Genomic DNA, 57,010 nt, shown 5'->3' with positions numbered 1-57,010 from the left:
GGAGGTCATGAACTCGGCGAACAGCGCCTCGGGGTCGGCAATGCCCAGGTCCTTGCGCGCGATGCCCGCGGCGTCGCCCATGCCGTTGTCGACCCAGGCCTGAATCGCGCCGCGGAGGGAGTCATCGGGCGCGACGATCTCGTGACCGGCGGCCTCCGCCATCTCCAACGCCTTCTTCTGGTTGGAGCCGTAGTTGATCTGCGTCCGGGCCATCGACCGGGCCGACACGTCGATCAGCACCTTGCGATGCTCGGTGCTGAGCCCCTGCCAGAAATCCGCATCGTAAAGCTGGATGGGCGAATTCATGTTGGAATAGATGTCCACGGTCGTGACGCTCCTGGACACTTCGGCCAGCGAATTGTCGATGTTGAGCCAGGACGGATACATCCCGGCGCAATCAAGCTGCCCGGTCTCGAGCGCCTGGTACATTTCCTGCGCGGGGATGGCGACGGGCACCATGCCGAGCGCGCTCACGAGGTTCGAGATCAACCCGCCCGGAGAGCGGACCCGAATGCCCTTCACGTCCTCGATCGAGGTCAGGGGCTTGGGCGTGTTGCAGATGAAGTCGTAGGGCGGCGTTGCAAACCCCCCTACCGGAATGACGCCGTTCTTGCGGAAATCGTTGTATTGCATCTCATTGTGCATGACGAAATCGGCCCAGGCCAACCCCGTGACCAGCGGGTCCCGTTCGACGAAGGATGCCCAGGACAGGGCGTTGGCGACCGGAAGCTCGGACGGGGTATAACCCGAGGAGGTGAACCCGGCCTGCGCAATTCCGTCGGCGACGCCCTGCATGGTGGTCTTGGCGGGGATCAGCACACCACCGGTAAACAGTTCGAACGTCAGCTCGCCGTTCGTGACGCGGTCCACCTCTTCGAAGAACCAGCGGAACCCCTCTTTGGTGTGAACATCGGAATCCCCGATGAAGGTTGCCGCTCGGTATGTTTCGGCTTGAAGCGTGCCGGCCAGGGCAAAGCCGACCCCGCCCGCCAGGAGCAGTGTTTTCAGACAATTCATGTTCATATGTCCTCCCAGACAAACCCGCCCTCTCCCGAGGCGGGTGGAGGGCCGCTCGCAAATGCCGTGCCGCAGGTGTCTTCCGCGCGCTGCGGGGGCCCGGAACGATGAGCCGCCGCCCTGCCGGCGTCTGGCACGTCGATTGCGGTATCTTCATCACGGAAGCGCGCGGGTGTCGGAGCAGGGAATGTCAGGCACCGAGCGGCAGGAGGAGGACCACATGCGTTTGAAAGACAAAGTTGCCGTCGTGACCGGAGCGAACTCCGGCATCGGTCGCGCGATTGCCGACCGTTTCGCCGAGGAAGGCGCGATCATCGCGGTCGTCGCCATGAATCAGGAGCGCATCGACAGCACCGTTGCCGAGATCAAGGCCGCCGGAGGCCGCGCGGCGGGCTACCGGGTCGACGTCTCCAGCCAGGACGAGGTCAAGGCGCTTATGGCCTCCGTCGCCGAGGAATTCGGACGGATCGACATCCTGATCAACAATGCGGGCATCACCCGCTACCGCCCCTTCGACACCACCACCGGCGAGGACTGGGATATGGTGCTGAACATCGATCTCAAGGGCGTGTTCTTCTGCGCGCAAGCGGCGGCGCCCTACATGCGCAAGCAGAATTACGGACGCATCGTCAATATCTCCTCCGCCGCGGGCACAGGCTCGACCCCCGGCGCCTCGGCCGGATCGCCGGGCGCGACGGCCCCCTATGCCGCCGCCAAGGCCGCGGTGAACATGCTGACCAAAACGCTGGCGCGAGAACTCGGGCCGAACGGCATCACCGTCAACGCCGTGGCGCCGGGCACCTTCCCGACCGCCATCTCGACCTCGACCCGCACCCCCGAGGAACTGGCCGCGCATCTCGAACGGCGTAAACAGACCCTGGTGCTTCAGCGCATCGGTACGCTGGACGAGGTCGCGACGCCGGTGCTGTTCTTTGCCTCGGACGATTCCAGCTACGTGACCGGGCAAACTCTTTGCGTGGACGGAGGGCGCTTTGACCGGATGTGACCGCGCCCCGCGCCCGGGACCGGACGCCAAGGGAAACCGCGCATGAGCAGCGCCGAAAACGCCGCCCCGCTGGCCGAGCCCATCGTTCTTCCCGGCCTGCCCATCATCGACCCGCATGTCCACCTGTGGAACATCCGGGGCTACGACTATTTCGTGCCGGAGCTGATGGCCGATTTCCGGTCGGGTCACAACGTCGTTGCAAGCGTGCATGTCGAATGCGGCATGGCCTATTCGGACGATCCGCGTCCGGAGTTCCGTTGCGTCGGCGAAACCGCCTTTGTCGTCGAGCAGATCAGGGCAGCGGACACCGGGGACCACGATCTTGCCGCCGGAATCGTCGGCTTCGGCGACCTTCGGCTGGGAGAGAGGCTTGCTCCCGTGCTCGACGCGCACAAGCAGGCCGGTGAGGGGCGGTTCCGCGGAGTCCGGTCCTTCATCGCCTGGCATCCCGACCCGGCGATCGGCTACCCGAATATCCCGCGCTATGCGCAGGGCAACGTGATGGCCGATCCAGCCTTCCTCGCCGGGGCGAAGGCGGTGGCCGAGGCCGGGTTGGTGATCGACCTCTGGGTCTACCACAGCCAGCTTGCAGATGCGGTGGCGTTCCTGCGCACCTGCCCGGATGTGCCGATCCTGCTGAACCATTGCGGCGGCCCGCTGGGGGTCGGCCCCTATGCCGGGCGGCGCGACGAGGTGTTTGCCGCCTGGGCGGACCAGATGGCCCGGATCGCGGAGCTGCCCAACGTGCGGATCAAGCTGAGCGGCCTCGGCATGCATCGCACCGGCCTTGCCCACCCGGAACCGGGAAAGGCCCCGCTCTCCGACCGGCTCGCCGCCCTGTGGAAGCCCTACCTGCGGACCTGCGTCGATCTGTTTGGCACCGACCGCGCGATCTTTGCCAGCAATTTCCCGGTGGACCGGGACGCCGCGCCCTACGCGGTGCTGGTCAATGCCTACAAGAAAGCGCTTTCCGACCTGTCGCAGGACGAGTTGGCCGCGATCTTCGCGGGCAATGCCGCATCCTTCTACAAGATTTAGCCCAACCCGCACGTCCGGAACCGCCGGACGGACTGACCTGAGGAAGACAAAATGGACAAGAAAGTCGCAATCGTAACCGGCGGAGGCTCCGGCATCGGTCAGGCGATCTCGGAACGATTGATCCGCAACGGGATGCATGTCGTCATAGCGGACATCAATCAGGCCAACATCGACGCGACGCTGGCCAAGTTCAACGCCGATGGCGAGAACGCGACCGGCTACCGGCTCGACATCACGCAGCGCGACGCGGTGCTGGCGTTCGCCGCTTCCGTGAACGAGAAATTCGGCCATATCGACGTGCTGATCAACAACGCCGGCATCACCCGTTACACGCCCTTCTACGAGGCGGACGACAGCGCTTGGGACCCGGTCGTCAACCTGGATCTCAAGGCGGTGTTCTACTGTTCGCAGGCTGTCGCCAGGTACATGGTCGCGCAGAAAGGCGGCAAGATCGTCAACATCTCGTCCAGCCTAGGCACCGGGACCTCGCCGCACCATACCGCCGGCTCTCCGGGAGGCAGCGCCGCCTATGCCTCGGCCAAGGCGGGGGTCATTCAGCTGACCAAGACGCTTGCCCGCGAACTGGGTCCGGACAATATCAACGTGAACTGCATCGCTCCGGGCTTCTTCCTGACCCCGATGACGGGTGCCACGCGCTCGCCCGAGCAGGTGGCCGACCACATCAGGGCCCGCACCGAAATGGCCGTGCTCAAGCGCCCCGGAAACCTCAAGGAACTGGCGGGCGTAGTGTCGTTCCTGTGCTCGGAAGATTCCGATTTCGTGACCGGCCACACGATCCACGTCGACGGCGGCCGCTCCGACCGGATGTGACCTCTCCCTGTACTGGCTCCCTGCCTGCGTGTTCCGGACAAGTCCGAATGCGCAGGCAGGGAGCCATTTTTTGCAGGGGACGCCGGGCGGTCCGGCAGACCGCCCCGGCGCCGGGTTTCAGACCGCCGAACTGCCCTTGCCACGCAGGATCGCGCTCAGAGTCGTCAGTTCGGACTGCTTTTCCAGGTTGAAGACGATGTCCTCGATCCGGTCCATGTCCGCAACGGAGACAGAGCGTTCGGCAAGGTTGCGGAACTTGGCGATCACCTGTTCTTCGGTCATCGGGCGGTGATGGCTGCCGACGAAGAAATCCACGTTCTTGTGCAGCGTCCGGCCGTCCTTGAGCGTCACGTCCACCCTGCTTCCCCTGTGGTACTGCGGCGCCATCTTCTCGCGCGCCTCGTCGCGTTCGGCCCGCACGCGGTTCGCCAGTTCGACCAGGTCGGGGCGCGCGATATTCGCATCGACCATCTCGTCGACAAAAGCCCTCCCCTCGATCAGCATCATGGCGATGCCGAAACCCATGTTCATCTGCGCCGAGGTCAGCCCCGTCGGCACATATTCCCACGCGCCATGGCTGACGGTGGCCTGCGTGGCGTGCACGACGATCTCTTCCACGTCCTTCGGCTTCAACCCCTCCTCGACCATCAGCGCCTCGACCGCGTCCATCGAGGCAAAGTTGGTGCCCAGCGAGGCGTGGCGCTTCAGGTCGATCCGCATCGTCTCCCAGGCGGTGCCCAGACCTTTGCTGAGTTCGCTCAGGTCGAATTCATCCTTGGTCTGGGTGAAAGTGGTGCAATAGCCGCCGTATTCCTGCTCGAACACGTCCTCGATGCCGGTGAAGCCTTCGGCCGCCAGCAACGCGGCATAAAGCCCGCTCTGGGCGTTCTTGGCACATTGCATCCGCTTCACCATCGAACCGAACTGAGCCGCCATGAGGCCCGAGGCCTGCGTGCCGGCGATCCCGAGGGCGTGGTAGAGCTGCTCTTCGTCCAGCCCCAGGATGATACCGGCGGACAAGGCGGCGGAGAACGGACCGAAGATCCCCGGCGCGTGCCAGCCCTTCACGATCATCCGGTCGCCGTTCATGCACAGACCGACGCGGGGTCCGACCTCGAACCCCGCAATGATCGCGGTCAGGAGGGTTTCGCCGCTCACCGTGTCGGCTCCGACATGTTCGGCAGCGGCAAAGGCCGCCGGAAGCACGATGGCGCAGGCATGGAAGCAAGCCTGGTTGGCATCGTCGATCTCGTAGCCCTGAACCATCGTCCCGTTGACCAGCGCCGCATGGACGGCCGAGGCGGTCTCGCCCCGCCCCCAGACCGACGCCACGCCGCCGCCGGGTTCGAGCTGATGAACGATCTTCGCGACAATTTCGGTCCATTGCTTCCCGGCGGCGAACAGCCCGCAGCCGAGCCCGTCGAGGACAAGCGCCTTGGCGCGGGCAACCACCTCGTCCGGTACGTCGGACAATTTCAGATTTGCCGCGAACCGGGCGATCTTGCGCGTGTGAGATGTCATTCGTCGTCCTCTTGAAAGCCTGTTCCGTGTCTTCCCCCGGCCTGTTGCGGCGGGGTGCGCCCGCGCCGTTGGACGAGCATGTCAGCGACCGCAGGGCGCAAGATCCGTGCCAGCCCACCGCAGCGGCGAGGTCCAAGGCGCATCGGCTCTGGCACGGAATTTGCACCGGACCTCCCGTCCGGCCCCGGCAGCCACAACCCCTCAACCGCTCCAGACGTCAGGAAGTCAGTCCCATGAACCAGATCACAACCCACACAGAAGCCGACCTGCTTGCCATCTCGGGCTATTCCGAGGCTATCGCCTGGCTCAAGGCGGGCCCCAAGAAGCTGTTCATCGGCGGCAAGTGGGTCGAATCGCTTTCGGGCAAAACGACCACGTCGTTCAATCCCGCGACCGAGAAGCCGCTGGCGGATATTGCCCTCGGCGATGCCGCCGATGTCGACCTCGCCGTCGCTGCGGCCCGCAAGGCGTTCGAACATCCCTCGTGGTTCAATGCCTCGCCGCACTGGCGCACCAACCTGCTGCTGAAGATTGCCGATCTGGTCGAGAAGAACGCGCCCCAACTCGCGGTGCTCGAAACGCTCGACATGGGCGCGCCGCTGAGCGCGACCACCGGCGCCATCGCCAATGCGGTGCAGTGCTTCCGCTACTATGCCGGATGGCCGACCAAGATCCACGGCACCACGAACCCCACCGATCCGGCACGTTTCATCTTTGCACTGCGCGAGCCGATGGGGGTCTGCGGGCTCATCAACGCCTGGAACGCTCCTTTCACGACCGCCGCAATCAAGATGGCGACCGCGCTGGCCTGCGGCAACGCACTGATCATGAAGCCCGCGGAAATGACCTCGCTCAGCACGCTGAGGCTGGCCGAACTGATGGAAGAGGCCGGCATGCCTCCGGGTGTCGTCAACATCATCGTCGGTCGCGGGTCCGTCGCCGGGGCCGCAATGGCCGAGCATCCCGGTATCGACAAGCTGTCCTTCACCGGCTCCACCGAGGTCGGACGCCAGATCCTGTCCGCCTCGACCGGCAACTTCAAAAAGGTGACGCTCGAGCTTGGTGGAAAGTCCCCGAACATCGTCTTCGAAGACGCGGACCTCGATGCAGCGCTTGAAGCCGCAGCGGCGACCTGCTGCCGCAACTCGGGGCAAATCTGCTCTTCCGGCACGCGCCTGTTCGTTCACGAAAGCCTGCATGACGAGGTGGCCGAGCGGGTCTCGGGCCTGATCGGGGCCTACAAGGTCGGCAGCCCGCTCGAGGCCGACACCCGGATGGGTCCGCTGATCTCTGCCGGGCAGCTCAAGACCGTGCTGTCCTATGTCGACATCGGCAAGAAGGAGGGTGCAAGCGTCGGACTAGGCGGTGCCCGGATCGGCGATGTCGGTCATTTCGTGCAGCCGACGGTGTTCGCCAATGTCACCAACCAGATGACCATCGCCCGAGAAGAGATCTTCGGCCCGGTCCTGTCGGTGATCCCCTTCAAGGACGAGGAGGATGCGATCCGGCAGGGGAACGATACCATTTACGGACTCGCTGCCGCCGTCTGGACCCCCGATGTCAGCCGGGCGCACCGGGTGGCGCGCGGCCTCAAGTCCGGTCGCGTCTGGGTCAACACCTATGCCGAGGCCGACCAGGTCATGCCGATGGGCGGATACAAGCAATCGGGCTTCGGGCGAGAACTGGGAGCGGAATCCATCGAAGCCTTCACGCAGACCAAGTCTGTCTGCATGCGACTGGGCTGAGCTGCCTCCGGCACCGTGGTGTACGGCCCCCCCGCCCCCCGGCCTCTCGGATCGGCCCAGGGGCGGGGCGCTTGATCGGTGAATGCAATTTTTTGCGCCATTTTCGGAACTCAGAAAGGAGTGCCCATGGCATTCGCAAATTTCGGCCTTCCCACACTTCTTACCGCGGTCATCGGGGCATCTGCCCTGCACGCCGAGGACTACCGGATATCGACCTTCATCTCGCAGTCCGACACCCACACCAAGGAAGGGCTGATCTGGTTCGCCGATGAGGTGCGCAGCGTCAGCGACGGCGACATCTCCTTCGAGGTCTTCACCGGCGGCGCGCTGCTGCCGGCGAAATCCACGATGCAAGGCATCGCGGACGGCGTGGCGCAACTGGGCTTTGTCTACAGCGGCTACACACCGTCCGAGCTTCCGGTGTCCAACGCCCTCACCGGGATGGCCTTTGTCGAAACCGATCCAATCGTCCTCGGCATGTCCTTCGCCGACTTCCTGATGCACGAGGAGATCGGCTTCAACGACTACCGCCACAACGGCATCATTCCGGTCGGCGGCTTCGGCACCGCACCCTCCGTCTTCATCTGCAACACGGAGCCCTTGACCTCGCTCGGGGATCTCAAGGGCAAGCGGGTGCGCTTTCCGGGAAGCTTCGTGTCGCAGCTCGGCGAGCACCTGGGCGTCGTGCCGGTCAACGTGCCCGCGCCCGAGATCTACCAGGCCCTGCAAAGCGGGCAGATCGACTGCGCAACGATCCACCCCTCCTGGCTGAACATGGATGGCAGCCTTGCCGAAGTGTCCAAAAGTGTCCTTCTGATGAACATCGCGCCGAACTTCGCTTCTCCGGCCCACGCCTATGACGCGGACTTCTGGCAGGGCCTGACGACGGAGGAACGCCAGACGCTTCTCGACGTCGCGGCCCGCACCATGGCGCGCATGGAAATCGGCTATCTCGAACCGCAACAGCGCGCCCTCGACATGGCCGAGGCCGGGGGCATCGTCATCACCGAACCCGACAGCACCATCACCGAAGCGATCGCCGCGTGGGTGGCCGATGGTGTCGGCGGAATGGACAAGGTGGCGCGCGAAACGCACGGCATCGACGATCCCGAGGCCCTGTTTACGACCTTCCGGAAATACCTCGACAAGTGGCGCCCGATCGTGGCCGCGCTCGAGGACCGCAACGACGAAGACGCGTTGACCGCAATGATCAAGACCCACCTCATCGACACGGTGGATGCCGCAACCTACGGCATGAACTGACGACGCCGCCCGCCGGACAGGTCGGCGTGGCATGTGGTTTGCGTGTCTGACCAGCAAGACACCGTACAAAGGTCCTGAGAGAGAACCATGACACGATTTGCCAACAAGACCTTCCTTCTCGTCGGAGCCGGCAGCGGTATCGGAGCGGCGACGCTGCGCCGGCTCCACGAAGAGGGCGCGACCATCGCGGCCGCCGATGCCCGCAAGGACGGCGTCGACGAGGTCATCGCCACGCTCGGGGACAGCTCCCGCGTCTACAGCGCCGCGCTCGACGTCACGGACCGCGATGCCGTCGCCGCCTTCGTCGGCGACGCCTTTGCCCGCTTCGGCAAGGTGGACGGCATGGTCTGCACGGCGGGTATCCGGGGGGTCGGCGGTATTCTCGACACCGATCCGGCAGTCTGGGACAAGGTGCTCAAGGTCAATCTCGAAGGCAGCTTCAACATCTCGCAGGCCTACTCCCGCGCGGCCAAGGAGCATGGCCTGCCGGGTTCGATCGTTCTGATCTCTTCGGCGGCGGGCATACGGGGCGTTCCTTTCCGCCTGCCCTATGCCGCGTCGAAATACGGTGTCGTCGGCCTGACCACCACCATGGCGATCGAACTCGGGCCGCTCGGTATCCGGGTCAACTGCCTGGTGCCGGGGATGATCTACACGCCGTTCACCAAGGTGATGTTCGAGGACCCCGAAAACGCCGCGCGCATCCGGGCCTCGCATCCGCTCCAGCGCGAAGGTCAGCCGGAGGAGGTTGCGGCGGCGATCGCGTTTCTTCTTTCGGACGATGCCAGTTTCATCACCGGCGTTGCCTTGCCCGTCGACGGCGGACAGACTGCGGGCATTGCCTCGCACTGACATCAGGTATGGCGGCTTCCGCCCGGCTTCACCCGAGACCTCACCGCACAAGGGTCCAGATGGCTTTTTCCGACATTCTCTATGACATCACGGACAGCGTCGCGACGGTCACGATCAATCGTCCGGCCAAGCTCAACTCCGTCACCGCCGATACCCTGCGCGAGATCGAGACCGCACTGCACATGGCGGGCAATGACCCCGAGGTCGGCGTCGTCGTGCTGACCGGCGCGGGCGACAAGGCGTTCTGCACCGGGGCCGACGTGTCCTGGCAGCGCGAGGGCAAGATGGGCACCACCGGCCCGGACGTCTTCGCGCCGCCTTACATGATGTTCCTGCGCTGCCCCAAGCCGGTCATCGCGCGGGTCAACGGCTATGCCATCGGCGGGGGAAACCATTTCGCCTATTTCTGCGACCTCACCATCGCCGCCGATCACGCGGTTTTCGGCCAGAGCGAGCCGCGCGTCGCGTTCCCGCAAAGCGGCGCCACGCTGGGTTACCTCGCGCGACTTATCGGGCACAAGCGCGCGAGAGAGATGTGGATGATGGGTCGCAAATACGACGCCCGGACCATGAAGGACTGGGGCCTCGTCAACGAGGTGGTCCCTCTGGCCGATCTGGACGCGGAGGTCCGCAAGTGGTGCGACGAGCTTCTTGCCGTCGCGCCCACCTGCCTCAAGCTCTACAAGGCCAGTTTCATCGAGGAATTCAACGACCTGCTGGGCCAGGGCGATTTTCTGCGCCGCTGGATCGTGCCGGACGATTATCGCGAGACCGAGCAACGCGAGGGCACGAGCGCCTTTCTCGAAAAGCGCCGCCCCGACTATGCGGCCTTCCGCCGCCCATCGAAAAAGGAGGACAGGTGAATGGACACTTCCGGCAAGCTGGTGAACGGCGACAACAAGGCCTTCTGGGAAGGCGCGCGCCAGCACAAGCTTCTGATCCAGAAATGCAATCGCTGTGACAGCGTGCAATTTCCGCCGCGTCATCACTGCATCAAATGCTGGGAAGCCGACCTGGTCATGGTCGAGTGCTCCGGACGCGGCAGGGTCGAGAGCTACACCATCGTCCGCCGCGCGCCGCTGGCCGCCTTTCGCGACAAGGTCCCTTACCCCGTCGCCGCGATCCTGCTCGAAGAAGGCCCGCGCCTGATGGCCGGGGTGATCGGGGAGGACGCGCTCGACGTCGCCATCGGCGATGCCGTGACGGTCGATTTCGAAGAAGACGCGGACGGCAACGTGCTGCCGCAGTTCCGACGCGCCTGACAAGACAGCAAGGACAAGTTCATGGTCGACACCGCTCCGCAAAATCCCCGCAGCCCCCTCGAAACCTACGCATCCGGAATGCTGCGCGGCAAGACCGCCTTCGTGACCGGAGGCGGCACCGGCATCGGCTTCGGCATCGCCCGGACGCTCGGGCTGCTCGGCGCGACGGTCTGCATCATCAGCCGCAAGGAAGACGTGCTGATCGAGGCCGCTAAGAACCTCGAAGCGGACGGCATCGACGTCATGTATGTCGCCGTCGACATTCGCGACTTCGACGCCGTTCAGGCCGCCGTGGACCAGACGGTCGAGCGGATGGGATCGCTCGACATCCTGGTGAACTGCGCCGCAGGTCTGTTCCACGCCCCCGCCGAAGAGCTGTCGGAAAACGGCTGGAAAGTGCTGATCGATATCAATCTGAACGGAGCATGGGCCTGCTGCAAGGCCGCGTTCAAGCCGCTGTCGCAGGCGCAGGACGGCGGTCGGATCATCAACATCGTGTCCCCCTTCGCATGGCAAAGCTGGCCGGGATCGGTCAATGCGGCGGCGGCCAAGGCCGGGTTGATTTCCATGGCACATACTCTCGCGGTCGAATGGGGACGCTACAATATCCATGTCAACAACATCGCTCCCGGCCCGATCGGCGGAACCGGGGGCATCAACAAGATGGCGGAAAATCCGGAGCGGTTCGAACAGGAACTCGAGCGTACCGCGCTTGGCCGTGTCGGCGAACTGGGAGACATCGCCGAGGCGGTGGCTTTCTTTGCTTCGCCCGCCGGGTCCTTCATCTCGGGCGCCGACCTGCTGGTCGACGGCGGGCGCCAGTACAACATGGTGCCCTCCAAGGTGCGCAACCTGCGCGCTCTCTGATCGGCGGACCCTGCCATGCTGACCCTCAGAACCGCCGTCAACCAGTGGGAGAGCGATCAGAACAACCACTGGAACGTCAGGTTCTACGGCCGCAGCTTCCAGGCGGCGACCGAGGTCTTCCTGTCCCGGAGCCCCGGCGGCAATCCCGGCGCGCGCTGGGTGCGGGACCGTCACATGCGCTTTCATCGCGAAGTGTTCAGCGGTTCGCCGGTCACGGTGACCTCCGGTGTCGGGACCGACGGGGATCTCGAAGGCCGGATCGTCCATGTCATGCGGCAGGGCGACACCGTCCTGGCGACCGCAATCGACGAGGGGTGCGACCCTGCCGCCGGGGCGCCCTGGTCCGAGCCGGAGCTTACGGACAAGGTATCGCCGCGCGGGCTGATGGCCGGCCCCCTCGATCCGGTGATGCCGGATCACGGGGCGGTGCGGCGCCTGTGTTGCGCGACCGGCGTGGCGCGGGTTGCCGAGATGGACCACCATGGGCTCATGCCGCTCGACAACTTCGTGCCGCGTTCCTCCGCCGCGATGCACAACCTGATGAACGCCATCGGCTTTACCCGCGAGTTCATCGCCCGCACGCGCATCAGCCGGATGGCGGTCGAGATGAAGCTGACCCGCCACGCGGACTGCACCGCGGGCACCCCGCTCACCTCGCACACCTGGATTTCCGAGGTCGAGGGCAAGAGCTTTTCCGTCCGCCATCTGGTCGTGGAGGCGCGCAACGGAAATCCGGTCATGAGCATCGAACACAAGCTGCTGTTCGTCGATCTGAATCTGCGCAGATCCGTCCCGCCACCCGAAACGCTGCGGTCCGGTCTGGAACGCTATTTCGCCGCCGAAGGGAAAGGGCAGCCATGATGAAAGACACCGCAGATGCGGACGGCCTGGAAACCCACCGATCCTATATTCCGAAGTGGGAAATCAACTCCGAGGGGATTTGGGACGCACGCTTTGTCGCGCGCGTCTTCCAGCACGCGTCGGACACGCTCCGGGAGGCGGTCGCACCCGGGGTCGCGGCAAGACACGTTCACAGAAGACTCCGGTTCATCGCCCCGATGTTCGGGGGCGAGCCGGTCAGGATCGGCTCGGCGCGCCTGCGGAGCGGGGACGATGTGGTGCATCTGCTGTCGCAGGCCCGGACCGGCAACCTCTGCGCCGTGGCGCTGGATCGGGTGGGGTACGACATTTCGGGCCTGCCCGTCGTCGACACGCCCGAGGCCGCGCCGTCGCCCTTCGCAGATGACGAAGAGATCGGCACGGACGGGACCGTCACCCACCTGTCGGTGCTGCGACCTGCGGCCTTCGACCACCTCGGCGTCCTCCTCTCCGACGCGGTCTGTGCCTGCGTGGTGGAGGCGATGCCCCATATCCTCGTCGCGCGCGGGGCCGGGGCGGCGCCAGCCCCGATCACCGAGTTGCACGTTTCCCTGACCGGAGAAGGCCGCTCCGGAGACGTGGCGCGGCTCGTCTCCCAAGGTGATCCCGGCCGCATCCGGCATGTGCTCGACTGCCCGACCAGCGGGCGCGTCTACGCCAGGGCCGTCACGGTGCACACATCCGCCTCCTGAGCCCGCGCGCTGCTGGTCCGATGGCACGTTTCTTGCGGTTCTCCACTGTGATGACCGGTCCGCGAGACCCGCTTCGGACAGCGGACCGGGCGCGACCAACACGAGGACAGAACGATGAAAACCCTGATTTGCCACGGCCCCGGAAAGATCACCTGCGAGGATGTCCCCGACGCGACCATTGCCGACCAGACCGGCGCCGTCGTCAAGATTTCTCTCTGCGCGATCTGCGGCAGCGATCTGCACCCCTATCACGTCGACATGGGCCGGCCTGCCTTCTGCATCGGGCACGAAGCGGTCGGTGAAATTGCCGAGGTCGGCCGTGAAGTGCGCAATTTCAAGGTCGGTGACCGGGTGCTGATCCCGGCGGCGCAGGGCTGCGGCAAGTGCCGCAATTGCCTCGCCGGGCATGTGCAGCTCTGCTCCAACTCGGTCGAACTCCGGGCCCTCGGCCGCAATACGCCCGGCATCGCCGGGGCGCAGGCCGAAGGAATCGCGATCCCGATGGCCGATTTCAACCTGTACCACCTGCCCGAAGACATTTCGGAAGAGGTCGGACTCATGTTGACCGACACCCTCTCTACTGCCTGGATGGCCGCGCGGCGCACGCGCGTGGCGCCCGGCGACATCGTTGCCGTCATCGGCCTCGGAGCCGTCGGGCTCCAGGCCGTGATGAGTGCCCTCGCCATGGGGGCCAGCCGTGTTCTCGGAATCGATCTCCTCCCGGATCGCGTGGAACACGGCGTCAAACTGGGGGCCGAGGCCGTTGTCGGCCCCGACCCCGTGGAAGCCGTGCGCGAGATGACGAACGGCCATGGTGCCGATGTGGTCATCGACGCGAACGGCGGCCCCGTCACCACCAAGCTGGCCATTGCCATGGCCGCCAAGGGTGGGCGCATCGGAATCGTCGGCATCAGCGAACTGCCCGAAATTCCCTTCCCGATTCGCGACAGCATCCTGAAGAGTCTCGAAATCCATCCCGGCATCTGTTCGGCACAATACGAAATTCCGACGCTGATCAGCCAGGTGCGCAACGGTCGGATGAGCAGTACCGCGCTCGATGCCATGTTCACCCACACCATGGACCTGACGAAGGGCCCCGAGGCCTACGAATTCTTCGACAAGCGCCTGGACGGGGTGCTCAAGGTCGCGCTCGACCCGTCTCGATGAGATCAAGGCGCGGGCCTCGTGCCCGCGCCTTTCGAACTGTCCGGCCTCGGCCGCAGGTCAGACCGCGATACGATACACCCGCGCCGCGTTGTCATGATACAGCGCGGCCTTCTCGTCCTTGGTCATCGATACCGTGATATGCTTCAGGGCATTCCACAACGAGACGAAATCGCAGGAGCGCCGGTCTGCGGGGTAGTTGCTTTCCATCATGCAGCGGTCGACGCCGAAACTTTCGATCACCGCTTCGGTCCAGGGCCGCCATGCGGCGGCGAGCTCGAGATAAGTCGGCAGCCGGTCCTGCAGCTCGAAGCCGAAGCCGAAATAGGGCTGCCCCATGCCGCCGACCTTGCAGATCACGTTGGGCCGCTGCGCCAGATCGGCAATATAGCTGCGCCATTCGACGAAGGCATCGGCGCGCCGGGAGTCTGACATGCCCGTCCCCGCAACCTGCCCGATATGGTTGAGCACGATGGTCAGATCCGGGAAATCGTCGGCCAGCCGGATCACGTCCGGGATCTGGTGATGAAAGACCGCCATGTCGAAGACGAGACCACGCGCCGAAAGCTGACGGACACCGTCGCGGAATTTCGGATGGCTCATGATTCCCGCCTCGGGCGGATGGGGGACATAGCGCCAGACATCCGGGTCGGGATGTTCAAGGGTGCACTGTCGAAAGCCGCGCAGGCGGTCGGGGGCGGTTGCCAGCGCCCGGTCCAGCAGCTCGCCGACGGCATCGCCGAAGCGCAGATCCGCATAGCCGACGATGGCGGCGGCAATCCGGCATTTCCCGTACTTGCCGGCGGCACTGACGGCGGCAACGCCGTTCGCGAATTCGATCTCGCCGATGGGGCGCAGGACCTCGGGTCCGTCCCTGCGCATCATCGACATGCATTCGACATAGACCGAGGCCACGATATTGTGGCCGCGTTGCACATCCTCCACGTAATCGTCGAACATGTAGTAACTGTCGAGGCGGTCGCGCAGGTGATGATGTGCGTCGATGATCGGCAGATCCGGTTCGAGGATGGTACGGCGTGTCGTGGGATCGGTTTGCATGATGGTCTCCAGTCTCCGGAGCGTTTGCCCGGCATTAGTGTGACCGGAGGCAAGCTGCAAAAGCCGTGCCAGTACCCGGGTGCCCGCACCCGACTCTACCACGTACGAAAAAGCCCCCGGACGGGTCCGGGGGCTCTCAATCGCTAACGGGCTGTCCGGCGCAGGTCACACCGCTTCGAGAATGATTGCGGTGCCCTGCCCGACACCGACGCACATGGTGCACAGAGCATAGCGCCCCCCCGTACGCCGAAGCTGCTTGGCCGCTGTCAGGACGAGCCGCGCGCCGGACATCCCAAGCGGATGACCTAACGCGATGGCACCGCCGTTCGGGTTCACATGCGCGGCGTCATCGGGAACCCCGAGCGCCCGCAGCGTCGCCAGCGCCTGTGAGGCAAAGGCCTCGTTCAGTTCGATCACGTCCATGTCGCCGATCGACAGGCCGGTGCGTGCCAATACTTTTTGCGTGGCCGGTACCGGCCCCACGCCCATGACCCGCGGTTCCACCCCGGCAGAGGCCATGGCGACCACGCGCGCGATCGGGGTCAGACCCTGCGCGGCGGCCGAGGCCTCGTTGGCAAGGATCAGCGCCGCCGCACCGTCATTGACGCCCGAAGCATTCCCGGCCGTCACGCTCAGATCCGGCCCGTTGACCCCGCGCAGCCGGGACAGCGACTCCGCGGTGGTTCCCGGCCGGGGATGTTCGTCGGTGTCCATCAGGATGGGATCGGTCTTTTTCTGCGGGATCGACACCGGCACGATCTCGTCCTTGAGTATACCCTTCTCTTGCGCTTCGGCCCATCGGGCCTGTGACCGTGCCGCGAACATATCCTGATCTTCGCGGGAAATATTGTAGTCCCCGGCGACATTGTCCGCCGTTTGCGGCATGGAATCCGTGCCGTAACGCGCTTTCATCTTCGGGTTCTCGAAGCGCCAGCCGATGGTCGTGTCATAGACCGTGTTTGCCCGGCTGAAGGCCGAAGTGGCCTTGGGCATCACGAAGGGCGCACGGCTCATGCTTTCGACACCGCCGGCGATGACCATATCGTAGTCCCCGGCGCGTATGCCACGCGCCGCCATGCCCACCGCGTCCATCCCCGAGGCGCAGAGCCGGTTGACGGTCGTCCCCGGCACGCCGTGCGGAAGGCCCGCCAGAAGGGCGGCCATCCGCGCGACGTTCCGGTTGTCCTCGCCCGCCTGGTTGGCAGATCCGAAGATCACCTCGTCCAGCGCGGACCAGTCCGTGGACGGGTGTCGCGCCATCAACGCCGCGATCGGGAGGGCGGCCAGGTCGTCGGCCCGGATCGAGGACAGCATCCCCCCGTAGCGTCCAATCGGAGTGCGGACCCCGTCGCAGATGAATGCTTCCATTCTGTGCCTCTTGTGTCTTTTCGGTGGAAATTCGCGATCGCGATGCGGTCGCGTTTCGGTTGTGCCGTCGCCCGTGAAACGGGGCGCGCCCGCCCGTGCGGTCAGCAACTGCCGTGCCACGCCGCCGCAAATCCGGAACCGGGAGGACCAGGCAAAACTGGCACGGATATTGCGACTTCCTGCCGTGAACGAGAAAAAGAGCTGAGCGATGACAAACTGCACTCCCGATCCGTCGCGGTCCGACCTTCCCTATGCGGCGCTTCCGCATGTCGAAATGGGCGCCGGATTCCGAATGTTGTCCGGTGTCCGGATCGTCGACGTGACGACCTCCATCGCGGGGCCCTATGCCACCATGCTGCTGTCGGATTTCGGGGCCGAAGTCATCAAGGTCGAACGTCCCGAAGGCGACGATTCCCGCAAGTGGGGGCCGCCGTTCCTCGACGAGCAGGCGCTCTGGTTCAGCGCGGTCAACCGCAACAAGAAGAGCGTCGTCATCGATGCCGGGGACGACGAGGGCAAGGCGCGTCTCATCCGGTTGATCCGGACGGCGGATGTCTTCGTGACGAACCAGCCGCCAGATGTACAGCGCAAGCTGGGCCTCGATGCGGACTCGATCCGCAAAATCCGCGAAGACATCGTGTTCGTCTCGATCACCGGCTTCGGGCTGACCGGAGCGCGGGCGAACCTGACCTCGTACGACCTGATCGCCGAAGGGTATTCCGGCATCATGGACATCACCGGCGACGGTGACGGCGCCCCCCAGAAGATCGGCGCGCCTGCCGCCGACATGCTGGCCGGGCAGGACGCCGCGATGGCGACCCTGGCCGCGCTCATCGACCGGATGAAGGGTGGCGGGGGCAGTATCATCGACATCAGCCTCGCGGAGAGCATGACCCGCTTCTTGTCGTGCCGGATCTCTTCCTACCTCGGCTCCGGGGAAGTCCCCCGGCGCTCCGGCGGCACCGACAGCGTGATCGCCATCTATCAGCCCTTCGAGACCGCCGACCTGCCGATCAACCTCGGGCTCGGCTCGGACGGAATCTGGAAGAGGTTCTGGAAGACCCTGGGCGATCCCGAATACGGCGCGCGGGCGGAGTTCGCGACCAATTCCAGCCGCCGCGACCACCGGAATGCCATCGTCGCACGGATTCAGAAATTGCTGTTGGGCCGATCGCGGCAGGAATGGCTTGCCGCCTTTGCCGAAAACCGTATCCCCGCAGGCCCGATCAACCGGGTCGACGAAGTGACGGCGGACAGGGATTTTCACGCGCGCGGCCTGTTCTATGCGGTAACATCACCGTCGGGAAATGTCGTGCCGCAGGTGGGACTTGGCATACAGATCGACGGACGACCGAGCACACCGATCCGCGTGCCGCCCTATCTCGGGGAACACACGAGCGAAATCCTGGATTCGCTTCCGGATGAAGACACCGGGGCGGACGCTGCCCCGGGCAAGACCGAAAACTGGAAATGAAGGTACGAAGATGAACTTTTCCGAGATCCTCTACGAAGAAGACGGACCCGTCGGCACGATCACCCTGAACCGCCCCGACAACGGCAACATGTTCACCGAAACCATGTGCCACGAAATCCGGGACTGCATCGAGTCGATCCGCCGCGAAACCCGCACACGCGTCGTGGTCCTGACCGGCGCGGGCGACAAGTTCTTCTGCATCGGCGGACAGAAGGACGGTATGGAAAAGACCCTGCTCTATGCCGGCGTCCTTCCGACCCTCGAAATGTACGAGGCGATCGACAAGCTGCAAAAGCCCGTCATCGCCAGCGTGAACGGCTTTGCCGTCGGCGGGGGCAACGTGCTCCAGATGGTCTGCGACGTCACCATCGCCAAGGAAAGCGCGGTGTTCCGGCAGGTCGGCCCGATGATGGGCTCCTTCGACGCAGGCTACGGTACGTGGTATCTCGAAGATCTGGTCGGCAAGAAGCGCGCCAAGGACATGTGGTACGCCAATCCCAAGATCAAGGCTGCGGAAGCCAAGGAAATCGGCCTGATCAACCGCGTCGTTCCCGACGACCAACTGGCGGAAAAGACCCGCGAATACGCGCTCGAGATCGCAAGCCGGGGCGCGTTTGCGCTGGCCTCTATCAAGGGAGCCTTCAACGCACGGCACGGCGGCGTTGCCGGTCTGTCGCGTGTTACCCACGATCTGCTGCTGCGCCAATACCTCGACACCGAGGAACACAAGGAGCTGAACCAAAGCTTCAACGAGCGTCGCGAGGTCGATCCGACCAAATTCGGCAAGTGAGGTCCAGATGAAACCCTTTCTGACATTGCACGATCCGGGCGCGGCACGCGGCTATTACGACAGCGGCTGCTGGCAGAAGGACACGTTCTACACGCTTATGGCCCGGCATGCGGCGGCCAATCCCGACGCACCGGCCATTCAGGACGGTAGCGCGACCCTCGACTGGATGGCTCTTAAGGCCAGGGTCGATGCAATGGCAGACAACATGGCCGATATCGGCATTTCGGCCGGTGACCGGGTTTCAATCTGGATAGGCAACAGGGTCGAGGCGGTCATCGCCTTTCTCGCCTGCTCGCGCGAGGGCATCGCCTGCAACCCGTCGCTGCACAAGACCTACACTTGCGCCGAAATCATCGAGCTTCTCAACGAACTCGGCGCGAAGGCGTTGCTGACAGAGGACGGCTGGGGCGCGGACCGCGCGGATCACGACCTGATGGCGATGCTCAAGGACGTGCCGACCCTGAAAAAGGTCTATACGCCCGAAAATGCACCGTTCCATATAACCGGCAACGGCGGCGCGCCCTTCGCGAACCCCGACGCGGTAGTCTACCTCGCCTTCACCTCGGGGACCACGGGGCGGCCCAAGTGCGTCATGCATTCGTGCAACACGCTTCTCGCGAATGCCCGGGACCTTGCGCGCGACTGGGGTCTGTCGTCGCAATCGACCATCCTGTCGCTCAGCCCGCTGTCGCACCACGTCGCCTGGGTGGCCATTGCCCAGTGGCTGGTGTGCGGTGGGCGGATGGTCACCAACGATCCGCCCAAGGGGCTGACGTCGTTGGATTGGATCGTCGAGACCGGCGCGACCTATGTTCTGGGCGTTCCCACCCATGCCATGGATATTCTGGCGGAACAGAAGCGCCGCAGCATTCCGAAGATGGGGCAGGTCCAGACCTTCTACCTGGCCGGGGCGGCCATTCCCCAGATCGTCGCCAAGTCCTTCGTCGACCAGGGGATCATGCCGCAGAACGTCTACGGCATGACCGAATGTTCGTCCCACCAGTACACGCATCCCAGCGATGACGAGGAAACCTGGATTTCGACTTGCGGTCGCGGGGGGCCGGCCTACCAGATCAGGATCTGGGACCCGGAAAACCCCGACCGCGAGATGCCGCAGGGCGAATCCGGCGAAATCGGCGGTCGCGGGGCGGCGCTGATGCTGGGCTATTTCGCAAACCAGGCGGCTACGGAAAAGTCCTTCAACAAGCACGGCTACCTGTTGTCCGGCGACCTCGGTTCGCTCGATGCAAAGGGCAATTTGCGGGTCGAGGGGCGTATCAAGGACCTCATCATCCGGGGCGGACACAACATCTATCCCTCGCGGATCGAAGCGCTGGCGATGACCTGCCCCGGCGTCGAGAAGGTCGCGGCCTTCGGCATTCCCGACGACCGGCTGGGCGAAAAGGTCTGCCTCGCCGTCATCGGCGACATCAGTTCAGCCGAGATGCTGCAACACCTGAACTTCAAGGGGCTTTCCAAGTTCGACATGCCGGAATGGTACACCACCGTCGACAGCTTTCCGCTGACCGCCAGCGGCAAGATCCTGAAACGCGAACTGCAGGAGATGGTGAAGACCGGGCAACTGGACCCAGAACCCGTGCGGTTCGAACTGCAGAAGGTGTAAGCCGATGATGCCCCTTCTGACACGGGACGGCGCCTTTGCGACACTGACCCTCAACCGGCCCGAAGCGCTGAACGCCTTGTCCTTCGACATCATCCGCGAGATCGGCCGGTTGCTCGACGACGTGGCCGCGATGGAGGGCGTGCGCGCCCTTTTCATCACCGGCGCGGGCGACCGGGCCTTCTGCGCCGGCGCCGACATCAAGGAACTGCGCAATCGTACGCTGATGGCGCAGAAGCGCGGGTCCGAACTCGGGCAGGCGGTGATGGCCAAGCTGGATCATCTGCCGATCCCGTCGATCGCGCTGGTGAACGGCTATGCCTTCGGGGGCGGATGCGAGATCGCGTTGGCCTCGACCTTCCGGCTGGCGAGTGCGAACGCGATATTCGGTCTGCCCGAGATCAAGCTCGGGCTGACCCCCGGATATGGCGGTATCGCCCGACTTCCCCGGCTGGTCGGCGAGGCGCGGGCAATGGAGATCATCCTGACCGGCCGGAACGTTGACGCGGCCGAAGCCGAGCGCATCGGCATGATCAACGCCGTGGTCGAGGGCGACCTGCTCGAACAGGGCGTCGCCTTTGCCAGCCGCGTCACGCGGCACAGCCAGCCCGTGTTCGAACTGGTGCGCGATGCGATCCGGCGGACCGCGGGCGCGCCGCTCGAAGAGGCGTTGAGAATCGAGAATGACGCCTCGACCCTCGCCTACCGGCTGAACGACGCCGAAGAGGGCATGGCCGCCTTCGAAGAGAAAAGAAAAGCCGAATTCAAGGACGAATAGGACACTCCATGACCTCGAAGCGAATAGTCGTGACCGGCGCAAGCCAGGGGATCGGCGAAGCCATTGCGACGGATCTGGACCGGCGCGGATATGACGTGATCTGCGTGTCGCGCTCGGGCAGGGCGCCGGTCGGCACCGGCATGGCCTGCGACATGACGGACGAAGCCGCCGTGAAGGCACTGTTTGCTGCAATCGGCGAAACCGGCCCGATCACCGGCCTCGTGAACAATGCCGGCTATCACACGATCCAGCCCATCGCGACCACGAAGACCGACGAGTTCGAAGCCATGCTCCGCCTGAACGTGACCGGTGTGATGATCGCCGCGCGCGAGGCCTATCCGCTTCTGAAACCGGCGCAGGGCACGATCGTCAACATGGGGTCGTGGTTCGACAAGATGGGCGTGCGGGACAACATCGCCTATTGCGCCTCCAAGGCCGCGGTCGCCGCCATGTCGCGCTGCATGGCGGTGGAGTGGGCCCGCGACGGCATCAACGTGCTGAACATCGGTCCCGGCTACATCGAGACGGAGCTGAACCGCGACTACCTTGCCAAGGAAAAGGTCCAGGCCTTCCTGAAGCAGCGCATTCCGGTTCAGCGACCCGGAAATGTGGACGAAGTCGCGCGCCTCATCGGAGCAATCTTCGCCGAGAACATCAAGTTCCTGACCGGCGAAACCATCTATATCGACGGCGGACAGGGCATCGCACACTGATGAATATGTTGGAAAAAGTCGCCAAGGCGCGCGGGTGGAACGACGAGGAACGTCAGATCCTGGTCCAGGTGCAGCGCATGACGGACGAGGTCATCGCGCCGAATGCCGAACATACGGACGCCACCGGGGAATTTCCCTGGAAGAATGTCGAGGCGATCAATGCTCTGGGGCTCAATGCGATCTTCGTGCCCGAGCAATACGGCGGCATGCAGATGTCGTACAAGCTTTACCTCGAAATCGTGTCGATCATCTCCGAAGCCTGTGCCGCCACAGGCATCATCTATGCCACCAATTACCACGGCATGAAGCCGTTGATCGACTTCGGCAACGACGAACAGCGCGCCCGCCTGCTGCCCTGCATCGCCGAAGGTGGCCTCGGGGCGCTCGGCATCACCGAACCGACCGCGGGGTCGGATGCCACGGGCATGAAGACCTCCTTCACGCCGGATGGCGATGACATCGTCATCAAGGGCAGCAAGATCTTCATCACCAACGGCGATGTCGCCGACCGCATCCTGCTGTTCGGCAAGTGGAGCAAGATCGAAGACCCGCGCAAGGCGATCTCGGTTCTGATCCTCGAAAAGGGTGCCGAGGGGTTCAGCGTCATCGGCAAGGAAAAGAAGATGGGCCACAACGGCTCGTCCACATGTGCGCTGTCCTTCGACAATGTCCGGGTGCCGCGTGCCAACCTGATCGGAGAGCCCGGTGAAGGCCTGCGTATCCTCTTGGCATCCCTCAACAAATCTCGCCCGTCCATTGCTGCCCACGCGCGCGGCATCGCTCGCGCGGCCTTCAGGGACATGGTCGCCTACGGCAACGATCGCAAGCAGGGCGGCAAGACCGTCCTCGAATTCCAGGGCAACCAGTTCACCCTGGCCGATCTGGCAAGCGAATTGCTCATGGTCGAACGCTGGATCGACTATGTCGCCGACATGGTCGATGGCGGCGAAACGGATTTCGGAATGGAGGCCTCGGTCGCCAAGCTGAGGGCAACGGATCTGGCGATGAACATGGCCATCGAATGCGTGCAGTTCCACGGCGGCTACGGCTACTGCCGGGACTACCGCGCCGAGCGCCTGATGCGCGATGCCAAGATCACGCAGATCTGGGAGGGCACCAACCAGGTGCACAGACAACTCATCGGACGGAGCTTCAGAACAAAATGACATCTCTCAGGAAAGTCGCGATCTGCGGCGCAGGCGGTACGATGGGAGCCGGGATCGCGCTGGTCGCAGCGCGCGCGGGCTTCGACACGATCTGCTTCGACATGTCCGCCGACGGGCTCGCCCGCCAGACCAAGGCGGCGCAAGGCTTTTTCGGCAAATCGGTGGACCGTGGCAGGATGAGCGCCGAAGACCGCGACGCGGCGCTGGCCCGGATGACCAACAGCACCGATCTGGCCGATCTGGCCGATTGCGACCTGGTGATCGAGGCGATCTTCGAGAACCTCGAGGTCAAGCAGGACCTTTTCACCAAGCTGAACGGCATCTGCAAGCCCGAGACGATCTTTGCCTCCAACACCTCGACGCTGTCGATAACCCAGATCGCGGGCGGCTGCGGGCGCGAGGACAAGGTGGTGGGGATGCACTTCTGCCTGCCCGCGCAGTTGATGAAGCTGATCGAGATGTCGCGAGGCATCAACACCTCGGACGCGACCTTCCGGGCAGCGTGGGAGTGGACCGAGGCCGCCGGGCAGGTGCCGGTCGAAACCCAGGACAAACCGGGGTTCATCCTCAACGCCCTGCTCGTGCCGTTCAACAACGATGTCATCCGTGCCATCGAGGCCGGGCTTGCCACGCCGGAGGACATCGACCTCGCGATGAAATCCGGTCTCGGATACAAGATGGGGCCCTGCACCCTGCTCGACCTGATCGGGCTGGATACGCAGGTGCGCCTCGGCGAAGCCTTCTATCCCATCACGCTGGATGCGCGCGCCTCGGTGCCGCCCTTGCTGCGGCGCATGGTGGCCGCCGGAAAGCTCGGCAACAAGTCCGGCCAGGGCTTTCTGACCGGGGCCGCTACGGAGAAGGCGACAACGGCACCGTCACACACCATCTACCGGTCCGGCGAAAGCCGATCCTTTCCCGATGCCGACCACGCACTGATGAGCGATGCAATGGACGGCGAGATCAGCATCCACCTTGGCGGAGGATATGCGCCGGATGCGTCGAAACGCGCGGTTCTGGTCGAACTCGATACCGAATGCCTCGGCGTGCACACCGGCGAGGACAGTGGCCGCGAAGGGTCGAACACGGTCGGCTTCGCGCGCTACCGCAACGGCAACGATGCGCCGTCCGATCTGGTCGAACTGGTGCGCCAGCCGGGCACTTCGACCGAGGCCCTCGCGGCGTCGCGGGCGGTGTTCGAGGCGGCGGGCTGCGACGTGGTGATCTGCAAGGATCTGCCGGGCCGCATCGTCGACCGCCTCGTGCGCCCGAAATACAATGACGCGCTGCGGTTTCTGGACGAAGGCCTCGCCAGCGCGACGGACATGGACAAGACATGTTGCATGGGTCTCGGTTATCCCGATGGCCCGATCGAGCGCGTGACCCGCGGCGGCCTTGCCCGGCACTTCGACGTGACGACGGCCATTCAGGCGATGACCGGGCTGGCCGGCTATGCGCCTGCCCGCGCGGCGGTGGTCGCGCGGAGCCGCTCGGCATGACAGGCGCGGGAGCCTTGGCGGGTATTCGGGTGCTGGATTTCTCGACATTGCTCCCGGGTCCGATGGCGAGCCTGTTCCTCGCCGAGGCCGGTGCAGAGGTCATCAAGGTCGAACGCCCCGGCCGCGGCGACGAGATGCGCAGCTACGACCCCAAGGCCGGCGAGGACAGCGGCAATTTTCACCTGCTGAACCGAGGCAAGAAGAGCGTTGCGCTGAACCTCAAGGACCCTGAAGATCTGGCGCGGCTGCGCCCGTTGCTGGAATCCGCGGACATCCTGATCGAACAATACCGGCCCGGCGTGATGGCGCGGCTCGGGCTGTCCTACGAGGATGTGAGCGCGGTGAATCGCGGGATCATCTACTGCTCGATCACCGGCTACGGCCAGACCGGTCCGCGCAGCCTCCGCGCCGGGCACGATCTGAACTATCAGGCCGAGACCGGGATGCTCGCGCTCGGCATGGGCCCGCCCGGGGCGCCGTCGCTGCCGCCAGCGCTGGTTGCGGATGTGGCCGGGGGCACCTATCCCGCGCTGCTGAACATCCTGCTGGCACTGCGCCGCCGCGACGCCACCGGCGCCGGTGCCTGTCTAGACATCGCCATGGCCGACAACCTTTTCCCGTTCCTGTACTGGGCGCAGGCAGACGGTCAGTTGACCGGCCGGTTCCCCGGGAACGGAGACAGCCTCGTGACCGGCGGCAGTTGCCGCTATCGGCTCTATCCGTCTTCGGACGGGGTGATGATCGCGGTTGCCGCGCTCGAACAGGTGTTCTGGGACCGCTTCTGCGACGCGATCGGGTTGCAGCCCGACCTGCGCGACGATGCCGTGACGCCGGAGGCAACCGGCCTTCGCGTGGCCGATATCCTGGGGACAAAGCCTTCCTGCCATTGGGAAGAAACCTTCGAGGCCGCCGATTGCTGCTGTTCGCTCGTCCGAACCCTGCCCGATGCCATGAAGGATGCGCACTTCCGGGCGCGCGGCGTGTTCGGCGCGCCGGACGCGTCGGCCCTGTCTCCGCTGCCGACTCCGCTCTGCCCGGCCCTGCGCGCGGAAAACAGCCGCGCCGCCGCACCGAAACTGGGCGAGGACACCGGGGCGCTCGCCCCGCGCGGTGTCACGTTGAAAGAGGATACCACCGGATGAAAGCCGTCATCGTCGATGCCTTTACCCCGTTCGATCAAGCGCGCTATGGGGATCTTCCCGATCCGGCACCGGGCTCCGAGGATGTCGTGATCGACGTTGCCGCCAGCGACGTCAACTTCCCGGACATCCTCTACATCGAGGGCAAGTACCAGAAGCTGCCGCCCTTCCCCTTCTCGCCGGGACTTGCCGCGGCAGGTCGGATCTCGGCGCTCGGCACGGATGTCCGGGGGCTGGAACCGGGGCAGCGCGTCCTGGCCCTGCCCTACCACGGCAGCTACGCCGAGAAGCTGGTGACGCCCGCCGCGTTCTGCTTTCCCCTGCCCGACCACATGCCGCTGGCTACCGCTGCGGCCTTCGGGCTGGTCTACCAGACCGCCTATTTCGCCCTGACCGCCCGTGCCGGGATGCAACGCGGCGATACCGTGCTGGTGCTGGGGCCCTCGGGCGGCATCGGCATGGCGTCGATCCAGCTTGCCCGGGCGCTTGGCGCGGGCAAGGTGATTGCGGCCACACGGCGCCCGGAAGAGGCGGTCAGGGCCGCAGATCTCGGCGCGGACATGGTTGTGGACATCAACATCGAGAACCTGCGGGACGGGCTGCGCGATGCCGTTCTGGACGCGACGGGCGGCCACGGCGCGGACGTGGTGATCGACCCTGTCGGAGGCGACGTCAACGCCGCCGCCCTTCGGGCGATGGCCTGGTCCGGACGCATGGTAATCGTCGGTTTCGCTTCGGGAAACATTCCAAAATTCGCTGCCAACTACCTTCTGGTAAAGAACATCTCCATCAGCGGAATACAGTGGACGGACTATCGCGCCCGTCGGCTCGACGACGTTCGCAAGGCCCAGGCGCATATCAACGAGCTATGGAGCGAGGGCAAACTGGACCCGGGGATCGCACAGGTTCTGCCGCTCGCCGGATTTGCAGATGCCCTACGACAACTCAGCACGGCAAGGGTCAAGGGAAAGATCATCCTCACGACCGAAACGACAGAAGAACAGGCCCCATGACCGCATTGGAAACCACCAGCATCATCGGCGTCATCGGCGCCGGAACCATGGGCGCCGGCATTGCCCAGGTCGCCGCCGCAGCCGGCCATCCGGTGATCCTCTACGACGCCTTTGACGGCGCCGCCGCCACCGGCAAGGCACGCCTCGCGGAGGGTCTGGAAAAACTCGTCGCACGGGGCAGAATGTCCGCCACCGACAAGGCCGCACTGCTCGATCGGATCGAGATCGCCGACAGCCTCGACGCCTTTTCCGGGGCCGCCCTGGTGATCGAGGCCGTCGTCGAACGGCTCGACGTCAAGCGCGAACTTTTCGCGGGACTGGAAGCGGTGATCGCCGCGGATGCGATCCTTGCCACCAACACGTCCTCGATCTCGGTCACCTCCATCGCGCGGGATGCCAGGCACCCCGAGCGGGTCGTGGGGATGCATTTCTTCAACCCCGCGCCGATCATGAAACTGGTCGAGGTGGTTTCCGGCGTCGCGACCTCGGCCGAGGTCGCCCGGACGATCCTTGATACGGCGCAGAGCTGGGGCAAGGTTCCCGTCCCTGCGAAATCCACGCCGGGATTCATCGTCAACCGGGTCGCACGGCCCTACTACGCCGAGGCCCTGCGCCTTTGCGAAGAACAACTGGCCGACCCCGCGACGCTGGATGCCCTGATGACAGAGGGCGCCGGATTCCGCATGGGACCGTTCGACCTGATGGACCTGATCGGGCATGACGTGAACTACGCGGTCAGCCAGTCGGTGTTCGACGCGTTCTATCAGGACCCGCGGTTCCGTCCGTCCATCGCGCAGCTCGAACTGGTCAATGCCGGGCGGCTCGGGCGCAAATCCGGGCATGGGTTCTATGATCATGCTTCCGGCGCCACCAGGCCGGAGCCGTCGACCGAAGCCGTTCCAGGTGCCGCGCCCTTCGACCTGCAACCGGGCATCGGCACCCGCGTCGACGGTGTCGACGTGGTGCTGACCGACGGGCGGCGGGCCAACGATCTGGCAAGGCTCTCCGGGGCGCCGGTTATTGTCTACGACCTCGGTGCGGCGACCGGCGCCACGCGCCGCCTTGCCTTCGCCGCCTCGCGCGAGGTGCCTGAGGCGGTCCTCGCGCGCTTTGTCGCCACGCTCGACGCTCAGGGTATCGCGGCCACCCGGCTTCGCGATTGGCCGGGACTGGTCGCCATGCGCACCGTTGCCATGCTCGCCAACGAGGGCTTCGAGGCAGTTCTGCAGGGCGTGGCCGACGAGGCGGGCGTGGATGCCGCCATGCGCTACGGCGTCAACTATCCCGAAGGGCCGATGGCCTGGGCGCGCAGGATCGGGCTGGCACGCATCGTTTCGGTGCTCGACGCCCTGCACGGGCTGACCGGTGATCCGCGCTACCGTGCCTCGATGGGCCTGCGCCTTGCACTCGACGACTGACGTTCAGCAACAGGAGACGATCATGAAGATCACACGCGTTGGCACGACCCCCTCCGGCATCGGCTCCGAGGCCAACTTCACCGGCACGGTGCGGCAGGACAAGCTTTTCGCCGCCGAAGCTCCGGGTCGCGTGGGCGGCGGGGCCAACACCTTCGAGCCCGGCGCACGGACGCGCTGGCACACCCATCCGGCGGGCCAGATCCTGATCATCACCGCGGGGCGGGGATGCGTGCAGACCTGGGGTGAACCCATCCGCGAGGTGTTCCCCGGCGATGTCGTCTGGATTCCCGAAGGGGAAAAGCACTGGCACGGTGCCGGCCCGACCACGGCGATGGTGCACATCTCGGTCACTGAATCTCTCGACGGGAGCGCGGTCACCTGGCTCGAGCCGGTCACGGACGAGCAATACCTGGGCTAGGCGCCCACTGCGCCCGCCCACCCGATCTCCGGCCGCAGCCCTCTGCGGTTGGAGGCCTGCAAGGCAGCAACCGCGAGGACGCCCCCGCCATGACCGACCCCCGCCACCCCCTCGATCCCGTCCTGATGCGCGTCTCGCTCGAAGTGAACGGCGACCTGCATGTCCTCGAGGTGGACACCCGTGTCACCCTGCTGGACGCGCTGCGCGAAACACTCCACCTGACCGGTACCAAGAAGGGCTGCGACCACGGCCAGTGCGGTGCCTGCACCGTGCTCGTGAACGGCGTGCGCATCAACAGTTGCCTCAGCCTGGCCGTCATGCATGAAGGCGATACCGTCACCACCATCGAGGGGCTCGGCTCGCCCGGGGCGCTGCACCCGATGCAGGCCGCGTTCCTGCATCGCGACGGCTTCCAGTGCGGCTATTGCACACCAGGCCAGATCTGCTCGGCCATCGCGGTACTGGACGAGATCCGCGCCGGCGTTCCCAGTCATGCAAGCGGCGATCTGACCGGTGCCTTCACCCCCGATACGGCCGAGATCAAGGAGCGCATGAGCGGCAATATCTGCCGCTGCGGCGCCTATTCCAACATCGCAGATGCCATCGCGGACGTCCTGGAGGCAAAGGCATGATTCCATTCACCTACGAAAGGGTCACGACCGCGGCCGAGGCCGTGCATGCGCTGGCCGCCACGCCCGGCGCCCAGCTTATCGCCGGAGGCACGAACCTGCTCGACCTGATGAAGGCCGGCATCGAGCAGCCCCGCCACCTGGTCGACATCAACGAGCTGGACCTCGCCTCCGTCGAGGCGACGGAGGACGACGGCCTGCGCATCGGAGCACTGGTGTCCAACACCGCGCTGGCCGCCGATCCGCGCATCCGTCGCGACTACGGCGTTCTGGCGCGGGCCATCGTCGCCGGGGCGTCGGGCCAATTGCGCAACAAGGCGAGCGTCGGCGGAAATCTCATGCAAAGGGTTCGTTGCCCGTATTTCTACGACACCAACCTGCCCTGCAACAAGCGCGCGCCGGGGTCGGGTTGCCCGGCCATCGACGGGCTTAGCCGGTCGCTCGGCCTGGTCGGCGTGAGCGAGAACTGCATCGCCACCAATCCCGGAGACATGGCCGTCGCCCTGCGGGTACTGGATGCCACGGTCGAAACCATCGACGCATCGGGCCAGCTCCGTGCAATCCCCATTGCGGAGTTCCACAGGCTTCCGGGCGATGCGCCGCAGGCCGAGACGGTGCTGGAGCCGGGCGGGCTGATCACTGCGGTGACACTTCCGCCGCCGGTCGGAGGCAGGCAGGCCTATCACAAGGTGCGCGACCGGGCCTCCTATGCCTTTGCCGTCGTGTCGGTCGCCACCATCCTGAACTCCGATGGCTCCGGGCGGGTGGCGTTGGGTGGCGTGGCGCCGAGGCCGTGGCGGTCTGCCGAAGCAGATGCGGCCCTCCCCGAGGGGGCCGCCGCCGCCTGCCGCGCGCTGTTCCGCGGGGCCACGCCGACAAGGCACAACGCGTTCAAAATAACGCTTGCGGAGCGCACCCTGGGCGCTGCCATTTCCGACGCGAGGCTGTCATGAAATTCGATGCTCCTGCCGGACCCAATCCCGTCGACCGGATGAAGGTCGTGGGCCAGCCGTTGGACCGGGTCGACGGCCCGCTCAAGGTGACCGGACGCGCGACTTATTCCCACGAACAGCGCGCCGGTATCGACCGGCCCGCCTATGGCTTTGTGCTCGGGGCCGGGATCGGCTACGGGCGGATCGCGGCGATGGACCTTGCCGCGGCACGCGCCGCGCCGGGTGTGCTGACGATCGTGACCGCCGACAGCATCGGCGGGCCGACCGTGGCCGGGGACTTCCTCATCGACCGCTTCCTGGTGGGGCCGCAAATCGACCACTATCACCAGGCCATCGCGGTCGTTGTGGCGGAGACCTTCGAACAGGCACGCGCGGCGACCGCACTGATCGACGTGACTTACGAGGCCGGCGACGGCAGTTTCGACATCAAGGCCCTGAGCGACACCGCGCCGCCCTGCCCGCCCCGGCCCTTCACACCGCCGTCGCACATAGAAGTCGGGGATTTCGATGCTGCGATGACCGAGGCCGAGGTCACGCTGGATGAAACCTATACCACGCCCGACCAGACCCACGCGATGATGGAGCCCTTTGCCACCATCGCGCAATGGGACGGCGACAGGCTGACCTGTTGGTGCCAGGTACAGCAACTCAACTGGGGCCTGCGTGATCTGGCCAAGATCCTCGGGATCGACAAAGCAAATATCCGGCTGCATTCGCCGTTCATCGGGGGCAGCTTCGGCGCCAAGGGCACGGTTCTGGCGGATTGCGTTCTGGCATCCCTCGCCGCACGGCAGTCGGGCCGCGCGGTCAAGCTGGCGCTGCACCGCGCGTTGATCTTCAACAACACCAACCACCGGCCCGCGACCGTCCAGCGCATCCGGCTCGGTGCCACGAAGGACGGAAGGCTGACCGCCATCGGCCATGACAGCTGCTGCGGCAACCTGCCGGGCGGGCGCCCAGAATCCGCCATCGGCTCCACCCGGCTGCTCTACGGCAGCGACACGAGGCGGCTGACGCTGCGGCTGGCACGGCTCGACCTGGCCGAGGCCGCGGCCTTTCGCGCGCCGGGCGAGGCGACGGGGATGATGGCGCTGGAGATCGCGATGGATGAAATGGCCGAGAAGCTGGGCCTCGATCCGGTCGAGTTCCGCATCCGCAACGACATCACCTCCGATCCGGAAAACCAGAACCGCAAATTTTCCAGCCGCAATCTTGTCGGTTGCCTGCTCAAGGGGGCCGAGCACTTCGGCTGGGCCGACCGTCCCGCCCGCCCGGCAACACGGCGCGACGGCCATTGGCTGACCGGATACGGCACGGCCGCCGCCATCCGCGGCGCGCCGATCCTGAAATCCGCCGCGCGTGTCCGTCTGACTGCCGATGGCCGGATCACGGTCGAGACCGACATGACCGACGTCGGCACGGGCAGCTACACCATCGTGGGCCAGACCGCCGCCGAGATGATGGGTCTCGGGATCGGGGACGTGACCGTGCGGCTCGGCGATTCCAGCTTTCCGGAATCTCCCGGCACCGGGGGACAGTGGGGAGCGCCCTCGGTCACTTCGGGGGTTTACGCCGCCTGCGTGAAACTTCGCGACGCCGTGGCGCAGAGGCTGGGCATCAACTCGCCCGATGTGACCTTCGAGGACGGCCACGTGATCGGCGCGGGCCGCCGGGTGCCGATCGCCGAAGCCGCGCAGGATGGCGATTTGGTGTGCGAGGACGAGATCTTCTTCGGGGAATTCACCCAACGCTATGCACACCAGACGTTCGGCGCGCATTTCGTCGAGCTGGGCGTGCATGCCGCAACAGGCGAAGTGCGCCTGCGCCGGATGCTGGCCGTCTGTGATGCGGGAAGGATCTTCAATCCGAAAGCCGCGCGCAGCCAGGTCATCGGTGCGCAGGTCATGGGGGCGGGGGCCGCGCTGATGGAGGATCTGTCCGTGGATACCACACACGGGCTTTTCCTCAATCACGACCTTGGCAGCTACGAAGTCCCGGTCCACGCCGACATCGCCGCGCAGGAGGTCATCTTTCTCGAAGAACCGGACCCCCGCCATTCTCCGATGAAGGGCAAGGGCGTGGGCGAACTGGGCATGGTCGGAGTCGCCGCGGCGGTGGCCAACGCGATCTACAACGCGACCGGTGTGCGGGTGCGCGACTACCCGATCACCGTGGACAAATACATCGACCGGATGCCGCAGGTCTGAGGCGTCGCGGCCGACGACAGTGTCCTTCCAACAGCCATCGTCCAAGCCGCGTGTCCGGCTGGCAGGAAAATTGCGGGGCGGTCTTCAAGAACCCACCGCTGGCGGTGCAGGCAGCGTCGCCCGGACAGACAAAACGGAGCAAGATCACATGTACGACCTACTCAACGGCAAGACCCGGCTGTTTCCGATCATCGGCGACCCGATCATTTATGTCCGGTCCTGCGAAAAGCTGACCGAGAAGCTCATGGGGCGGGGTCACAACGGCATCTGCATTCCGATGGAGGTGCCGGAGGGCGCATTGGAACCCGTCATGGCCGGGCTGACCGCCGCACGCAACGTCGACGGCATCCTCGTGACCATGCCGCACAAGTTCAACGCCTTTTCCTACTGCTCAACCGGCTCGACCGTTTCGACCCTGCTCGACGTGGTCAGCGTCATGCGGCGCAACACCGACGGCACCTGGCATGGCGACATGCTGGACGGGGATGCCTTCGTCAGTGCGCAGAAGACCTTCGGCGCGCAGCCCGAGGGCGCCAAGGTGCTGCTGCTCGGGGCCGGCGGGGCCGGAAGCGCGATCGCGATTTCCCTGCTCGAAGCCGGAGTCCGCGAGTTGATCATCCATGATACCAATGAAGCGCGCGTGGCTGAACTGATCGGGATTCTCGGCGATCTCGGGGCGGGACGCGCCAAGTACGGACCCGCCGATCCGACCGGCTGCGACATGGTCTGCAACGCCACCCCGATGGGCATGGCCGAGGGAGATCCGCTGCCGCTCGATCCCGCGCTTCTCGACGGGTCGATGTTCGTCGGGGACGTGATCGCCGGGCACGGCCTGACACCCTTCCTGAAGGCCGCGCAGGACGCGGGCTGCAAGACCGCGGACGGCGACGAGATGGTGGTGGCCGTCATGGAAATCATGAGCGATTTCATGATGAACAAGTAACCGCCGGAACACGGCCGGAACGGCGTCGGACGTGACCGTCCGGCGCCGTTTCAGTTTCAGACCACCTCTTCCGGTTTCGGTGCGCTCCTTGCGGCCTTGTGTTCGCGATGCAGGGTGTAGAGACCCGAGGCGATGATGATCGAGGTGCCGACAAGCGTCCAGTGATCGGGAAACTGCGCAAACAGCATCCAGCCCCAGATCGTGCCCCAGACGATCAGCGTGTATTGCACCGGGGCAAGCACCACCGCATGTGCCCGCTCGAGCGCCCGAATGATAAGCACTTCGCCCATTCCTGCCGAGGCCGCGACGCAGAGCAACGCCCCGCACTGGCCAAGGGTCGTGGGCGTCGACCAGACGAGGATGGCGGGCACCGACAGCAGCGAGATCGCCGTCAGCGACGAATAGAGTATTGTGGTCGAGGTCATGTCGACCGGTCCGACCATGCGCGACAGGATCTGCCGCGCGGAGAACAATGCGGCCGAGGCGAGCACGAGGAACATCGCCGGATGAAAGCTGGCGTATCCGGGCCTCACGACGATCAGCATCCCGACGAACCCGATGACCACGGCGATCCAGCGGCGCGCACCGACGGGTTCCTTGAGGATCAGCGCGCCGAAGATGGTCACCACAAATGGCGCGACAAAGGCGATGGCGATGGCCTCGGCCAGCGGTACATAGGATACGGCGAAGATGAACATCGAGGAGGACAGCGCCGCCACCGTTCCCCGCGCAAGCTGCAGCTTGGGGCGTCGGGTGCGAAAGATCGCCGGCCCTCGCCGTGCCAGGAGCCAGAGGCCGACCGACAGGAGCCCGAGCTGACGGGTCCACGCGACCTGCAACGGATGAAAATCGCCGGTCATGAGCTTCGACGCCGCATCGGATATCGAGAACAGCAGGAACCCCAGGGCCATCATGCCGATGGCGATCATCGGATTGGCCGGAAGGCTTGCCGGTCCCGTTGTCGTGGTGAAATCCCGCGCGTGCATCGGCCAGGCTCCCTTGCATGACGTCACCCGCCGAATTGCCCGGCGGGTGACCGATTCTCCCAATCCGCGCCCCGGTGCCGGGGCGCGGGGTGGCCGACGGACCTAGTCCATCAGACCGGGCAGGAACAGCGCGATGGCCGGGAAGGCGATGATCAGCCCCAGGGTCACCAGATCGGTGAGAACGAAATATCCCGCCCCCTTGAAGATCGTCGACAGCGGGACGACCCCGCGCAGGGACGAGCTGATCACGTAGCAGTTCAGCCCGACCGGAGGCGTCACCATGCCGATTTCGAGCAGCTTGATGACGATGATGCCGAACCAGATCATGTCGACATTCGCGTGCATCAGCAGCGGGTAGAAGATCGGCAGGGTCAGCAGCATGATCCCGATGGCCTCGATGAACATACCGAGCAGCACGTAGACCACGCCGATCAGGATGATCAGGATGATCGTGTTGTCGCCGCTGAGCTGGATCATCGCATTCGAAATGACCCGGGGTACACCCGACAGACCCATGAAGCTGGTGAACATCGTCGCACCGACCGCAATCACGAAAACCGAGCTGGTCCCGATGGCGGCATCCCGGACGGCGTTCTTGAGGACCGTCCAGGAGAAGGTACGCCGCATCACCGCAAGAAGGATCGCGATGACGGCGCCCACGGCGCCCGCTTCGGTCGGTGTCATGACGCCCAGGAAGATCCCGCCCAGAACGCCGAAGATCAGCACCGGCAGCGGCCAGACTTCCTTGAACGCTGCGATGATCTCGGCGCGGCTCGGGTCGTATTCGAGCGTCGGAGCCAGCTTGGGGTTGAGCTTGGAGCGGCCGACGATCATCACCATGTACATGATCGCGGAGAGCAGACCGGGCAGAAACCCGGCCATGAACAGCTTGCCGACCGAAACCTGCGCGAAGATCGCGTAGACGATCATCAGCAGCGACGGCGGGATCAGCGACCCCAGCGTACCAGCCGAGGCGATGGTGCCCGTGGCAAGGCCCTTGTCGTAGCCTGCCTTCAGCATTTCCGGCACGGCGATGCGCGACATCGCCCCGGAGGTTGCGACGGAGGACCCGGAGGCGGCGGCAAACATCGCGCAGGCCACCACTCCGGAGCAGGCGAGACCGCCCGGCAGGCGGCGCAACAGGATCCTGAGCGCGGCGAAAAGACCGTTGGTCAACCCGCTGTTGCTGGCAATGAACCCCATCAACAGGAACATCGGGACTGCGCTGAAGCTCCAGTTCGCGATGAAGTCGAAGGGAATGGCGCGGGCCATGCCGATCGCCACGTTGATGCTTGTCGCCGCCCAGACTCCGCAGAAGGACACGAACAGCAGGACGATCCCGATCGGCACCCTGAGGGCGATCAGGAACAGCACCATGCCGAGGCTTGCAAATCCGATTTCCAGCATCGACATGATTATTCCAATCCGGCTTCTGTATCGACGTCGTGAACGCTGGTCAGCTCTTCACGGACGGCCTTGTTGAAGATCAATGCAAAGAACAGCATGATGCAGACGATGCAGGTCAGGGTCAGCGTGATCGGCAGCAGGAACCGGGCCGGCCAGATCGGCACGTTGACGGAACCCATGACGATTTCGTTGATTTCGAGCGCGCGGAACGCATCCGGCCACGAGATATAGGCCAGCCCGCCGTAGGATGCCGCGCTCAGCAGCAGCACGAGACCGATCGAGACCCCCTGCATCCATCCCGGCATCATCTGGTAGAACAGATCGACCGCGATGGATTGCCGAGTGTATTCCACGAAGGCCAGCGGCATGACGACCACGGCGACCATGTAGTAATATGCAACGATTTCCAGCGTGCCCTGGATCGGGCTGTGAAACACGTATTTCAGAAACACGTCCAACGTAACATGCACCATCATCACGATGACGGGTATCGACGTCAGCGTCAGCAGCGTCTCAGAAAGCCACACGAGTGGGTTTCTTCTCATTTTTTCCTCCCTCAAGTTGCAGTCGCATCGGCCTGCGTTTCAGGCCCGGCCACTGCAGGCACGCTCGCAAGTTTGCCGGTTAAACGTATCGCAAGTTATGTGCCAAGGCCTCCGGAACCGGACACGGCCCACGCCGAATTGCGGCGAAATGACCGGCGCCGGGTCCGGCGACCTGACAGAGATGCGCCCGGCCGGTCTCATCGGGCGGCGCCGGGCAGGCCGATCGATTTCAGCTCGACATAGTGGTCGAAGGCCTCCGGCCCGCCCTCGCGCCCCAATCCGGACTGCTTGACGCCGCCGATGGGAGAGATGGGGCCGACCCCGCCGCCGTTGATTTCGACTGTTCCGGTTCGGATCCGCCGGGCCAGCGGAATCGCCCTTTCGACATCGGCCGTAAAGATCGCGCCGTTCAGCCCGTAAGTCGAATTGTTCGCGATGGCGATGGCCTCGTCTTCCGTCTCGTAGGTCGACACCGCCAGGACCGGGCCGAATATCTCCTCTTGCGCGACGGTGGCATCGGGATCGACATTCGCCAGGACGGTCGGCCGCACGAACCAGCCGCAGCTCAGGTTTTCGGGCCGCCCGGGGCCGCCGCGGATCACCTGCGCGCCTTCGCGGATGCCTGTCTCGATATAGGCCTCGACCCGCTCGCGCTGGCGCTTTGTGACCATCGGGCCGATCTGGGTCGCGGGGTCGCCGGGATCGCCGACCGGCATGGAATCGATCAGCGCGGCGAGCGTCTGCAGCAGTTCGTTCTCGCGCCGCCGGGAGACGAGTATCCGCGTCTTGAGGCTGCAAACCTGACCGGAATTGCGAAGCGACCCCATTCGCAGGGTTTCGACCCCCGCCACGATATCGGCATCATCCAGGAACAGCGCTGCGGACTTGCCACCCAGTTCCAGCGTGATCGGGCGCAGAAGCTCTCCGCAGCGCGCGGCCAGCGCGCGGCCCGCCACGGTCGAGCCGGTGAACGACACCTTGTCCACGCCTGGATGCAGCGCCAGATATTCGCTCTCGTCCCGCCCGGCGGGCAGAATGTTCACGACACCGTCAGGCAGGCCCGCCTCGGCGATGATCTCGGCCAGCAGATAGGCGCTGATCGGCGTTTCCGGCGCGGGTTTGAGCACGATGGTGCAGCCGCACAGCAGCGCCGGGCCGAGCTTGGCAAAGGTCACGTTCATCGGCACGTTCCAGGGCACGATGGCGGCAACCACCCCCTTGGGTTCACGCAACACCATCGCGCTGGTCGTCTCGGTCGTCCGGTCGCTGCGCCATGGATAGCTGGCCGCGATCTTCATCTGCGTGTCCATCATGGCCAGCGGGGTACGGACCTGGACGTTGCGCGAAAAGGTGATCGGACTGCCCATCTCGTCGGTGATGGTGCGGGCCATTGTATCGGACCTCGCCGCGAATGCTTCGCGCAGGCGACCGACGGCGGCGATGCGCTCGGCGATGGTCATGTGCGGCCAGCGGCCGTGGTCGAAGGCCGCGCGCGCCGCCGCGACGGCGCTGTCCACATCCGCCCTCGACGCCATCGGAACCGTCGCGATCACCTCTTCGGTATAGGGTGAAATGACCGCGCAAGTCGTTGTCGAGTCGGGTGCGACCCAGCCTCCGCCGATGAAGAACCTGTCGAAGTTTCCTTGCCAGACCATCTATTCCTGCCTCTCTGATCGAACCTGCGGCCGGCGCCGCCACATGCTGGTGGCGGTCCCTGTGCCGGCAGCGCCACGACGCCCCGGCCCGGAGTTCCGCCCCGGTCGGTCATCAGCAGGATTCATGCCAGAGCGCGGAGGCCTAGCGTCCGCCCGTGAGCAGCCAGAACGCGGGGACGAGCAACACCGCGCAGATCAGGGTAAAGCCGAGATTCCACCGGAAGGTCAGCGTGGCCATGGGAATGCGGCCGGCGCGGGCGATGAGGATGGTCGGACCGGAGAACGGCGAACAGGTCATCGAAAGCGACCAGCCGCAGGAAATCGCCAGCGCGAGGAGCGTGGGGTCGGCGGGCAGAAACGGAAGGCTCGCGAACAGCGTGCCGAAGAACACGGCGAGCATGATCGGCGACATGGCCAGCATGCTCAGACAGCTCAGCACCGGCGGAATGGCCGCAAGCAGAACGAACTCGGGAACGTCGTCGAGGTTGAGAAAGGTCGCGATGTCCTCGACAGGGACAAGCCCGGCAGCCGCGCGCCCGATGTAGCCCGAGCAGGCAAGGGTAACCGCGATGGGCACGCTCTTGTCGATTCCGCCGATCAGGACGCGCGACAGGGCCAGACGATAGCTCTTGCGGTCAAAGGCCCGCGGATATCCGTGCTGCACCGCCAGCCAGCCCAGCAGCATGAGCGGACAGGCCATCATCAGACCGAAGACAAAGCTTTCTCCGGACAGGGACATCGACAGGAAGGCTAGGCAGAACAGCCAACCGGCCGTCGCAGCCAGACGCAGGGCAGCGGTGCGCGGAAACGGCGGGACATCGGCGCGAAAGCGGGCCCGGTATTTCCGGAAGCGATAGGCGTCTTCCAGCGCACCCACCACGAGGATCGCGGCAAAGAGGACAAGACCGGTCAGGATCCAGCGCAGCCGGTCGGCCTCCGGCAGCAGATCGTAGAGAACCAGCGGTGCGACGGCGGTCGGCGACCAGATCACGCTCCAGGCGAAACCACGCAGAAGGGCCGATATCTGGCGCTGTTCGCGAATGGCGTCTAGCCCGTCGGCGCGGTCGGCCCTCCTGATTCCGTTCTGGATGAGCGGAACCAGCAGACTGAGAATGCTGAGGTTGAACACCACCGACATCAGCGCGGTCCCGCCGCTGATCGAATAGTACCGGCGCGCCGGGGGTTGCCGCGTCAGGAACGCTCCGCATTCGGCGACCGAGGGCGATGTCGCGGCCACTTCGTTCAACGCCGAAAGAAGAATGATGAAGGCCATCAGGAACGCGGCCTGATCGAGCGAGGGCGCGATCTCGGTCAAGGGCTGCGGGACGGTCTGCAGCACGACGACGGTCACCACCGCGCTGATGGCCAGCAAGTAGTATTCCCGAAGCCCGATCCTGCCGAGACCGAGAAGGATCACGCAGCCCATCAGTATCCAGGTCGGCAGGCGCAGTTCCCCGATCCCGGTGCCCCGTGCGGCCAGTTCGAACAACGAAATGCCGCAAAGCGCGGCAGATAGGGTGATCGTCCGCACGGTGGCAAAACCCTTGCGCGATGAATTGGTTGGCATGGGTCTCACTTTGCGGCCTGTGTCCCCGGACATGATGACCGCCCGACCGGCGGTCCGGAAGCCGCTGCGGTCAGGCCTCGGTCACATCCCGACCATCGGCGGCGGCCCGGCGAGCCGCCGCCACTGTGGCTCGGTTCGACTGGATCAGAGCGCGTTGATCCGGTCCAGCATTCCGTCGATCCACGAGTCCGAGAATTCCGACTCCAGATACAATTTCTGTGCATAGGCCTGGAAGGCTGCAACATCCGGCGTATAGACCTCAAGTCCCTCGGCCTTGAAGAAATCGATCAGCTCGACCTCTTGCGTGGCGTAATCGAGATCGGACACGGCGAAGGTCTCGCGGGTCGCGGTTTCCAGGACGCGCTGCTGATCCTCGGTCAGGCTGTCCCAGAATTCGTCCGACACTGCGAGGATGCTGAAGGCCGTGTAGTGGCCGGTCAGAACGATCTGGTCCGTGACTTCGTAGAGCTTCGCGGCCTTGTCGTTCGGCAGGGGATTCTCCTGCCCGTCGATCACCCCGGTCTGAAGGGCGGTGTAGAGTTCGTTGTAGGCGATCGGTATCGGATTGGCGCCGATGGCCTTGCCCAGGAACTGCCAGGCATCCCCACCCGGCATCCGCAATTTGATCCCGCGCATGTCTTCCGGCGTGGTGATCCTCTTGTCTCCGCGTAGGTTCACCTGCCGGGTGCCGTAGTAGTAGGGCTGGATCAGGTGAATGCCCATCCTGTCACTGGCGAGTTGCTTCAACTCGTCGCCGACATCGGACTCCCATATCGAGGCGAGGTGTTCGCGGTCCCGCACGACATAGGCGGCGCCGAGGATACCGAATTCGGGCACTTGAGATGCCAGCTCGGGGATCGGCATGAAGGCCATCTGGATGTTGCCACGCTGAAGGGCGACAAGATCGGCGCCCTGCTTGACCAATGACGAAAACCAGTAGGGCTTGAAGTCGAAATAGTCGCTGACCTTCTCGTCGAAGATGTCTTTCATGGCGATCGCGACCGGCGTGTTCTCCCCGTTTGCGGTGGAGAAGGTCAGTTCGATCTTCTCATCCGCGAGTGCCGGCAGCGAAAGTCCCGCGCTCAGCACCGCGGCAAGAGCCATCCTCAGGGCCGATGTCCCAAGTTTCATGTGTCTTTCCTCCCTCTATGTTTGCCGGCGCGGAACCGGTCCCGCCGGACCCTGGTGCGCGGCCTCTCCTCGAACCGTGCACGGCCTGCTTCTCAGCAAGCTTCGTGCCACCGCGCGCCCTCAGCCCTGATAGCCAAGCAGACGCGGCAGCCAGAGAACCACATCCGGACAGAAGGTGATGATCCCGAGAGCGACGAGAAGTGCGCAGAGGAACGGCAGCAGGTCCCGGATGATCTGCATCAGCGGCGCGCCCGAAATGGACGACACGATGAAGAGCAACAGCCCGTAGGGGGGCGTGATCAGCCCGATCATCGCGTTGACCACGACGATGACACCCAGGTGCACGAGGTCGATGCCGAGCGCCTGCGCCGTCGGGATGAAGATCGGCACGATGATCAGAAGGATTGCGCCGGCATCTATCAGGCAGCCGAGCACCAGGAACACCAGGTTGAGCACGATCAGAAATCCGACGACGGACAAATCGTACTGGCCGATGAATGCGGCGACTATATCGGGCAGGTTTTCGCGCGTGATGACATATTTCAGCGCGAGCGCCCCCGCGATCAGAATGCCTACGGTGGCGGTGGAGCGCGCAGCCGCCACCAGCGTCGAGTAGAACTGCCGTGCAGAGACGGACCGGTAGAACGCCACCGAGATGAACAGCGCATAGAAGGCTGCGACCGACGCCGCCTCGGTCGGGGTCATGACGCCGCCGTAGATGCCGCCCAGAAGGATTACCGGCAACAGCAGGGCCGGGGTCGCCTCGAAGGTGATCCGCGGGAAATCCCTCAGCGGGATCTTGTCGTCCGTCGGGAATTTCCGTCGGTGCGCCATGACCATGTTCATCAGCATCAGCATGGCCGCCATCAAAAGGCCCGGCACGATGCCGGCCGCGAACAGGAAGCCGACGGACTGGTCCGATACCAGCGCGTAGAGGACCATCGGGATCGACGGCGGGATGATCGGTCCGATGGTTGCCGAGGCCGCGGTGATTGCGGCCGCGTAGGACGCCGAATATTTGCCGTCCTTGGTCATCATGTTGATGATGATCTTCCCCATGCCGACAGCATCGGCGATGGCCGAACCGGACATGCCGGAAAAGATCAGGGAGGCTACCACGTTCACATGTCCCAGCCCGCCCTTGAGCCGCCCCACCAGCGCCCGGCAGAAGGCAAGAAGCCGGTCGGCCAGGCTGCCCGCGTTCATGATGTCCGCGGCAAGGATGAAGAGCGGAATGGCCAGCAGCGTATAGCCGTTGAACAGACCCTGAAGGATGGATTCGGCGGCGATCGACGGGTCCAGCCCCTTGAGCAGCAAGTAGGCGGTGGACGCGGCGATGATCGCCGGTCCCATGGACAACCCGCCGAAGGCCAAGAAGGCCAGCAGGATCAGACAGGCCGCGAGGGGATCAATCATGCTCATGCGAGATCTCGATTTCTTCGATGCTGGGAGCAGGAGTCGTGCCTTTGATCGCGCGCCAGATGTTGCGCAGGCAGCGAAAGATGACCGACAGGCAGAAGGGAAGATAAATGGCGAAGACGTAGTTGAAGGGAATCTTCATGTATGACGTCTTTTCGATCGCCATGAAGTCGACGTAGCCCCAGACATCCGGAATGGTCCAGATGAAGATCGCGGCGCAGATCGCGTTCGTCGTGACGTCGAGCACCCGCCGCACCCCGGGCGGCATGAGCACGTAGACGATATCCAGCCGGATGACTTCCCGCTCGCTCACCACGAAGGCATAGCCGAACAGGATACCCCAGAGCCACGCCATCGCGACGAATTCGACCGACCAGCCCAACGGCAGATTGAGCAGGTAGCGGAACAGGATCTGGACAAGAAACGAAAAGAACAATGCGCCGAGGATCAGCGCCACGAAATTCTCGGCGCGTGACCTGAGCCAGGTTTCGCCTTTTGCCATCAAGCTCACACCAGTCCTCCCAGACATGTTGTTCCTCGTTGCCCGGCGGGTACAGGTCGATCCCTGCCGGGCCGTCGTTCGGTTCTTCTGACCTGCCTTAGCGCGACGGGATGCCGGCGGATTTTCCGCCATCGACGGGGATGACCGTTCCGGTCATGAAGGCCGCGTCGTCGGACGCCAGAAACACGGCAAGTGCCGCCACATCTTCGGGGTGCCCTTCGCGGCCAAGCGGGTGGTCGCCGCGAATGCGCTCCACATTCGCCGGATCCTCGAACATCGAGGCGGTCATCGGCGTACGGATCATGCCGGGCGTGATTGCGTTCACCCGGATTCCATGAGGGGCAAGCTCCATGGCCGTGCCCCGGCTCAGACCGACGACCGCATGCTTGGACGAGGTGTAAGGCAGCCGGTTGGGCACGCCGAGAACCCCCGCTGCCGACGCGAGGTTGACGATGGCACCCCCGCGTCCCGCGTCGATGGCGAGGCGCGCAAAGACCTGCGACGTATGGAAGGCCCCTTCGAGGTTCACGGCCATGACGCGCCGCATGTACTCCACATCGGCGTCGAGAATACTGCCGACGGCCCGGACCCCCGCGCTGTTGATAAGCGCGTCGATGGCGCCGAACCGTCCGGTCGCCTTCTCGAAGAGCCGTTCGACCTGTTCCCGGTCCGTGACGTCGGTGGCTACGGCCAGAAACCTGTCCCCTCCACCGAACTTTTCGGCAACCTTGTCCGCCGCGTCCTGCGACAGGTCTGCTATGACGACATTGGCTCCTTCGTCGTGCAGGCGCCCGACCGTCGCCTCGCCGATACCGCTTGCGCCCCCCGTGACCAGGACGGTCTTTCCATCGAATCTCTGCATCTGCGCATTTCCTTGGTTCCGGCAAATATGACTGCGGGCGGTCCGAATGGCGGCACGCAGGGCGCCGCCATCGTTGAGGTCAGAGCGCGGCGATCGCCTCGCCGCTGCCTGCAATCCAGCCCTCGGCGAGCGGCGAGGATTCATACATCTGCCGCGCATGGGTCCTGAAGGCCTCCACGTCCGGCGTGTAGACATCCAGCCCTTCTTTCCGGAAGAAGTCGGCAAGTTCGGCTTCCTGCTTGAGATTGCCCTCGGTACCGGCTTCAAGTGCCTTGTCCGCCGCAGATTGCAGGATCTGCTGCTGCTCTTCCGAGAACGACTTCCAGCGCTTCGCGGAAATGGCCAGTACGTCGAAGGCGATGAAGTGGCCGGTCAGCGCGATCTGCGTCAGTACCTCGTAGAACTTCATCGAGCGCACATTGGGAAGCGGGTTGTCCTGCCCGTCGATGGTGCCGGACTGAAGGCCGGTGTAAACCTCGGCATAGGCCATGGCGGTCGGGTTGGCACCAAGCGCCTTGCCGAGGAATTGCCACGCCTCACCACCCGGCATCCGCAGCTTGATGGAACTCATGTCCTCGGGTGTGTTCACGCGCTCCTGCGTGCGCAGGCCGAGATGCCGTGTGCCATAATAGCTCGGCCCGAGAACGTGAACGCCGACTTCTTCTTCGGCCATGCGCTTGTAATCGTTGCCGATGTCACTGTTCAGAAAGGTCTTCACATGATCGACGTCGCGGAACAGGTAGGCGCTAGTCAGGATCGACCATGCGGGCAGTTGCTTGGAAATGTCCTGCGTCGCCATCGGGTTCATGTCGAGGTTGCCGCGCTGGATCCCGACAAGTTCGGTGCCCTGCGCGAACAGGGTGCTGTTGAAATATGGTTCGAAGTCGAAAGCTTCGCTGATGTCCTCGCCGAACTGACGGAACGCAACTGCGCGGACATCCTGTTCGTTCATCACCGACGAAAACAGGATCTTCGGTTTTTCCTGTGCGATCGCCGGGGCGGCGAGGCTTGCGGCCATTGCCGCTCCCGATACGAGCGCCTGGCGTCTGTTGAGCTTGACTGTCATGGTCTTGTTCCCTCCCTGGGTATGACGACGGCATCGCGTTCCGGAGTCCGGCCCTCGCTTTCGACCCGCCCGCACGGAGCGGCCTGCCGGCCACCGCGCTCGGCCCCGGTACGATCTCTCCGATCGGACCGCACGCTCTCTCCCTGCGACACGGGACAGGAGGAGCGCAAAATCTGTGCCAAGCCGCCGCCGGCAGACGGGTGCATTTCAGTCAGGACGCGGAAAAGCCCGCGTCGACCACCAGAACTTGTCCGGTCATTTTCCGGCATTCGTCCGTTGCCAGGAACAGAACCGTGTTGGCGACATCTTCCAGCGCGACAAGCCCCATGGGGCTCCGGGTCACGATGGACCCCTCTGTGCCAACGGCTTCGAACCGGTCGAGAATGCGGCGGGTTCCCGTGACGCCGGGGGCGATGGCGTTGAACCGGATACCGTGCGGCGCAAATTCCAGAGCCATGGACCGGGTCAGCGCGATGACCCCTCCCTTGGCGGCGGTATACGCGTCCTTGCCGACTGTGCCGACCATGCCGAGAACCGAGGTCGCGTTAATCACCGACCCCTGCCCTGCGGCGATCATGTGGGGGATCACGAAATGACAGCCAAGCCAGACCCCGAACAGGTCCACCTTCATCTTAGCCCAGAACTCCTCGAACGGAGCCTCGGTGACCGGCCCGTCCCGCGCGGTGGAGCCGCCGGCATTGTTGTAGAGCACGTCGATACGGCCGAACCGGGCGATCGCGCGATCGACGGCGGCTCTCATGCTCTCGGGTTCGGAAACGTCGGTCTGCACGAACAGGCAATAATGGCGGTGGTCCCCGAGGCTTTCGAGCGCGGCCGCGCCGCGATCGGCATCCCGGTCCAGTATGACCACCTGCGCCCCCTGCGCGGCGAACGACTGTACGCAGCCCAGGCCAATGCCGGCGCCGCCGCCCGTGATCATTGCCACCTTGTTTTCCAATCGCATGGCTCAGCCTCCTTTCGTTGGGTCCGATATTCCCCCGGCCGGATGGCCGATGTCGGTCGGGCCCGACGCGCGGGCATCCTCGAGGATCATGTCGGCGCATTTTTCGCCGATCATGATGCAGGGAATGCTGGTGTTGCCCGAGGTCATGACCGGCATGATCGAGGCATCGGCCACGCGCAATCCGGTCAGCCCGTGGACCCGCAGCCGTTCATCCACCACCGCCATCGGGTCGCGGCCCATGCGACAGGTCCCGACCATGTGATGCGTGATGTTTCCGGTGCGGCGGACTGCGTCGAGAATGTCGTCGTCGCTTTGCACCTCGGGACCGGGCATCAATTCGCGCGCAACATGCGGTGCCATCGGGGCGGCAGCCATGATCCGGCGTGCGATCCGGACCGAAGCGACAAGGACCCGCCGGTCCGTTTCGGTGCCGAGAAACCGCATGTCGATCCGCGGTGCCACGTCGGGGTCGGAGGAGCGGATGTGGACGCTGCCCGTTGTTTCGGTCCGGGACGGGTGGGCATACATGAAACACCCCTCCATGGGCGACATGCGCCGTTGGCCTGCGGGTGTCTTGTCAAGGATGAAAGGTGCCGCGAGAAGGATCACATCCGGGTCCACGACACCCTCGCGTGAGCGCGCAAACACCCGCATCGTCCCGATCCCCTGCGAGATGAAGCCAGTGCGGAAAAGCCCGTAACGCAGGATTTCCCGCGCAAGGCGCCAGCCGCGGCCCAGCCGGGCAATGGACAGGTTCCGCGTCCGGAACTGCCATTTCATCAGCGCACCGAAGTGATCGCGCAAATTTTCCCCGACCCCCGGCAGCGCGTGCCGCGGGGTGATGCCCGCCTCGGCCAGGATGTCCGGGTTGCCGATCCCCGAAAGTTCGAGAAGCTTGGGCGACAGCGCCGCCCCGCAGGAGACAATGACCTCGCGCCGCGCCCGCACCTCCAGATCCTGTCCCTTGTGGCGATACCGCACGCCGACGCAGGTCTTGCCGTCCAGGATGAGCGAGGTGGCTTCGGCGCCTTGAAGGATCGACACCCCGGTACGCCGCCGCGCCGGGGCGAGATAGCGCGTGGCCGTGCTGTCGCGGATGCCTTTGTGGATGGTCTGTTGTGCCATGGCGACGCCGTCTTGCGAGGCGCCGCCATAGTCGGGGTTCTGCGTCAGGCCGACGGCCTCGGCGGCCGCAATGAAGACGTCGTAGAACGGCGCGGTCCTGGCGGCTTCGCTCACCCGCATCGGCCCGTCCCGGCCGCGATACGCATCCTCGCCCAGCGTGGTGCTTTCGAGCTTCTTCAGATAGGGCAGCACGTCGTCATAGCTCCAGCCGAGGCAGCCCTGCTGTGCCCAGCCGTCGTAGTCCATCCTCTGACCGCGGTTGTAGATCATGCCGTTGATCGCGCTGGACCCGCCGAGGATCTTGCCCCTGGACACGTAGATCCGCCGATGTCCGGTGCTTTCGTGCGGTTCGGATTCGAACTGCCAGTTGACCGACGGAGTGTCCATCATCGCCATGCCGGCGGGCGGGTGGGTCCAGATGTGGCCGGTGCCTCGCGTCCCGGCTTCGAGGCAGAGGACCTTGTACGCCCCGCTTTCGCTCAGCCGGTTGACGAGAACGCCGCCCGCAGATCCGGACCCGACGACAACGAAATCGAATTCATCGGCGATCATCGTCTGCCCGCCCCCTTCCGTCAGGCGCGCTTTGCGGGCGGCTGGCCGAAGTTCCAGCGCAGAAAGGCGAGGATATCGGCAACGCAGCGGTCCGGAACGGCGTCGCAAACGTGGTGCGGAAGGCCGTCGTAGACGATACGCTGCGCACCGGGGATGAGCTTTTCCATGTCCTCGTACTGCGACGTCGAACCGATACCGACGATGCCCGGCTGCACGATCAGCGTCGGCATGGTGATCCCCGGCAGGCGTTCGCTCCAATCGAGGCCCGACATGAGGCTCACGAACCGGCCCCCGAATTCGAGATCGAGGTTGTCGGCCTCGTCCAGAAACCATTCCACATGGTCGGGCAACATGCGATCAACCGGAAGGCGTTCGGCAAGGTTGCTGGCCAGGAAGGCCCGCAGGCCGACCTTCTGCACCTCGGGAAGCCAGCTGCTCCACTGGCTGTTGCGCAGGCCGGGGGTCGAAGCGAAAAGCATGATGCTTCTGACCCGCTCGGGCTTGTCCATCGCGAGGTGCTGGGCGAGGTAGCCGCCCGCGGAATTGCCCGCGAGATGTGCCGCGTCGCAACCTGCTGCGTCCAGCATTTCCAGCACATCCGCCATCAGGCGCTCGACCGTGAGCGGTACGTCCGGTCCGGGCAGTTCGCTGGCGCCGTGGCCGCGCATGTCCATGCGCAGGACGCGATAGTGCCGTGACAGTTCGGGCACCCATGCGAAGTACCGCTGGGCGCTGCCCATCGCGGGATGCAGCAGCACGATGGTGTCGGCCTTTACCCAGGGCGGGGTCGAGTCGTCACTGTAATAGGCGAGCTTGAGCCCGTCGCTTGTGGTGAAATGATGCATGTCGTTTCCCTGCTTGCGTTGGGGACGGGTCGGTCGGCGCCGAGGCGCCGCTCAGTCCGTCGTCGGGGCCGTCCCGAGGTTCTCGGAAAGGCGATAGGCGCGGATGGCGGTGCCGGCGAAGACATCGGCCTTTTCGGTTTCGCCGAGATCCGCCGCGAGCCGCTTGAAGGCGTTCCAGAGCGTGCGGTAGGACACGCCGGTCTTGTCGACTGGGAAATTGCTTTCGAACATGACCCGGAATGGGCCGAAGGCCTCCAGGCAGATCTCGACGAAGGGCTTCCAGGCTGCGGCAAGCGCGGTCGAGCTTGCCGGTCGGTCGTGATCGGCAAAGGCGAAGCCGAAGTTGCGCATGGTCATCGCACCGACTTTCAGGAAAACGTTGGGCCGCTTGCCCAATGCGCGCAGGTTGCGCGCCCAGCTCTCGATGACCTCGTCCGGATTGGCCCGGTAGGGGCCGACGCGGACAAGGCCCCCAAGGTGATTGACGATGAAGGTGGTGTCCGGGAAGGCGTTTACCAGGTTCGTCAGCTCCGGCAGTTGCGGGTGATAGCACAGCGCATCGAAACTCAGCCCGAGCGGCGCCAGCTCGGCGAAGCCTTCGCGGAAGGTTCTGTCAAGCATCAGCCCCGGCGGAGGCGGATGCAGCAGCGTACGAACCTCGGGGCTTGCGTCCCAGGCGGTCATGTAGCGCACACCCCGGAACCGATCCGGCGCTCGTGCCAGGCAGGCGCCGAGTACTTCGCCCGCAGCGGCGCCCAGTGTCAGATCGACCTTGCCGACGATCCCGGCGCAGGGCCGGATCGGCCCGTGATAATTGCTGGCAAATTCCGCGGCGACGCCGTTGACATATTCCACCTCGCCGACCCCGGCAAACCGCGGATCGCCCCCCGCCCGGTACATAAACGAGCATTCGACATAGACCGATCCCCGGACCAGATGTCCTGACTGCATGTCCGCCAGCATGTGCTGCGGCAGATAGGGGAGACGCAGGTTGCGGTCCCAAATGTGATGATGCGCATCGACAATGGGCAGGTCAGGCTCCAGCACCTCTTCATGTCGCTGCGAAAGCCAGGTTTCGTCCCAGTGATGCAGGGGCGGTATGCCGCGCCCCGATTTCGGGAGGTCTTCTTGGGCTTGTGTCGCCATCGGCGTGCTCCGGTGCAGTTCTGATCGCTTGGCGTCGTTGCCGCGTTACCGGTCGAACCTCGGCTCAGGCAGGCCCGTCACACCCGGCTTGAACGACAGCAGCGCCCCGGCAAGCCGCTCGTTCGGACGGTCTTCCTGCGCCACCCCGTGACACCCGGAGGTGACGAACATCGTGTCCCGGTCGGGCCCGCCGAAGCAGACGCTCGTGGGGTGACTCACCGGGGTCTCGACTTCCCGGTCGATGCTGCCGTCGGGGGCGTAGCGGACGATCCGCCCTCCGGCATATTCCGCGCTCCAGAGAAAGCCTTCGGCATCGACGCAGGCCCCGTCCGGGCGTCCGGGCCGACCGGTCGTGTCGGAGAACAGGGTCCGGTTGCTCAACGCGCCGCTGGCGGGGTCCACATCGAAGGTGGTGATGTTGAACTGGCGAGTGTCCGCGAAATACATTCGCGTGTTGTCGGCACTGAAGGCCACGCCGTTCGACACGATGATGCCGTCGGCAAAGGGCGTGACGCTGCCGTCTGAGGTGACCCGGTACAGAACCGCCTCCGGCCTGAAATCCTTGTGCATCGTGCCGACGTAAAAGCGCCCCTCGCGATCGCAGCGGCCGTCGTTGAAGAACTGTCCGTCGGCAATCGGGATCCGTTCGCGCCCGACAAAGGGGGTCTGGGTGCCCGTCTTCGGGTCGTAGAAGAACAGCCCCTCGGCGCAGGCGAGGATCAGCTCGCCCGACCGGCACAGCCCGATGCTGCCGGGGCGGCTGCTGTTCAGAAGCACGGTCCTGACCCGCCCGTCCGACGGATCGACATTGTGCAGCCGTGCCGTCAGGATATCGAGCCACCACAGGGTCGACGTCCTGTCGCACCAGACCGGCACCTCGCCGATTTCGTCGTGGCAATGCGCCACCATCGTGAATTCCGTCATGACACGTGCTCCCCCCGAGTTTGCTTCCGCCGGTCGGTCTCCGCCCCGAGTCCCGCAAGTTCCGTGCCAGCCGCGACGCGCGGTGTACTCAGCTCCCCGCGTCCGCCAGCACCATCTCGGCGCATTTTTCGCCGATCATCATGCAGGGGATGCTGGTGTTTCCCGACGTAATGGTCGGCATGATCGAGGCATCCGCGACCCTGAGTCCGCTGATGCCGTGCACGCGAAGCCGCTCGTCGACGACAGCCATCGGATCGGTCCCCATCTTGCAGGTGCCGACCATGTGATGCGGGATGACCCCCTTTTCGCGGATGAAGGCGATGATCTCTTCGTCGCTCTGCACATGCCTGCCCGGCTCCAGTTCTTCCCCCACGACCTCGCTCAGGGGCGAGGTTTCCACGATCTTGCGGGCCAGCCGGACGGCGGCGACCGAAATCCGCCGGTCGCCCTCGGTTTCGAGAAAGCGGAAGTCGATCCTCGGCGGGGCGAACGGGTCGTTCGATCGGATATGGATGCTGCCGGTGGTTTCTGTCCTCTCCGGGTGGGCATAGATGAAGAAGCCGTCGGTCCGCGACATGCGGCGGGGCTTTCCCGGTCGCGTCTCGATCAAGAACGGGCCCCCGAACAGCATCATGTCCGGCTCTTCGAGATCGGGCCGCGAGCGGGCAAAGACCCGCATCGCCCCGAGGCCCTGGGTGATGAAGCCCCGGCGGAAGAGAACCCATTTCAGCACTTCGAGCCCGAGGCGCCAGCCGCGGCCGCGTCTGGCGATGGATATGCCGGGCCGCGACGTCGTCCATTTCATGTGGGCCGCGAAGTGATCGCGCAGATTGGCGCCGACTCCCTTGACGTCCCGCACCACTGGAATTCCGTGCCGGGAAAGCAGCTCACTGTCCCCGATGCCGGAGAGTTCGAGCAGCTTCGGAGAATTCGCGGCGCCGCTGCTGACGATGACCTCGCGAAGAGCCCTGGCCTCGTGCATCGCGCCCTTGTGCCTGTACGTCACGCCGACACATGTCTTTCCCTCGAACAAAAGCTTCGTCGCTTCGGCGCCCGACAGGATCTTCAGGTTTGCCCGATTCCGCGCAGGTTTCAGGTACTGGGTGGCAGTGCTCTGACGCAGCCCGCGATAGACCGTCTGCTGCACCATCGCGACACCCTCCTGGCTGGCGCCGCTGTAATCGGGGTTGCGCGGAATGCCGAGACGCTCGCAGGCTTTGATGAACAAATCGAAGAAAGGCGAATCCGGCTTTGCCTCGATCACCTTCACCGGCCCCGAACGGCCGCGGAATTCGTCCGATCCGAGTTCTGTGCTTTCGATCCGCTTCAGGATCGGCAGGACCTCATCGAAGCTCCAGCCGCGGCATCCCATCTGGGCCCAGGTGTCGTAGTCGATCTTCAGGCCCCGGTTGTAGGTCGTGCCATTGATCGCGCTTGACCCGCCGAGCAGCTTGCCGCGCGGCACCGCAAGCGAACGGTTCGCGATGCTTGCACCGGGGTCCGACGTGTAACACCAGCTGACGGCCGGGTTGTCGATCATGTAGGCATTGCCGAGCGGCGGGATGGAAAAGATGTAGTTCTCGCCCTTCTCTCCGGCCTCGAGGCAAAGCACGCTGTACTTGCCGCTTTCGCTGAGCCGGGCCGCCACGACGCCCCCGGCCGAGCCCGATCCCACGACAATGAAATCAAAATCCGTCATCCGATCCGTGCCTTCCTTTCCGCGGGACGGCCGCAACGCTGCGCTTGCACGCCCGCCCGTGCCTATCCGCCACCCTGCCCCCGCGCCGCGCAGGCAATGACGCGCGTTCCCTGCCCGCGCCCCGGCAGCCCCGTCAAAACCCTGACTTGCGGGCTCCGGCGCAATTCGTGTGCCAGTCGCGGCGACCGGGGCCTGCGCCGACCCGGCGCATACGGTGGCACGTGAATTGCGGCTGTCCGCGACGCAACGACCCGAATGGCGGAGAAAGATACGATGGAAACCAGTGATGAATCTGCGCGCATCTATGCGGCAGTTCCCCAGTTCTCGCGGCTTAGAGAGGAAGTTCTGCTCGGCGATGTCTGGGAGCAGCCCGAATTGGCCGCGCGCGATCGCAGCCTCGTCACCTGCTCGGTTCTGGCGACGCTCGGAAAGCTGACGGAACTCCAGGCACATCTCAAGCGCGGCCGGGCCAACGGCCTGACCAAGGACGACATTCGCGGGATGGTCGTCCAGGTCGCCTTCTACGCCGGCTGGCCCGCTGGCCTGCTCGTCGGACGTGCCGCGCTCGGAATTCTCGAGGGAGACGACTAGGCCTTCCTGACGGACCGGGGCGCCAGGCCCGAAATTCCCAAGGTGCGGATGCGCACGCAAGATACGGAGATCTCGGATGAAAATCGGGTATGTCGGACTCGGCGCCATGGGTGGTGCGCTGGCCACGCGACTGCTGTTGTCGCAGGAAATGTACGTCTGGGACATGCGGCCGGAGTCCGTGACGGCCTTCGAGGCAAAGGGCGGCATCGCCCCGGACTCTGCGGTGGACCTTGCGCGGAAATGCGATGTCATCCTGATGTGTCTGCCGCGGTCCTCCAATGTGCAGGCGGCGATCTTCGGCGAAGGCGGCCTCCTGGAAGGGCTGTCGCCGGGCAAGATCATCGTTGATCAGACCAGCGGCGATCCCTTTGAAACCCGGCAGATGCAGGCCGAGCTTGAAGCGCAGGGAATCTCCCTGATCGACGCGCCGGTTTCCGGCGGCGTCAGTGGGGCGGCCGCCGGGACGATCGCGATCATGGTTTCGGGATCGCGCGACTCCTATGACCGCGTGCTGCCGATCCTGCACGCGATCAGCCCCAACGTGCATTACACCGGTGGCGGAATCGGCGCGGCCCAGGCAGTCAAGATCGTCAACAACACGATGAGCGCGGGCTGCCGGATCGCCACACTCGAAGCGGCGGCGATGGGGCGCAGGATGGGGCTGTCGCTGGCGACCATCGCCGAGGTCGTCAACGCCAATTCGGGACGCAACCGCACCAGCCTGAACACTCTGCCCGAGATCATCGAGGGACGGTCGCCCTCAGCCAACATGGCCATGGCGCTGATGTTGAAGGACCTCAACCTCTCCGTGGGTCTCGGCAAGCAGCTCGGAACACCGATGATCGTGACCAACGTGGCCAGCGAAGTGCTTCAGATCGGAGTCAACGCCCGTGGCCCCGACACCCGTCTGAGCGAGATCATCGACCTTGTACAGGACATGGCCGGGACGACCCTGGCCGGTGTCACATCCGAAACGTCGAAGTAAGGCCGCGCACATGAAAATCGCACGCATCTCGGTCGGCTCTGCCCCCGCCCCCATCGCCCGGCGCCTCGCCGCTCCGAAACTCGGTACGGCCGGCGCGACGCCGGAAGTTCTGGGCGCCGTCTTTGTCGATGCCGACACGGAGAGGGATTTGCGGGACCTGATCCTCGGTCCCGACGGGTTGGCTCATACCCTGCCGGACGGCGCGCTGCTGGTCAGCGAGGCAGCCCTTGCGCCGGAGTCGCTGCGCGCCATCGCGGCGGATCTGATCGAACTCGGCGGGCGGCGCCCGACCCTCGTCGGAGCATTGATCTGCGGCATACCCGCCGATGCCGTCGATGGCGGCATGTCCGTCCTCTGCGACGGTCCCGATCCCGCCATTGCCCGACTCCGCCCGCTCCTTGAAACCATCAGCCCCAAGATCATCCATTGCGGCCAGGACGCGGGTCAGGCGCAGGCCGCCAACCTCGTCAATGCCGCCATCGCGGCCTGCACGCGGATCATCACCTACGAAGCCGTGACGCTCGGGATCAAGTACGGCCTCGCGCTTGGCGACATGAACGAGATCCTCAAGACAAGCACCGGCCGCAGCGAGAGTTCGGAAAAGATCCTGCCGCATCTGGTATTCGGCGAAAAGACGTCGGACGGGACGCTGGACGACCTGCTCGGACCACTGGCGCTTGCGGTCGGCACCGGGGCCGCGTGCGGCGCGCCGATGATGCTCGCCAATACAGCGCACGGGGTCTACCGGATGCTCGGCAGCTTCCTCGCGCCCGATGCGAAGCTCGACGAAATGACCACGGCGTTCGCCCGGATCACCGGCGCCAGCTACGTCGCGTCCGAAGCCTGAAATCGGGGGATTTCGCAGATGACCGAACCCGCGATTCCGACCTTCGGCAAGACGAAGAAACCCGACGATGCCTGGCTGGCCAAAGCGCTGCCCGAGCAGACGCTGGACCCCGATCTTGCGATCATCGACCCGCACATGCACTTCTGGGATCACGCCAGCGGCTACCGCTACTTTCTCGACGAACTTGCCGCCGATGTGAAGGCCGGCGGACACGCCATCGAGGCGACCATATTCGTCGAATGCCATGCGATGTACCGCAAACACGGTCCAGTCCATCTGCGTTCGGTAGGTGAGACCGAATTCGCCGTCGGCCAGGCGGCGATTGCCGACAGCGGCGCCTATACCGACTGCCGCGCGGCGGCGGGGATCATCGCCTTTGCAGACCTCGCGCAGGGGGCGCTGACCGAAGAAGCCATCGACGCGCATATCGAGGCGGCAAACGGTCGCCTCGTCGGCATCCGGCAGCGCGGCAAGTGGGATGCGGACCCGGCAGTGAACGGCGGTGTCGGCGCCAGCCTGCCCGAGCGCTACCTCGACCCGAAATTCGGCGAAGGCCTCGACCTGCTGGGCAAGAAGGGGCTGGCCTTCGATGCCAGCGTCTTTCACCCGCAGCTGGGCGAGGTCGCAGAAATCGCCAGGCGCCATCCCGGAACCAGCATCGTCCTGGTCCACACCGGCAGCCCCATCGGCCATTCCAGCTATGCCGGTCGCGAGGCGGAAACGCATGCAACCTGGCTGCGGGGGATGAAGGAAGTCGCCGCCTGCCCGAACGTCTCGGTCAAGCTGGGCGGCCTTCTGATGTGCTTGGGCAATTTCGATTTTACCCGCGCCGAACGCCCGCCGGCCTCGGCCGAACTTGCAGACCTCTGGCGTCTCTATCTCGACCCCTGCCTGGATCTGTTCGGACCCGAGCGCTGCATGGTGTCGTCCAACTTCCCGGTCGAGCGGGCCGGGTGCGGCTATGGCACGATCTGGAACATGTACAAGCGCATCACCGAGGGCTGCTCGCCCGACGAACGCGCCCTGATGTTCAGCGGAAATGCCCGGCGCATCTACAACCTTCCGATCTAGCACATAGCCCCTCGTACCCGGCGGGGCAGGCACACCGTTGCGAACCAAAGGACACGAACCAGCCATGACCGAAACCTACAAACTCTACATCGACGGCAAATGGGTCGCTGCGGCGGATCAGGAATATTTCCCTGCTATAAACCCCTATTCCGGCGAAACCTGGGCCATGGTACCGCAGGCCTCCGACAGTCAGGTCGCCGAGGCGATCGACAGCGCCCGCGCGGCGTTCGAGACGAGCTGGCGCAAGACTTCCGGCTGGCACCGCGCGCAATTGCTCATGCGGCTGGCCGATCTGCTGGAAGCGGATGCCGACCGGATGAGCGTGCTCGAGACCACCGACAACGGCAAGGTGATCCGGGAAACCCGGTCCCAGATGCACTTTGCCGCGCGCGCGTACCGGTTCTTCGCAGGTTATGCCGACAAGATCTGGGGCAAGTCGATCCCGCTCGATGATCGCGACATCCTGGACTACACGCGCCGCGAACCGGCCGGTGTCGTCGTCGCGGTCACGGCGTGGAATTCTCCCATGCACCTCTTGTCCAACAAGCTGGCCCCGGCGATCGCCGCAGGGAATTGCATCGTCATCAAACCCTCCGAGCATGCCTCCTGCACGACGCTCGAATTCGCGAAACTCGTCGAAGCCGCGGGGTTCCCCCCCGGAGTCGTCAACGTCGTCACCGGCGACGCCCGTGTCGGCAAGGCGCTGCTATCGAGCGGCAGGGTAGACTGCGTGTCATTCACCGGCAGTCCCGCGGTCGGGCGGGAGATTTCCGCCGCCGCCGGGCGCCGGCTGATCCCGGTGACGATGGAACTGGGCGGCAAGTCCCCCAACATCATCTTCGAGGATGCCGACATACGCAAAGCCACCATCGGCGCCCTTGCCGGCATTTTCGGCGGCACCGGCCAGTCCTGCATCGCGGGATCGCGCCTGTTCGTACAGCGCCCGGTCTATCAGCAGGTCGCCGAGACTCTGGTGGCGCGGGCCCGGAGCATCAAACTCGGCAATCCGCTCGATCCCGCGACCGAGATGGGCACCGCAGCCAACAAGGCCCAGTTCGACCGTATCCTCTCCTGCATCTCGGGGGCCGTCGATGCCGGCGCCAACCTTCTGACCGGCGGCAAGGCCGCTACGGGAGAGGGACTCGATAACGGCTTCTTCATCGAACCGACGATCTTCGGCGACGTGCGCAACGACATGCAGGTGGCACAGGAAGAAATTTTCGGCCCCGTGCTGTCGATCCTTCCCTTCGACACCGAAGAAGAGGTCGTCGCCCTGGGCAACGATACCGATTTCGGACTGGCGGCGGGAATTTGGACCACCAACCTGTCGCGCGCGATGCGTGTCTCGCGCGAGATCCGGGCCGGCATGGTCTGGGTGAACACCTATCGCGCGGCGGCCGTGCAGGCGCCCTTCGGCGGCATCAAGGACAGCGGTTCGGGTCGCGAGCGCGGCGAAGAGGCACTTGATCCCTACACCGTGACGAAGAACGTGATGGTCAGTTTCTCGGACGAGGAACGCGATCCCTTCGCCATGAAGCTCTGAGCACGCCACGGCACTCCGGGGCACCGATCCCGGAGCGCCGCGATGGGCGCGCACCCGAAGTGCCTCTGGCACGGAATTTGCGTTCTGGCGGCCTGCAAGCCGCAGTCCGGCAAAAATGTCAGCGACGCGGAAAACGGGAGGAGACCCAATGAAAAAGCATGGCATCCTGAACAAGGGGATGATCGCGGCGACCCTGGGCATGATGGCCCTGTCCAGTGCGGGCATGGCCGCGGCCGGCACCGTGGACGATATC

53 protein-coding genes (2 of these 53 running past the window's edge) are annotated in these 57,010 nt (G+C 64.8%); 33 read left to right on the top strand and 20 right to left on the bottom strand.

Translation table 11 applies throughout. From position 1 onward, the window contains the following. Positions 1-1,023, bottom strand: the 5' portion of a protein-coding gene (locus ACN0RJ_RS18435; protein WP_417725201.1) for a C4-dicarboxylate TRAP transporter substrate-binding protein. It extends 123 nt beyond the left edge of the window; 1,023 of the gene's 1,146 nt are visible here — the first part of the coding sequence; its start codon is at positions 1,021-1,023; its stop codon lies off the left edge, out of view. A 214-nt stretch (positions 1,024-1,237) separates the two neighbouring features. Between ACN0RJ_RS18435 and ACN0RJ_RS18430 the strand changes: the two genes are divergently transcribed. Genes ACN0RJ_RS18430 through ACN0RJ_RS18420 form a run of 3 tightly spaced genes read left to right on the top strand, consistent with a single transcriptional unit; the run spans position 1,238 to position 3,892 of the window. After that, positions 1,238-2,023 carry an SDR family NAD(P)-dependent oxidoreductase gene (locus tag ACN0RJ_RS18430; RefSeq protein WP_417725200.1) on the top strand — a complete coding sequence of 262 codons (786 nt, stop codon included), beginning with the start codon at positions 1,238-1,240 and terminating at the stop codon, positions 2,021-2,023. A 42-nt stretch (positions 2,024-2,065) separates the two neighbouring features. Beyond that, positions 2,066-3,061, top strand: coding sequence for an amidohydrolase family protein (locus ACN0RJ_RS18425; RefSeq protein WP_417725199.1), 996 nt, complete (start codon positions 2,066-2,068; stop codon positions 3,059-3,061). A 51-nt stretch (positions 3,062-3,112) separates the two neighbouring features. Then, positions 3,113-3,892, top strand: a complete 780-nt coding sequence (locus ACN0RJ_RS18420; protein WP_417725198.1) for an SDR family NAD(P)-dependent oxidoreductase — start codon at positions 3,113-3,115, stop codon at positions 3,890-3,892. Positions 3,893-4,009: 117 nt separating this feature from the next. On the opposite strand, the gene ACN0RJ_RS18415 is transcribed toward ACN0RJ_RS18420, so the two are convergent. Then, positions 4,010-5,413 (bottom strand): MmgE/PrpD family protein, encoded by a 1,404-nt coding sequence (locus tag ACN0RJ_RS18415; protein WP_417725197.1) that lies wholly within the window; start codon positions 5,411-5,413, stop codon positions 4,010-4,012. Positions 5,414-5,646: 233 nt separating this feature from the next. On the opposite strand from ACN0RJ_RS18415, the gene ACN0RJ_RS18410 reads away from it, so the two are divergent. From ACN0RJ_RS18410 to ACN0RJ_RS18370, 9 genes are all read left to right on the top strand, one after another. Then, complete coding sequence (locus ACN0RJ_RS18410) at positions 5,647-7,158, top strand: aldehyde dehydrogenase family protein (protein ID WP_417725196.1); 1,512 nt, start codon at positions 5,647-5,649, stop codon at positions 7,156-7,158. Positions 7,159-7,284: 126 nt separating this feature from the next. Then, positions 7,285-8,421 (top strand): C4-dicarboxylate TRAP transporter substrate-binding protein, encoded by a 1,137-nt coding sequence (locus tag ACN0RJ_RS18405; RefSeq protein ID WP_417725195.1) that lies wholly within the window; start codon positions 7,285-7,287, stop codon positions 8,419-8,421. An 87-nt stretch (positions 8,422-8,508) separates the two neighbouring features. After that, positions 8,509-9,273, top strand: coding sequence for an SDR family NAD(P)-dependent oxidoreductase (locus ACN0RJ_RS18400; protein WP_417725194.1), 765 nt, complete (start codon positions 8,509-8,511; stop codon positions 9,271-9,273). A gap of 59 nt (positions 9,274-9,332) precedes the next feature. Then, on the top strand, positions 9,333-10,136 hold the full coding sequence (locus tag ACN0RJ_RS18395; protein WP_417725193.1) for an enoyl-CoA hydratase-related protein: 804 nt from the start codon (positions 9,333-9,335) through the stop codon (positions 10,134-10,136). Further along, complete coding sequence (locus ACN0RJ_RS18390) at positions 10,137-10,535, top strand: Zn-ribbon domain-containing OB-fold protein (RefSeq protein ID WP_417725192.1); 399 nt, start codon at positions 10,137-10,139, stop codon at positions 10,533-10,535. A gap of 21 nt (positions 10,536-10,556) precedes the next feature. Then, the gene (locus ACN0RJ_RS18385) at positions 10,557-11,402 is read left to right on the top strand and encodes an SDR family oxidoreductase (protein ID WP_417725191.1); all 846 of its coding nucleotides are present in this window, start codon (positions 10,557-10,559) and stop codon (positions 11,400-11,402) included. A gap of 15 nt (positions 11,403-11,417) precedes the next feature. Continuing rightward, positions 11,418-12,263, top strand: coding sequence for a thioesterase family protein (locus ACN0RJ_RS18380; RefSeq protein WP_417725190.1), 846 nt, complete (start codon positions 11,418-11,420; stop codon positions 12,261-12,263). Then, entirely contained in the window at positions 12,260-12,973 is a 714-nt protein-coding gene (locus tag ACN0RJ_RS18375) for a hypothetical protein (protein WP_417725189.1), read from the top strand. The genes ACN0RJ_RS18380 and ACN0RJ_RS18375 overlap by 4 nt, the downstream gene beginning before the upstream one ends. Before the next feature lie 114 nt (positions 12,974-13,087). Continuing rightward, on the top strand, positions 13,088-14,140 hold the full coding sequence (locus ACN0RJ_RS18370; protein ID WP_417725188.1) for a zinc-binding dehydrogenase: 1,053 nt from the start codon (positions 13,088-13,090) through the stop codon (positions 14,138-14,140). Positions 14,141-14,197: 57 nt separating this feature from the next. On the opposite strand, the gene ACN0RJ_RS18365 is transcribed toward ACN0RJ_RS18370, so the two are convergent. Both ACN0RJ_RS18365 and pcaF read right to left on the bottom strand, forming a co-directional pair. Then, complete coding sequence (locus tag ACN0RJ_RS18365; protein WP_417725187.1) at positions 14,198-15,196, bottom strand: amidohydrolase family protein; 999 nt, start codon at positions 15,194-15,196, stop codon at positions 14,198-14,200. Between the two features lie 165 nt (positions 15,197-15,361). Continuing rightward, positions 15,362-16,564, bottom strand: a complete 1,203-nt coding sequence (gene pcaF / locus ACN0RJ_RS18360; RefSeq protein ID WP_417725186.1) for a 3-oxoadipyl-CoA thiolase — start codon at positions 16,562-16,564, stop codon at positions 15,362-15,364. A 208-nt stretch (positions 16,565-16,772) separates the two neighbouring features. On the opposite strand from pcaF, the gene ACN0RJ_RS18355 reads away from it, so the two are divergent. The 15 genes from ACN0RJ_RS18355 (at position 16,773) to ACN0RJ_RS18285 (ending at position 33,325) form a co-directional block, all read left to right on the top strand. Next, positions 16,773-18,038: a CaiB/BaiF CoA transferase family protein gene (locus tag ACN0RJ_RS18355; protein ID WP_417725185.1), complete on the top strand. Its 1,266-nt coding sequence runs from the start codon at positions 16,773-16,775 to the stop codon at positions 18,036-18,038. 10 nt (positions 18,039-18,048) lie between these two features. Beyond that, entirely contained in the window at positions 18,049-18,828 is a 780-nt protein-coding gene (locus tag ACN0RJ_RS18350; protein WP_417725184.1) for an enoyl-CoA hydratase-related protein, read from the top strand. Between the two features lie 7 nt (positions 18,829-18,835). Beyond that, the gene (locus ACN0RJ_RS18345) at positions 18,836-20,452 is read left to right on the top strand and encodes a class I adenylate-forming enzyme family protein (RefSeq protein ID WP_417725183.1); all 1,617 of its coding nucleotides are present in this window, start codon (positions 18,836-18,838) and stop codon (positions 20,450-20,452) included. A gap of 4 nt (positions 20,453-20,456) precedes the next feature. Continuing rightward, positions 20,457-21,227 (top strand): enoyl-CoA hydratase/isomerase family protein, encoded by a 771-nt coding sequence (locus ACN0RJ_RS18340; RefSeq protein WP_417725182.1) that lies wholly within the window; start codon positions 20,457-20,459, stop codon positions 21,225-21,227. Between the two features lie 8 nt (positions 21,228-21,235). Further along, entirely contained in the window at positions 21,236-21,940 is a 705-nt protein-coding gene (locus tag ACN0RJ_RS18335; RefSeq protein WP_417725181.1) for an SDR family NAD(P)-dependent oxidoreductase, read from the top strand. Continuing rightward, a complete protein-coding gene (locus tag ACN0RJ_RS18330; RefSeq protein WP_417725180.1) occupies positions 21,940-23,106 on the top strand; it encodes an acyl-CoA dehydrogenase family protein in 1,167 nt (388 codons plus the stop codon). Before ACN0RJ_RS18335 ends, ACN0RJ_RS18330 begins: the two co-directional genes overlap by 1 nt. Next, positions 23,103-24,605 (top strand): 3-hydroxyacyl-CoA dehydrogenase NAD-binding domain-containing protein, encoded by a 1,503-nt coding sequence (locus ACN0RJ_RS18325; protein ID WP_417725179.1) that lies wholly within the window; start codon positions 23,103-23,105, stop codon positions 24,603-24,605. Before ACN0RJ_RS18330 ends, ACN0RJ_RS18325 begins: the two co-directional genes overlap by 4 nt. Next, positions 24,602-25,747 (top strand): CaiB/BaiF CoA transferase family protein, encoded by a 1,146-nt coding sequence (locus ACN0RJ_RS18320; protein WP_417725178.1) that lies wholly within the window; start codon positions 24,602-24,604, stop codon positions 25,745-25,747. Before ACN0RJ_RS18325 ends, ACN0RJ_RS18320 begins: the two co-directional genes overlap by 4 nt. Further along, on the top strand, positions 25,744-26,757 hold the full coding sequence (locus tag ACN0RJ_RS18315) for an NADPH:quinone oxidoreductase family protein (protein ID WP_417725177.1): 1,014 nt from the start codon (positions 25,744-25,746) through the stop codon (positions 26,755-26,757). The genes ACN0RJ_RS18320 and ACN0RJ_RS18315 overlap by 4 nt, the downstream gene beginning before the upstream one ends. Then, positions 26,754-28,175, top strand: a complete 1,422-nt coding sequence (locus tag ACN0RJ_RS18310) for a 3-hydroxyacyl-CoA dehydrogenase NAD-binding domain-containing protein (RefSeq protein ID WP_417725176.1) — start codon at positions 26,754-26,756, stop codon at positions 28,173-28,175. The genes ACN0RJ_RS18315 and ACN0RJ_RS18310 overlap by 4 nt, the downstream gene beginning before the upstream one ends. Before the next feature lie 22 nt (positions 28,176-28,197). Next, positions 28,198-28,593, top strand: coding sequence for a cupin domain-containing protein (locus ACN0RJ_RS18305; protein ID WP_417725175.1), 396 nt, complete (start codon positions 28,198-28,200; stop codon positions 28,591-28,593). Positions 28,594-28,682: 89 nt separating this feature from the next. Further along, on the top strand, positions 28,683-29,225 hold the full coding sequence (locus ACN0RJ_RS18300; RefSeq protein ID WP_417725174.1) for a 2Fe-2S iron-sulfur cluster-binding protein: 543 nt from the start codon (positions 28,683-28,685) through the stop codon (positions 29,223-29,225). Then, positions 29,222-30,175 carry an FAD binding domain-containing protein gene (locus ACN0RJ_RS18295; protein WP_417725173.1) on the top strand — a complete coding sequence of 318 codons (954 nt, stop codon included), beginning with the start codon at positions 29,222-29,224 and terminating at the stop codon, positions 30,173-30,175. The genes ACN0RJ_RS18300 and ACN0RJ_RS18295 overlap by 4 nt, the downstream gene beginning before the upstream one ends. After that, a complete protein-coding gene (locus tag ACN0RJ_RS18290; RefSeq protein WP_417725172.1) occupies positions 30,172-32,382 on the top strand; it encodes a molybdopterin cofactor-binding domain-containing protein in 2,211 nt (736 codons plus the stop codon). The genes ACN0RJ_RS18295 and ACN0RJ_RS18290 overlap by 4 nt, the downstream gene beginning before the upstream one ends. 148 nt (positions 32,383-32,530) lie before the next feature. Next, a complete protein-coding gene (locus tag ACN0RJ_RS18285; RefSeq protein WP_417725171.1) occupies positions 32,531-33,325 on the top strand; it encodes a shikimate dehydrogenase family protein in 795 nt (264 codons plus the stop codon). Between the two features lie 56 nt (positions 33,326-33,381). On the opposite strand, the gene ACN0RJ_RS18280 is transcribed toward ACN0RJ_RS18285, so the two are convergent. From ACN0RJ_RS18280 to ACN0RJ_RS18205, 16 genes are all read right to left on the bottom strand, one after another. Continuing rightward, positions 33,382-34,311 (bottom strand): DMT family transporter, encoded by a 930-nt coding sequence (locus ACN0RJ_RS18280; protein ID WP_417725170.1) that lies wholly within the window; start codon positions 34,309-34,311, stop codon positions 33,382-33,384. Between the two features lie 102 nt (positions 34,312-34,413). Continuing rightward, a complete protein-coding gene (locus tag ACN0RJ_RS18275; protein WP_417725169.1) occupies positions 34,414-35,724 on the bottom strand; it encodes a TRAP transporter large permease in 1,311 nt (436 codons plus the stop codon). Positions 35,725-35,726: 2 nt separating this feature from the next. Then, positions 35,727-36,263 (bottom strand): TRAP transporter small permease subunit, encoded by a 537-nt coding sequence (locus ACN0RJ_RS18270; protein WP_417725168.1) that lies wholly within the window; start codon positions 36,261-36,263, stop codon positions 35,727-35,729. A gap of 197 nt (positions 36,264-36,460) precedes the next feature. Next, positions 36,461-37,918, bottom strand: coding sequence for an aldehyde dehydrogenase (locus ACN0RJ_RS18265; protein ID WP_417725167.1), 1,458 nt, complete (start codon positions 37,916-37,918; stop codon positions 36,461-36,463). Between the two features lie 142 nt (positions 37,919-38,060). Next, positions 38,061-39,485 (bottom strand): hypothetical protein, encoded by a 1,425-nt coding sequence (locus tag ACN0RJ_RS18260; protein WP_417725166.1) that lies wholly within the window; start codon positions 39,483-39,485, stop codon positions 38,061-38,063. Between the two features lie 144 nt (positions 39,486-39,629). Continuing rightward, a complete protein-coding gene (dctP, locus tag ACN0RJ_RS18255) occupies positions 39,630-40,616 on the bottom strand; it encodes a TRAP transporter substrate-binding protein DctP (RefSeq protein ID WP_417725165.1) in 987 nt (328 codons plus the stop codon). 120 nt (positions 40,617-40,736) lie between these two features. Beyond that, positions 40,737-42,032, bottom strand: a complete 1,296-nt coding sequence (locus ACN0RJ_RS18250) for a TRAP transporter large permease (protein ID WP_417725216.1) — start codon at positions 42,030-42,032, stop codon at positions 40,737-40,739. Continuing rightward, positions 42,025-42,537 (bottom strand): TRAP transporter small permease, encoded by a 513-nt coding sequence (locus ACN0RJ_RS18245; protein WP_417725215.1) that lies wholly within the window; start codon positions 42,535-42,537, stop codon positions 42,025-42,027. Before ACN0RJ_RS18245 ends, ACN0RJ_RS18250 begins: the two co-directional genes overlap by 8 nt. A 97-nt stretch (positions 42,538-42,634) precedes the next feature. Next, the gene (locus ACN0RJ_RS18240; RefSeq protein WP_417725164.1) at positions 42,635-43,399 is read right to left on the bottom strand and encodes an SDR family NAD(P)-dependent oxidoreductase; all 765 of its coding nucleotides are present in this window, start codon (positions 43,397-43,399) and stop codon (positions 42,635-42,637) included. 79 nt (positions 43,400-43,478) lie between these two features. Continuing rightward, the gene (dctP, locus tag ACN0RJ_RS18235; protein WP_417725163.1) at positions 43,479-44,465 is read right to left on the bottom strand and encodes a TRAP transporter substrate-binding protein DctP; all 987 of its coding nucleotides are present in this window, start codon (positions 44,463-44,465) and stop codon (positions 43,479-43,481) included. A 211-nt stretch (positions 44,466-44,676) separates the two neighbouring features. Continuing rightward, positions 44,677-45,429, bottom strand: a complete 753-nt coding sequence (locus tag ACN0RJ_RS18230) for an SDR family NAD(P)-dependent oxidoreductase (RefSeq protein ID WP_417725162.1) — start codon at positions 45,427-45,429, stop codon at positions 44,677-44,679. A gap of 3 nt (positions 45,430-45,432) precedes the next feature. Next, on the bottom strand, positions 45,433-47,106 hold the full coding sequence (locus ACN0RJ_RS18225; protein WP_417725161.1) for a GMC family oxidoreductase: 1,674 nt from the start codon (positions 47,104-47,106) through the stop codon (positions 45,433-45,435). A 20-nt stretch (positions 47,107-47,126) separates the two neighbouring features. Next, on the bottom strand, positions 47,127-47,951 hold the full coding sequence (locus ACN0RJ_RS18220; RefSeq protein WP_417725160.1) for an alpha/beta fold hydrolase: 825 nt from the start codon (positions 47,949-47,951) through the stop codon (positions 47,127-47,129). Positions 47,952-48,002: 51 nt separating this feature from the next. Beyond that, positions 48,003-49,097, bottom strand: coding sequence for an amidohydrolase family protein (locus ACN0RJ_RS18215; RefSeq protein ID WP_417725159.1), 1,095 nt, complete (start codon positions 49,095-49,097; stop codon positions 48,003-48,005). Between the two features lie 45 nt (positions 49,098-49,142). Then, positions 49,143-50,021 carry an SMP-30/gluconolactonase/LRE family protein gene (locus ACN0RJ_RS18210; RefSeq protein ID WP_417725158.1) on the bottom strand — a complete coding sequence of 293 codons (879 nt, stop codon included), beginning with the start codon at positions 50,019-50,021 and terminating at the stop codon, positions 49,143-49,145. 88 nt (positions 50,022-50,109) lie between these two features. Then, entirely contained in the window at positions 50,110-51,720 is a 1,611-nt protein-coding gene (locus ACN0RJ_RS18205; protein ID WP_417725157.1) for a GMC family oxidoreductase, read from the bottom strand. 255 nt (positions 51,721-51,975) lie between these two features. Between ACN0RJ_RS18205 and ACN0RJ_RS18200 the strand changes: the two genes are divergently transcribed. The 6 genes from ACN0RJ_RS18200 to ACN0RJ_RS18175 form a co-directional block, all read left to right on the top strand. Then, positions 51,976-52,311 carry a carboxymuconolactone decarboxylase family protein gene (locus tag ACN0RJ_RS18200; protein ID WP_417725156.1) on the top strand — a complete coding sequence of 112 codons (336 nt, stop codon included), beginning with the start codon at positions 51,976-51,978 and terminating at the stop codon, positions 52,309-52,311. A gap of 76 nt (positions 52,312-52,387) precedes the next feature. Continuing rightward, positions 52,388-53,296 carry an NAD(P)-dependent oxidoreductase gene (locus ACN0RJ_RS18195; RefSeq protein WP_417725155.1) on the top strand — a complete coding sequence of 303 codons (909 nt, stop codon included), beginning with the start codon at positions 52,388-52,390 and terminating at the stop codon, positions 53,294-53,296. A 10-nt stretch (positions 53,297-53,306) separates the two neighbouring features. After that, a complete protein-coding gene (locus ACN0RJ_RS18190) occupies positions 53,307-54,143 on the top strand; it encodes an NAD-binding protein (protein WP_417725154.1) in 837 nt (278 codons plus the stop codon). An 18-nt stretch (positions 54,144-54,161) separates the two neighbouring features. Further along, complete coding sequence (locus ACN0RJ_RS18185) at positions 54,162-55,214, top strand: amidohydrolase family protein (protein ID WP_417725153.1); 1,053 nt, start codon at positions 54,162-54,164, stop codon at positions 55,212-55,214. 64 nt (positions 55,215-55,278) lie between these two features. Then, the gene (locus ACN0RJ_RS18180) at positions 55,279-56,757 is read left to right on the top strand and encodes an aldehyde dehydrogenase (protein WP_417725152.1); all 1,479 of its coding nucleotides are present in this window, start codon (positions 55,279-55,281) and stop codon (positions 56,755-56,757) included. A 148-nt stretch (positions 56,758-56,905) separates the two neighbouring features. Further along, positions 56,906-57,010 carry the start of a TRAP transporter substrate-binding protein gene (locus tag ACN0RJ_RS18175; protein ID WP_417725151.1) on the top strand. Its footprint extends 981 nt past the window's final position, so only the first 105 of its 1,086 coding nucleotides appear in the window; its start codon is at positions 56,906-56,908; its stop codon lies off the right edge, out of view.

This window comes from Salipiger sp., from assembly GCF_048261495.1.
Classification (GTDB): Bacteria; Pseudomonadota; Alphaproteobacteria; order Rhodobacterales; family Rhodobacteraceae; genus Salipiger.
The sequence above is the reverse complement of the archived record's forward strand: the minus strand, read 5'-3'. Positions and strand labels throughout refer to the sequence as shown.

Coding starts and splice junctions, on each gene's coding strand:
- ACN0RJ_RS18430 (WP_417725200.1), top strand. CDS start 1,238: ATGCGTTTGAAAGACAAAGTTGCCGTCGTGACCGGAGCGAACTCCGGC.
- ACN0RJ_RS18425 (WP_417725199.1), top strand. CDS start 2,066: ATGAGCAGCGCCGAAAACGCCGCCCCGCTGGCCGAGCCCATCGTTCTT.
- ACN0RJ_RS18420 (WP_417725198.1), top strand. CDS start 3,113: ATGGACAAGAAAGTCGCAATCGTAACCGGCGGAGGCTCCGGCATCGGT.
- ACN0RJ_RS18415 (WP_417725197.1), bottom strand. CDS start 5,413: ATGACATCTCACACGCGCAAGATCGCCCGGTTCGCGGCAAATCTGAAA.
- ACN0RJ_RS18410 (WP_417725196.1), top strand. CDS start 5,647: ATGAACCAGATCACAACCCACACAGAAGCCGACCTGCTTGCCATCTCG.
- ACN0RJ_RS18405 (WP_417725195.1), top strand. CDS start 7,285: ATGGCATTCGCAAATTTCGGCCTTCCCACACTTCTTACCGCGGTCATC.
- ACN0RJ_RS18400 (WP_417725194.1), top strand. CDS start 8,509: ATGACACGATTTGCCAACAAGACCTTCCTTCTCGTCGGAGCCGGCAGC.
- ACN0RJ_RS18395 (WP_417725193.1), top strand. CDS start 9,333: ATGGCTTTTTCCGACATTCTCTATGACATCACGGACAGCGTCGCGACG.
- ACN0RJ_RS18390 (WP_417725192.1), top strand. CDS start 10,137: ATGGACACTTCCGGCAAGCTGGTGAACGGCGACAACAAGGCCTTCTGG.
- ACN0RJ_RS18385 (WP_417725191.1), top strand. CDS start 10,557: ATGGTCGACACCGCTCCGCAAAATCCCCGCAGCCCCCTCGAAACCTAC.
- ACN0RJ_RS18380 (WP_417725190.1), top strand. CDS start 11,418: ATGCTGACCCTCAGAACCGCCGTCAACCAGTGGGAGAGCGATCAGAAC.
- ACN0RJ_RS18375 (WP_417725189.1), top strand. CDS start 12,260: ATGATGAAAGACACCGCAGATGCGGACGGCCTGGAAACCCACCGATCC.
- ACN0RJ_RS18370 (WP_417725188.1), top strand. CDS start 13,088: ATGAAAACCCTGATTTGCCACGGCCCCGGAAAGATCACCTGCGAGGAT.
- ACN0RJ_RS18365 (WP_417725187.1), bottom strand. CDS start 15,196: ATGCAAACCGATCCCACGACACGCCGTACCATCCTCGAACCGGATCTG.
- pcaF (WP_417725186.1), bottom strand. CDS start 16,564: ATGGAAGCATTCATCTGCGACGGGGTCCGCACTCCGATTGGACGCTAC.
- ACN0RJ_RS18355 (WP_417725185.1), top strand. CDS start 16,773: ATGACAAACTGCACTCCCGATCCGTCGCGGTCCGACCTTCCCTATGCG.
- ACN0RJ_RS18350 (WP_417725184.1), top strand. CDS start 18,049: ATGAACTTTTCCGAGATCCTCTACGAAGAAGACGGACCCGTCGGCACG.
- ACN0RJ_RS18345 (WP_417725183.1), top strand. CDS start 18,836: ATGAAACCCTTTCTGACATTGCACGATCCGGGCGCGGCACGCGGCTAT.
- ACN0RJ_RS18340 (WP_417725182.1), top strand. CDS start 20,457: ATGATGCCCCTTCTGACACGGGACGGCGCCTTTGCGACACTGACCCTC.
- ACN0RJ_RS18335 (WP_417725181.1), top strand. CDS start 21,236: ATGACCTCGAAGCGAATAGTCGTGACCGGCGCAAGCCAGGGGATCGGC.
- ACN0RJ_RS18330 (WP_417725180.1), top strand. CDS start 21,940: ATGAATATGTTGGAAAAAGTCGCCAAGGCGCGCGGGTGGAACGACGAG.
- ACN0RJ_RS18325 (WP_417725179.1), top strand. CDS start 23,103: ATGACATCTCTCAGGAAAGTCGCGATCTGCGGCGCAGGCGGTACGATG.
- ACN0RJ_RS18320 (WP_417725178.1), top strand. CDS start 24,602: ATGACAGGCGCGGGAGCCTTGGCGGGTATTCGGGTGCTGGATTTCTCG.
- ACN0RJ_RS18315 (WP_417725177.1), top strand. CDS start 25,744: ATGAAAGCCGTCATCGTCGATGCCTTTACCCCGTTCGATCAAGCGCGC.
- ACN0RJ_RS18310 (WP_417725176.1), top strand. CDS start 26,754: ATGACCGCATTGGAAACCACCAGCATCATCGGCGTCATCGGCGCCGGA.
- ACN0RJ_RS18305 (WP_417725175.1), top strand. CDS start 28,198: ATGAAGATCACACGCGTTGGCACGACCCCCTCCGGCATCGGCTCCGAG.
- ACN0RJ_RS18300 (WP_417725174.1), top strand. CDS start 28,683: ATGACCGACCCCCGCCACCCCCTCGATCCCGTCCTGATGCGCGTCTCG.
- ACN0RJ_RS18295 (WP_417725173.1), top strand. CDS start 29,222: ATGATTCCATTCACCTACGAAAGGGTCACGACCGCGGCCGAGGCCGTG.
- ACN0RJ_RS18290 (WP_417725172.1), top strand. CDS start 30,172: ATGAAATTCGATGCTCCTGCCGGACCCAATCCCGTCGACCGGATGAAG.
- ACN0RJ_RS18285 (WP_417725171.1), top strand. CDS start 32,531: ATGTACGACCTACTCAACGGCAAGACCCGGCTGTTTCCGATCATCGGC.
- ACN0RJ_RS18280 (WP_417725170.1), bottom strand. CDS start 34,311: ATGCACGCGCGGGATTTCACCACGACAACGGGACCGGCAAGCCTTCCG.
- ACN0RJ_RS18275 (WP_417725169.1), bottom strand. CDS start 35,724: ATGTCGATGCTGGAAATCGGATTTGCAAGCCTCGGCATGGTGCTGTTC.
- ACN0RJ_RS18270 (WP_417725168.1), bottom strand. CDS start 36,263: ATGAGAAGAAACCCACTCGTGTGGCTTTCTGAGACGCTGCTGACGCTG.
- ACN0RJ_RS18265 (WP_417725167.1), bottom strand. CDS start 37,918: ATGGTCTGGCAAGGAAACTTCGACAGGTTCTTCATCGGCGGAGGCTGG.
- ACN0RJ_RS18260 (WP_417725166.1), bottom strand. CDS start 39,485: ATGCCAACCAATTCATCGCGCAAGGGTTTTGCCACCGTGCGGACGATC.
- dctP (WP_417725165.1), bottom strand. CDS start 40,616: ATGAAACTTGGGACATCGGCCCTGAGGATGGCTCTTGCCGCGGTGCTG.
- ACN0RJ_RS18250 (WP_417725216.1), bottom strand. CDS start 42,032: ATGATTGATCCCCTCGCGGCCTGTCTGATCCTGCTGGCCTTCTTGGCC.
- ACN0RJ_RS18245 (WP_417725215.1), bottom strand. CDS start 42,537: ATGGCAAAAGGCGAAACCTGGCTCAGGTCACGCGCCGAGAATTTCGTG.
- ACN0RJ_RS18240 (WP_417725164.1), bottom strand. CDS start 43,399: ATGCAGAGATTCGATGGAAAGACCGTCCTGGTCACGGGGGGCGCAAGC.
- dctP (WP_417725163.1), bottom strand. CDS start 44,465: ATGACAGTCAAGCTCAACAGACGCCAGGCGCTCGTATCGGGAGCGGCA.
- ACN0RJ_RS18230 (WP_417725162.1), bottom strand. CDS start 45,429: ATGCGATTGGAAAACAAGGTGGCAATGATCACGGGCGGCGGCGCCGGC.
- ACN0RJ_RS18225 (WP_417725161.1), bottom strand. CDS start 47,106: ATGATCGCCGATGAATTCGATTTCGTTGTCGTCGGGTCCGGATCTGCG.
- ACN0RJ_RS18220 (WP_417725160.1), bottom strand. CDS start 47,951: ATGCATCATTTCACCACAAGCGACGGGCTCAAGCTCGCCTATTACAGT.
- ACN0RJ_RS18215 (WP_417725159.1), bottom strand. CDS start 49,097: ATGGCGACACAAGCCCAAGAAGACCTCCCGAAATCGGGGCGCGGCATA.
- ACN0RJ_RS18210 (WP_417725158.1), bottom strand. CDS start 50,021: ATGACGGAATTCACGATGGTGGCGCATTGCCACGACGAAATCGGCGAG.
- ACN0RJ_RS18205 (WP_417725157.1), bottom strand. CDS start 51,720: ATGACGGATTTTGATTTCATTGTCGTGGGATCGGGCTCGGCCGGGGGC.
- ACN0RJ_RS18200 (WP_417725156.1), top strand. CDS start 51,976: ATGGCGGAGAAAGATACGATGGAAACCAGTGATGAATCTGCGCGCATC.
- ACN0RJ_RS18195 (WP_417725155.1), top strand. CDS start 52,388: ATGAAAATCGGGTATGTCGGACTCGGCGCCATGGGTGGTGCGCTGGCC.
- ACN0RJ_RS18190 (WP_417725154.1), top strand. CDS start 53,307: ATGAAAATCGCACGCATCTCGGTCGGCTCTGCCCCCGCCCCCATCGCC.
- ACN0RJ_RS18185 (WP_417725153.1), top strand. CDS start 54,162: ATGACCGAACCCGCGATTCCGACCTTCGGCAAGACGAAGAAACCCGAC.
- ACN0RJ_RS18180 (WP_417725152.1), top strand. CDS start 55,279: ATGACCGAAACCTACAAACTCTACATCGACGGCAAATGGGTCGCTGCG.